This is a genomic window from Alteromonas sp. 4NH20-0056 (genome assembly GCF_057539655.1).
The window spans coordinates 230,687-288,357 of record NZ_BAAJLS010000003.1 but is presented as its reverse complement, the minus strand read 5'-3'; the positions used below and the strand labels follow the sequence as shown (position 1 = coordinate 288,357).

At 44.2% G+C, this 57,671-nt stretch carries 53 protein-coding genes and 1 tRNA gene (2 of these 54 running past the window's edge); 22 read left to right on the top strand and 32 right to left on the bottom strand.

Annotated elements, in window-relative coordinates:
• Together AC27EZ_RS07425 and AC27EZ_RS07420 are read right to left on the bottom strand one after the other, a co-directional pair.
• Positions 1–836 carry the 5' portion of a UvrD-helicase domain-containing protein gene (locus AC27EZ_RS07425; protein WP_487134728.1) on the bottom strand. The gene continues 1,957 nt to the left of window position 1, outside the view, so the window shows 836 of its 2,793 coding nt (coding positions 1–836); its start codon is at positions 834–836; its stop codon lies off the left edge, out of view.
• 127 nt (positions 837–963) lie between these two features.
• Positions 964–1,683: a hypothetical protein gene (locus AC27EZ_RS07420; RefSeq protein ID WP_487134727.1), complete on the bottom strand. Its 720-nt coding sequence runs from the start codon at positions 1,681–1,683 to the stop codon at positions 964–966.
• A 212-nt stretch (positions 1,684–1,895) separates the two neighbouring features.
• On the opposite strand from AC27EZ_RS07420, the gene AC27EZ_RS07415 reads away from it, so the two are divergent.
• The 4 genes from AC27EZ_RS07415 to AC27EZ_RS07400 all read left to right on the top strand — a co-directional run bounded on the left by AC27EZ_RS07415 (position 1,896) and on the right by AC27EZ_RS07400 (position 6,142).
• Positions 1,896–2,573 (top strand): hypothetical protein, encoded by a 678-nt coding sequence (locus AC27EZ_RS07415; RefSeq protein ID WP_487134726.1) that lies wholly within the window; start codon positions 1,896–1,898, stop codon positions 2,571–2,573.
• Positions 2,574–2,726: 153 nt separating this feature from the next.
• A complete protein-coding gene (locus AC27EZ_RS07410; protein ID WP_487134725.1) occupies positions 2,727–3,626 on the top strand; it encodes a tyrosine-type recombinase/integrase in 900 nt (299 codons plus the stop codon).
• Positions 3,623–5,638, top strand: a complete 2,016-nt coding sequence (locus tag AC27EZ_RS07405) for an AAA family ATPase (protein ID WP_487134724.1) — start codon at positions 3,623–3,625, stop codon at positions 5,636–5,638. The genes AC27EZ_RS07410 and AC27EZ_RS07405 overlap by 4 nt, the downstream gene beginning before the upstream one ends.
• Before the next feature lie 36 nt (positions 5,639–5,674).
• A complete protein-coding gene (locus AC27EZ_RS07400; protein ID WP_487134723.1) occupies positions 5,675–6,142 on the top strand; it encodes a DUF6641 family protein in 468 nt (155 codons plus the stop codon).
• Here AC27EZ_RS07400 and AC27EZ_RS07395 read toward each other — a convergent pair.
• Positions 6,139–6,609: a hypothetical protein gene (locus tag AC27EZ_RS07395; RefSeq protein ID WP_487134722.1), complete on the bottom strand. Its 471-nt coding sequence runs from the start codon at positions 6,607–6,609 to the stop codon at positions 6,139–6,141. The two genes, AC27EZ_RS07400 and AC27EZ_RS07395, sit on opposite strands and share 4 nt — an antisense overlap.
• A gap of 47 nt (positions 6,610–6,656) precedes the next feature.
• Positions 6,657–7,202, bottom strand: coding sequence for a hypothetical protein (locus AC27EZ_RS07390; protein ID WP_487134721.1), 546 nt, complete (start codon positions 7,200–7,202; stop codon positions 6,657–6,659).
• A 107-nt stretch (positions 7,203–7,309) separates the two neighbouring features.
• Between AC27EZ_RS07390 and AC27EZ_RS07385 the strand changes: the two genes are divergently transcribed.
• Positions 7,310–7,717, top strand: a complete 408-nt coding sequence (locus AC27EZ_RS07385; RefSeq protein WP_487134720.1) for a DUF2787 family protein — start codon at positions 7,310–7,312, stop codon at positions 7,715–7,717.
• A gap of 63 nt (positions 7,718–7,780) precedes the next feature.
• Positions 7,781–8,074 carry an RNase H1/viroplasmin domain-containing protein gene (locus AC27EZ_RS07380; RefSeq protein WP_487134719.1) on the top strand — a complete coding sequence of 98 codons (294 nt, stop codon included), beginning with the start codon at positions 7,781–7,783 and terminating at the stop codon, positions 8,072–8,074.
• A gap of 1 nt (position 8,075) precedes the next feature.
• Here AC27EZ_RS07380 and AC27EZ_RS07375 read toward each other — a convergent pair whose 3' ends face one another.
• Positions 8,076–8,825, bottom strand: coding sequence for an NYN domain-containing protein (locus AC27EZ_RS07375; protein ID WP_487134718.1), 750 nt, complete (start codon positions 8,823–8,825; stop codon positions 8,076–8,078).
• A gap of 9 nt (positions 8,826–8,834) precedes the next feature.
• Positions 8,835–9,602: a DUF2034 domain-containing protein gene (locus tag AC27EZ_RS07370; RefSeq protein ID WP_487134717.1), complete on the bottom strand. Its 768-nt coding sequence runs from the start codon at positions 9,600–9,602 to the stop codon at positions 8,835–8,837.
• Positions 9,603–9,730: 128 nt separating this feature from the next.
• Here AC27EZ_RS07370 and AC27EZ_RS07365 point away from each other — a divergent pair, with 128 nt between their 5' ends.
• The 8 genes from AC27EZ_RS07365 (at position 9,731) to AC27EZ_RS07330 (ending at position 19,522) form a co-directional block, all read left to right on the top strand.
• Positions 9,731–10,735, top strand: a complete 1,005-nt coding sequence (locus AC27EZ_RS07365) for a DUF429 domain-containing protein (protein ID WP_487134716.1) — start codon at positions 9,731–9,733, stop codon at positions 10,733–10,735.
• 72 nt (positions 10,736–10,807) lie between these two features.
• On the top strand, positions 10,808–11,701 hold the full coding sequence (locus AC27EZ_RS07360) for a WYL domain-containing protein (protein WP_487134715.1): 894 nt from the start codon (positions 10,808–10,810) through the stop codon (positions 11,699–11,701).
• Entirely contained in the window at positions 11,698–12,264 is a 567-nt protein-coding gene (locus tag AC27EZ_RS07355) for a DUF6933 domain-containing protein (RefSeq protein ID WP_487134714.1), read from the top strand. Before AC27EZ_RS07360 ends, AC27EZ_RS07355 begins: the two co-directional genes overlap by 4 nt.
• 38 nt (positions 12,265–12,302) lie before the next feature.
• The gene (locus AC27EZ_RS07350; protein ID WP_487134713.1) at positions 12,303–13,862 is read left to right on the top strand and encodes a type I restriction-modification system subunit M; all 1,560 of its coding nucleotides are present in this window, start codon (positions 12,303–12,305) and stop codon (positions 13,860–13,862) included.
• Entirely contained in the window at positions 13,862–15,073 is a 1,212-nt protein-coding gene (locus AC27EZ_RS07345; protein ID WP_487134712.1) for a restriction endonuclease subunit S, read from the top strand. Before AC27EZ_RS07350 ends, AC27EZ_RS07345 begins: the two co-directional genes overlap by 1 nt.
• Before the next feature lie 8 nt (positions 15,074–15,081).
• On the top strand, positions 15,082–15,519 hold the full coding sequence (locus AC27EZ_RS07340; RefSeq protein WP_487134711.1) for a DUF2513 domain-containing protein: 438 nt from the start codon (positions 15,082–15,084) through the stop codon (positions 15,517–15,519).
• A gap of 12 nt (positions 15,520–15,531) precedes the next feature.
• Positions 15,532–18,435, top strand: a complete 2,904-nt coding sequence (locus tag AC27EZ_RS07335) for a type I restriction endonuclease subunit R (protein ID WP_487134710.1) — start codon at positions 15,532–15,534, stop codon at positions 18,433–18,435.
• 256 nt (positions 18,436–18,691) lie between these two features.
• Positions 18,692–19,522 (top strand): abortive infection family protein, encoded by an 831-nt coding sequence (locus AC27EZ_RS07330; protein ID WP_487134709.1) that lies wholly within the window; start codon positions 18,692–18,694, stop codon positions 19,520–19,522.
• A gap of 104 nt (positions 19,523–19,626) precedes the next feature.
• Here AC27EZ_RS07330 and AC27EZ_RS07325 read toward each other — a convergent pair whose 3' ends face one another.
• From AC27EZ_RS07325 to mutY, 6 genes are all read right to left on the bottom strand, one after another.
• Positions 19,627–20,397: an RES family NAD+ phosphorylase gene (locus AC27EZ_RS07325; protein ID WP_487134708.1), complete on the bottom strand. Its 771-nt coding sequence runs from the start codon at positions 20,395–20,397 to the stop codon at positions 19,627–19,629.
• Between the two features lie 260 nt (positions 20,398–20,657).
• On the bottom strand, positions 20,658–21,620 hold the full coding sequence (locus AC27EZ_RS07320) for a sce7725 family protein (protein WP_487134707.1): 963 nt from the start codon (positions 21,618–21,620) through the stop codon (positions 20,658–20,660).
• The gene (locus AC27EZ_RS07315; protein WP_487134706.1) at positions 21,611–22,501 is read right to left on the bottom strand and encodes a sce7726 family protein; all 891 of its coding nucleotides are present in this window, start codon (positions 22,499–22,501) and stop codon (positions 21,611–21,613) included. The genes AC27EZ_RS07320 and AC27EZ_RS07315 overlap by 10 nt, the downstream gene beginning before the upstream one ends.
• Before the next feature lie 480 nt (positions 22,502–22,981).
• A tRNA-Phe gene (locus AC27EZ_RS07310) sits at positions 22,982–23,057 on the bottom strand.
• A 316-nt stretch (positions 23,058–23,373) separates the two neighbouring features.
• Positions 23,374–23,646, bottom strand: coding sequence for an oxidative damage protection protein (locus tag AC27EZ_RS07305; RefSeq protein ID WP_421133277.1), 273 nt, complete (start codon positions 23,644–23,646; stop codon positions 23,374–23,376).
• A 36-nt stretch (positions 23,647–23,682) separates the two neighbouring features.
• Positions 23,683–24,744 carry an A/G-specific adenine glycosylase gene (mutY, locus tag AC27EZ_RS07300; RefSeq protein ID WP_487134705.1) on the bottom strand — a complete coding sequence of 354 codons (1,062 nt, stop codon included), beginning with the start codon at positions 24,742–24,744 and terminating at the stop codon, positions 23,683–23,685.
• A gap of 113 nt (positions 24,745–24,857) precedes the next feature.
• Here mutY and AC27EZ_RS07295 point away from each other — a divergent pair, with 113 nt between their 5' ends.
• The 6 genes from AC27EZ_RS07295 to arcA all read left to right on the top strand — a co-directional run bounded on the left by AC27EZ_RS07295 (position 24,858) and on the right by arcA (position 31,639).
• Positions 24,858–25,562, top strand: coding sequence for an alpha/beta fold hydrolase (locus AC27EZ_RS07295; RefSeq protein ID WP_487134704.1), 705 nt, complete (start codon positions 24,858–24,860; stop codon positions 25,560–25,562).
• 93 nt (positions 25,563–25,655) lie between these two features.
• Entirely contained in the window at positions 25,656–26,375 is a 720-nt protein-coding gene (trmB, locus tag AC27EZ_RS07290) for a tRNA (guanosine(46)-N7)-methyltransferase TrmB (RefSeq protein ID WP_487134703.1), read from the top strand.
• Positions 26,375–27,460 (top strand): methyltransferase, encoded by a 1,086-nt coding sequence (locus tag AC27EZ_RS07285; RefSeq protein WP_487134702.1) that lies wholly within the window; start codon positions 26,375–26,377, stop codon positions 27,458–27,460. Before trmB ends, AC27EZ_RS07285 begins: the two co-directional genes overlap by 1 nt.
• Before the next feature lie 138 nt (positions 27,461–27,598).
• Positions 27,599–29,023, top strand: a complete 1,425-nt coding sequence (gene glgA / locus AC27EZ_RS07280; protein WP_487134701.1) for a glycogen synthase GlgA — start codon at positions 27,599–27,601, stop codon at positions 29,021–29,023.
• A 95-nt stretch (positions 29,024–29,118) separates the two neighbouring features.
• Positions 29,119–30,774 carry a sensor histidine kinase gene (locus AC27EZ_RS07275; protein WP_487134700.1) on the top strand — a complete coding sequence of 552 codons (1,656 nt, stop codon included), beginning with the start codon at positions 29,119–29,121 and terminating at the stop codon, positions 30,772–30,774.
• Between the two features lie 157 nt (positions 30,775–30,931).
• A complete protein-coding gene (gene arcA, locus AC27EZ_RS07270) occupies positions 30,932–31,639 on the top strand; it encodes a two-component system response regulator ArcA (RefSeq protein WP_421133270.1) in 708 nt (235 codons plus the stop codon).
• A gap of 90 nt (positions 31,640–31,729) precedes the next feature.
• Here the strand turns inward: arcA and AC27EZ_RS07265 are convergent, their stop codons facing one another.
• On the bottom strand, positions 31,730–34,819 hold the full coding sequence (locus AC27EZ_RS07265) for a beta-galactosidase (protein WP_487134699.1): 3,090 nt from the start codon (positions 34,817–34,819) through the stop codon (positions 31,730–31,732).
• A gap of 108 nt (positions 34,820–34,927) precedes the next feature.
• Between AC27EZ_RS07265 and AC27EZ_RS07260 the strand changes: the two genes are divergently transcribed.
• Complete coding sequence (locus AC27EZ_RS07260) at positions 34,928–35,758, top strand: helix-turn-helix transcriptional regulator (RefSeq protein WP_487134698.1); 831 nt, start codon at positions 34,928–34,930, stop codon at positions 35,756–35,758.
• Positions 35,759–35,775: 17 nt separating this feature from the next.
• Here the strand turns inward: AC27EZ_RS07260 and pmbA are convergent, their stop codons facing one another.
• Positions 35,776–37,107 carry a metalloprotease PmbA gene (gene pmbA / locus AC27EZ_RS07255; protein WP_487134697.1) on the bottom strand — a complete coding sequence of 444 codons (1,332 nt, stop codon included), beginning with the start codon at positions 37,105–37,107 and terminating at the stop codon, positions 35,776–35,778.
• Between the two features lie 72 nt (positions 37,108–37,179).
• On the opposite strand from pmbA, the gene yjgA reads away from it, so the two are divergent.
• Complete coding sequence (gene yjgA / locus AC27EZ_RS07250; protein WP_487134696.1) at positions 37,180–37,728, top strand: ribosome biogenesis factor YjgA; 549 nt, start codon at positions 37,180–37,182, stop codon at positions 37,726–37,728.
• A gap of 45 nt (positions 37,729–37,773) precedes the next feature.
• On the opposite strand, the gene tldD is transcribed toward yjgA, so the two are convergent.
• The 18 genes from tldD to AC27EZ_RS07160 all read right to left on the bottom strand — a co-directional run.
• Complete coding sequence (gene tldD / locus AC27EZ_RS07245) at positions 37,774–39,216, bottom strand: metalloprotease TldD (protein ID WP_487134695.1); 1,443 nt, start codon at positions 39,214–39,216, stop codon at positions 37,774–37,776.
• A complete protein-coding gene (locus tag AC27EZ_RS07240) occupies positions 39,209–40,027 on the bottom strand; it encodes a carbon-nitrogen hydrolase family protein (RefSeq protein ID WP_487134694.1) in 819 nt (272 codons plus the stop codon). The genes tldD and AC27EZ_RS07240 overlap by 8 nt, the downstream gene beginning before the upstream one ends.
• Entirely contained in the window at positions 40,020–43,955 is a 3,936-nt protein-coding gene (locus AC27EZ_RS07235; RefSeq protein WP_487134693.1) for a YhdP family protein, read from the bottom strand. The genes AC27EZ_RS07240 and AC27EZ_RS07235 overlap by 8 nt, the downstream gene beginning before the upstream one ends.
• Positions 43,956–43,980: 25 nt before the next feature.
• Positions 43,981–45,447 carry a ribonuclease G gene (gene rng / locus AC27EZ_RS07230; protein ID WP_421133262.1) on the bottom strand — a complete coding sequence of 489 codons (1,467 nt, stop codon included), beginning with the start codon at positions 45,445–45,447 and terminating at the stop codon, positions 43,981–43,983.
• On the bottom strand, positions 45,444–46,034 hold the full coding sequence (locus tag AC27EZ_RS07225; protein ID WP_487134692.1) for a Maf family protein: 591 nt from the start codon (positions 46,032–46,034) through the stop codon (positions 45,444–45,446). Before AC27EZ_RS07225 ends, rng begins: the two co-directional genes overlap by 4 nt.
• A 21-nt stretch (positions 46,035–46,055) precedes the next feature.
• Positions 46,056–46,532: a rod shape-determining protein MreD gene (mreD, locus tag AC27EZ_RS07220; protein ID WP_421134688.1), complete on the bottom strand. Its 477-nt coding sequence runs from the start codon at positions 46,530–46,532 to the stop codon at positions 46,056–46,058.
• Complete coding sequence (gene mreC / locus AC27EZ_RS07215) at positions 46,525–47,400, bottom strand: rod shape-determining protein MreC (RefSeq protein ID WP_421133260.1); 876 nt, start codon at positions 47,398–47,400, stop codon at positions 46,525–46,527. The genes mreD and mreC overlap by 8 nt, the downstream gene beginning before the upstream one ends.
• Positions 47,401–47,438: 38 nt before the next feature.
• Entirely contained in the window at positions 47,439–48,482 is a 1,044-nt protein-coding gene (locus AC27EZ_RS07210) for a rod shape-determining protein (RefSeq protein ID WP_014947909.1), read from the bottom strand.
• A gap of 267 nt (positions 48,483–48,749) precedes the next feature.
• Positions 48,750–52,481 carry a DUF6701 domain-containing protein gene (locus AC27EZ_RS07205; protein ID WP_487134691.1) on the bottom strand — a complete coding sequence of 1,244 codons (3,732 nt, stop codon included), beginning with the start codon at positions 52,479–52,481 and terminating at the stop codon, positions 48,750–48,752.
• On the bottom strand, positions 52,481–53,005 hold the full coding sequence (locus AC27EZ_RS07200) for an agglutinin biogenesis protein MshP (protein ID WP_487134690.1): 525 nt from the start codon (positions 53,003–53,005) through the stop codon (positions 52,481–52,483). The genes AC27EZ_RS07205 and AC27EZ_RS07200 overlap by 1 nt, the downstream gene beginning before the upstream one ends.
• A complete protein-coding gene (locus AC27EZ_RS07195; RefSeq protein ID WP_487134689.1) occupies positions 52,995–53,723 on the bottom strand; it encodes a PulJ/GspJ family protein in 729 nt (242 codons plus the stop codon). Before AC27EZ_RS07195 ends, AC27EZ_RS07200 begins: the two co-directional genes overlap by 11 nt.
• Entirely contained in the window at positions 53,723–54,235 is a 513-nt protein-coding gene (locus tag AC27EZ_RS07190) for a type IV pilus modification PilV family protein (protein WP_487134688.1), read from the bottom strand. The genes AC27EZ_RS07195 and AC27EZ_RS07190 overlap by 1 nt, the downstream gene beginning before the upstream one ends.
• The gene (locus AC27EZ_RS07185; RefSeq protein WP_487134687.1) at positions 54,225–54,686 is read right to left on the bottom strand and encodes a type II secretion system protein; all 462 of its coding nucleotides are present in this window, start codon (positions 54,684–54,686) and stop codon (positions 54,225–54,227) included. Before AC27EZ_RS07185 ends, AC27EZ_RS07190 begins: the two co-directional genes overlap by 11 nt.
• A 1-nt stretch (position 54,687) precedes the next feature.
• Positions 54,688–55,182 carry a type II secretion system protein gene (locus AC27EZ_RS07180; RefSeq protein ID WP_487134686.1) on the bottom strand — a complete coding sequence of 165 codons (495 nt, stop codon included), beginning with the start codon at positions 55,180–55,182 and terminating at the stop codon, positions 54,688–54,690.
• Between the two features lie 24 nt (positions 55,183–55,206).
• A complete protein-coding gene (locus AC27EZ_RS07175) occupies positions 55,207–55,794 on the bottom strand; it encodes a prepilin-type N-terminal cleavage/methylation domain-containing protein (RefSeq protein ID WP_421134687.1) in 588 nt (195 codons plus the stop codon).
• A gap of 35 nt (positions 55,795–55,829) precedes the next feature.
• The gene (locus AC27EZ_RS07170; RefSeq protein ID WP_487134685.1) at positions 55,830–56,333 is read right to left on the bottom strand and encodes a hypothetical protein; all 504 of its coding nucleotides are present in this window, start codon (positions 56,331–56,333) and stop codon (positions 55,830–55,832) included.
• A gap of 1 nt (position 56,334) precedes the next feature.
• On the bottom strand, positions 56,335–57,564 hold the full coding sequence (locus AC27EZ_RS07165) for a type II secretion system F family protein (RefSeq protein ID WP_487134684.1): 1,230 nt from the start codon (positions 57,562–57,564) through the stop codon (positions 56,335–56,337).
• Positions 57,564–57,671 carry the final stretch of a GspE/PulE family protein gene (locus AC27EZ_RS07160; RefSeq protein ID WP_487134683.1) on the bottom strand. Its footprint extends 1,605 nt past the window's final position, so 108 of the gene's 1,713 nt are visible here — the last part of the coding sequence; the start codon falls outside the window, past its right edge; its stop codon occupies positions 57,564–57,566. The genes AC27EZ_RS07165 and AC27EZ_RS07160 overlap by 1 nt, the downstream gene beginning before the upstream one ends.

The window sequence follows — 57,671 nt, the reverse complement described above, 5'->3', positions numbered from 1 at the left end:
ATATGATGATTGTTTTGAATTCTTCGTCCGATGTAAGTGGTCTGAGCTAGGACATCATCATCTTGTGGCCAACATTCGCCAGCTCTGACTTTCTTATTAAGATAATGGTTTATAAACAGAAATAGCTGTGACATTCCCGGCAGATTAAAACCAATGTCTATGCGTTCGACAAATGCATTATTCATTAGCGTATCAAACGCGCCTTTTCCAATGGACTTTGTGGCTACTGCACGAAGATGACTGAACATGATTTGTAATTCAAACGTGCTGAAGTGGGTAGGCTTAATGTCAATCTTTACCCAACGCTCACCATTACCTTTCGTGCCATCCGCAACATACAACTGAATCTTTTTATAAAGATTACCAAACAGGGAAAGAGAGAAGCGGTGGGTGTAATAAATGGTATCGCTCGTTTTACTGTAACCTGAATTTACCTTGCCTACATCGCTTTCTGGCTTGACTGTTAGGATTCGCGCTAACGCTTTGACACTAAAATGTTCAAGAGCGTTATGTGAGAGGATCGAGTCAACCAATTTATTTTCGTTGCAGTTCCACAACAACACAAATGCATCGACATCTAACTGCAAATATTTATCTGGTGATTTTAAGTACTTCTTCAGCAACGCCGATTGTTGCGCACAAATATCTTTGTTTTGTACAACATTCAGAATTTTTTCAACATCGTCAACGTAATCGAAAGTTTTTACGTTGATCAGTGCGCGGATTTCGGCATTGTATTTCGTCAGTTGTTTTAACGATGTGTGAGGTTCAAATTTCTGAGTCCAGTGAACATCTTCAAAGTGGTGATCTGGTGGAATGGCGTTAAACGATGTCATGGATTAGCTTCAGAATACGTTAGAATTGAATATGTGAAATAGTGATAGTGTCATACCTTCTAGTACATAGTCTAAGGGCATGTTTCTTGTTTTTCGCATATGCGAAAAAAGGTGTTTTCTGCTACTACTACGGCTGAAAGTCAAACTCACCAGCCTCTTTATCACCGTTATCTGCCAGCTTAGAGCCTATAACTCTGCTCCTCTTAACCCATTCATTTAGCAAGCTATCCAACTCTCCAATGGCAACAATTACTTCAGTTGATCTCTCATCATTAAACTTTTCATTTTCGAAAAATGAAATTTTCTGTACCAAATCATATTCATTGATCTCGCTAGGTAACATAAATTCAGGGTCAAAAACTTCTTCGTCAATACTAAAGTTTGTGTGTAATGTTTGGTTTGAACCGTCAAAATCTTCCTCGTCATATTTAATGTCTTCATCGTAATCAAAATTATTGCCACTAAACATGCCGTCCAAATCGTTTTCAAAAAATGCAATTGCAATGCTTAGTGCAAGTTGAATGGCGTTGCCATGAGATATTTCACCAGCACCAGAGAGCTCTTTCAGCTTTGCCAACTGCTCATCGAATGCTGTGTAATGAGAGTCATCAAGATATTTTTTCTTTTGACGGTTTAAATAGCCAGTACAACGTTGCTGTAGCCTATTCTCTAGCCGTAGGAAATCCTGCTCAATGCGAACGATCCGTTCTGTTTTAGATTTCTCTGGCACTAACAACAATTCTTTCAGAGCATTTTGAAATCCACTCGGATAAGCAACAAGTGACTTGGGTCTGGCGGTTAGCCATTTAGCAAGCGCCTCCCAATCTTTTATTGTTCGTTTTCCCATTTTATAAGCAGCACAAAATATTCATCATAATGAGAATTAATGGTTATTGATTCATTTTTGTCAAATTCTGTTAATTGTTTAAATATTTACACAGAAATAAATATCTAAACAATACAAAGGGTTACGGTTTTTATTTTCTTTTTTGCAGAAATCAAAGCGAACTTCCTAATTTCCCGGAGACCACTGTCAAATCCGCATTTAGGAGAAACAAAATGCAAAAAAAAACAAACCGAAACACGCCAAATCCAAATTCCCGACGCAGAGGTAAAGACGGTAAGCGCAACGATGAATATAAAAATCGCAGATCTCCGTCCGCTCGAGAGAAGAGTAAAAACGAGCCTGACACCGAGGAAGAAATATCACCTGCAAATAGAGCAAGAAATTCATTAGCGCGCATTCGGAATAGCGGTATCGCGTTAAGGGATTCAATCTATGAATTTCTTGATGACGGCCTGCATGAAGCTTTGAATTTTGACCCAGGAATCAAAGGTTGTCGGCAATGCTTTAAAGAGCGTTTACCTGCTGAGCAGCACTCTTCAGCATATCGATATTTGCAAGTTGCCTATGTCGAAATAGAGCTTAAGCTACCTCAAGGAAAGTGGCCTATGACAGTGGTTTTAAAATTCTATGCTTACGAAGAATGCTATTGGAAAACTATTGTCGACGCTCTTGGTGGCAAACCGAAGTCAGCAAAGCTGTTCAAGACAAAGTGTGACGATTTGGAAATAGATGGAAAAATTATTCCCAAAAAAACAAAGACTGAGAGCAGCTCAGATGATGCGCTTGGGAAGGTTAAAAAGCTACTGCCAGCCATCGAGCCTAATTTATTGGAGGATTTAATTCATGATATTCAAGAGATCATGGACATGGTAACAACGCCAGAAAATTAATTTTCCCGTACACAATCTAACGTTTTAAAACAGTGGTCAAGGGCAGCAAACGCTGCCCTCTCTTTAACCGCAAACCCCGCGAAAAACAGCCCTACAGGTCCTTAACTAAGCCTGATAGCGTGGTGTTATGACATCAACAACACCATGCTTTCTATGACAATAAACACCCCCTATTCACTGTATTTGAGCAGATTATCGCCTAGCGGCAGACGTGCTGTACGCTCTCAGCTTGAGAGTATCGCAAGCCTTTTAGACTGGTCTGCTACTGAAGCAGTAAACAATTTCACACAGATTGACTATCCCCAAGCAATGCACTTGCTTGCACTAATGCAACAACGTGGCTGGTCGGCGCGTTATATCAATCGCGGCATGACTGCGATAAAAGGCATTGTGAAGATTGCTGTGCTTGCAGGCGAAGCGTCTGAAAAACAGTCTTTGCAGCTACAAGCTTTGCCACGTCTGCGCCACGGTGAACATCCCGGTAAGCCACTATCTACAGAACAGGTCGAGTTCCTGTTCGCCAACTTTGAACACGATGGCTCTTTAATTGGCCGGCGTGACCACCTTGTATTCGCCCTCTTTCTGGGCTTGGGTTTACGCCTATCTGAAGTGATAGCACTTCGTGTTGAAGATATTGATTTTAGTGCTTCATCAGTCACTGTCCAGCAAGGCAAAGGCAACAAAACGCGCACCTGTTACCTGCCTAAATGGGTAAAACAGTGTATCAAGCAGTGGTTAAAGTACATTGATGATGATTCGTGTTGGCTGGTCTGCAAGGTATCAAAATCCGGTACGATTAACAGCCGTCAATCGCTGGCCTCTGCTGGCCTGTATAAAATCGTCAAAACACGGTTAGCGCAATGCGGTATTGATGCTTCGCCCCATGACTTACGCCGCACCTACATTACCCGTCTGCTTGACCAAGGTGTAGATATAAACACAGTGCGCCAAATGGCAGGTCATGCCGATATCTCCACGACCGCCATTTATGACAAACGCGACCACAAGACGATGAAACGGGCAGCGAATGCCTTGTCATACGGAGGTGCATGATGAAACGTCGTGACCTCATACTGGGCAATCCTATTCATGGTATTGCGATCAACATTGCTATCGACATTCTCAACTACGTGTATGACGACGAAGAGGTTATCTCAGCAACTATGATTGAAAACGTGCTCGATAAGCGTTTAGGCATTGATGATATAGGCATTGGCGATGCCAAAGCACTGCTAGAAGAACACCGTGTATTCGGCAAAGGCGTCAAGCGAATAACCACAAACTGTATGTCGTTTTGCGACCTGTTCAACATTGATGAACAGTTTGGCTATGTGCTCAGCTTCATTCTGGCGATGAATACGCATATGGGGTTTCGTGACTTCTTTTTTAAAGCGGAGTTCATGGATGCACGGTGGGATATCGATGCGACTTTCGCTGATTTGGCGGGTCTTTCCGTCAATGATTTGCAAGAGGCAATGCAGCGGTTACATCGTCTGCACTTGCTGGACACGTATCATCTAAATGGCATAACAGGTGAAGAGCTACCGCCAGCCCTTCAAGATGCTTTACTTCATAACACGCTCACCAGCAAAGCCGACTTGGTAGAGCGGATGGTCACGCTGTCTGAGCCCGCAGAATTTACGCTTGACCAGTTTAGTTATGTGGAGACCGATATTGTCGCTGACTACCTAAGCTATGCCAGTGAACAGCACTGTACTGGCATTAATATCTTACTGCATGGGCCATCGGGCAGTGGCAAAACACAGCTTGCCAAAGCTCTTGCCGAATACGCCTGCCTTGATGCCTATGATATTCGCAGTCGCAACCAGCAAAGCTCTGGATTGGTGGCAGAGTTAGACAGCGCCCATGCCAGCAAAACTCGTTTGCAACACCTTGCGATGGTCAGCGAACTGTTAAACCCCGATGATAACGTAGTGCTGTTAATCGATGAGTGCGAAAGCCTGTTTCATCAATCTGATGACAAATACAGCAAAGACACGCTGCATCGATTGCTTGAGCATAATGCATTACCTGTTATTTGGACCACCAACCATGTGCACTGCTTGGAGCCGAGTTTTATTCGGCGCTTTAAGGTGGTGCTTGATGTACAGCCGCCTGAAGGCGATACCTTGCTCACCATCGCTAAACCGCATTTAAAAGGTTTACGGTTAAGCAAACCGTTTAAACAATCGTTAGTGCAGCTTGATAACATCACACCTGCGCACATTGCCAATGCCGGGCATGTGGCAAAAGTGATTAAGCACACGAGCAAGCAGGCAGAAAACACGGTGACACAGGTTATCGAAAGCAGCTTAGATGCGGCAGGTTTACTTGAACGTACAATGCGTTATCGCGGTGATATGGACTTTGATATGCGCCTGCTTAACATCAAACAATCTACCGCCGAACTTGCCACTATCACTGATGCGGTGAAAAACAATGCATCGGTGCGGGTACTGCTCACAGGTCCAGCAGGCACGGGCAAAACGGCGTTTGCACATCATCTAGCTAACATACACCAACGAAAACTGAAGCGAATTACAGGCTCGGATGTCTTGAGCAAATATGTGGGTGAAAGCGAACAGCATGTGGCCGCACTGTTTCGTGAAGCGCACCGTGTCGGTGACATGTTACTACTCGATGAAGTCGATAGCCTGTTAAGTTCACGCGACTTTGCACAAGCCACTCATGAAGTACAACTCGTCAACGAACTGCTGGCGCAAATGGAGTGTTTCACCCACCCCCTGTTTGCTGCCACCAACTATGAAAAACGACTAGACAAAGCGGTGCTTCGACGCTTCGATTTTAAGCTTGAATGTGACTATCTAAACGCGCATCAAGTTATCACGCTATATCAAAACGTGCTGGCACTTACCCATGTACCTGCGGCAGATAAAGCAAGACTTACTGCACTGTCACAATTAACCCCAGGCGATTTTGCGCTATTGCAACGCCGCAAACGCTTTACGCCATTATCCGCGCTTCGCAAGCAAGCTTTCACGCTGCTAGAAGCGGAAAACAAACGAAAACGCTCTTCTAACCCCATTGGCTTTATCGCCAAGTAAATCGAAACATCTACACCAACCTAAGAGGTAATTACCATGACAACATCCGTATTGAGTTCACTCAAGGTCACTGCACGCCCTGAAATCAAGAAGCAACCGCCGATTTTAAACAAGCGCATAAAGCTAATTGACCGACTTGAACAACAAAAAGAGCTGGCGATTTGCATGCTCGAAAACAAACCCTTCGTCGCGTACAAAGAGAAAATGGTTAAGGACCCCGAAACGGGAGAGCGCACTAAACAACGCAGACAAGTGACCGTCAGACCGTGGTATTACGATACCGAAGGCCATTACTTTTTGGAGGTCAAAATTGGTATCAAGCCCATTGAACTGCAAAAAGGCAAACCTGCGATTGATGTCGGTGATAAGGCCAAACTGCCTGACACCATCAACACCTTAATTAGCGCGGTGGAAAAAGGCGAGTTCGACACATTCTTGTTGCCACCCACCAAACCTGAAACGCAGACCAAAACCACTGCCAACACCAAAACGGCGAAGCGTTAAGTCGGCAACTCATCATAGGCACTTTCAAGGTCGTACTCTGGAGAAATTGTTGGATAATCGGGAATGGGTGGATGGAGTACACGATCAGACTCATGACCGCGGATATGCGTTAGCACAAAGTCCTGCCAACACAGTATAAAGGTGGTCAACCGTAACCCACGCCGATTGATAAGGTGGTGGGTCTCGCCGTTGTTTTCCAACTTTATGTTATCGGCATACCCCCAGAGTTCAGCCTTGCCGTTGATGAGTTCGTAGCCTGCCAACTGGGTAAAGTAAAACTGCTCACCAAACCGTGAAAAGTGCGCACAGTAGGCTTCTCGGCAATGGGGATAGGCAGTCACGGAGTAGTGTTTGAGACACAAAGGTTGGCCTTTACGCCGCTGTGTGGATACCTGAAGCTCGGCCAATATATAGCGCACAAACTCAGGCTGCAATGGAATGTGTTGTGGAAACTTAACGGTTGCCATGATGTTTACCTGTTGTGGACTGGTTAACGTGGATTTTAATTGGCCTTTTAACTGACGGTGCCTACGGCAATAGCAGGCTTTAAGGTGTGTGCAAGGTGGTCGGTTGCTGGACAGCTAATCCACCATGGCAGGGTTAACGCAATGCCATGGTCATGACATTGCCTACCCACTTCAGAAGGAGGACAAAACAACGCGCTAATACCATCAATGCCTAGCAGCCATTTAACATGCTGTTGCCATGCCACCACGCGGTGCTCGGTATTGGCCTTTTCTGTACCGCCAAGCGAGGCCAACTTAGAAAGCTTAGGCAGCTTCACGCAGCCCAGCACATGTTGAAGTTGCCATTCACGGCGAACAACCGTGCCAGAGCACGCGAGGCGGCAAAACCAATCACGTTCATACACCGGCACACATTCCATGTAGCAGCAATAAAAACTGCGAAATCGGCGTGAGTGTTCGGGAAAGAGCAACAAACCCAATGCTGAGCACTGCCTATCTTGTTCGCGCCACTGTGCATCAAGAAAGCGACTGACGTCACAATCGAGCTGAAAGGGTAAATTCTGCTGACAGAGCGACATAACACGCGTTCTCATCGTTGAACTACTCATATCAGTAAATTATGAAAAACCGTCTCACAGACGCGCTCGGCAGCTCTCAGCACATTATTTGCTTCATCACTACGATTTAAGAGATTAAGACTATGCATATTCACTATGAGGGGCTTGCTTTGCCCGTCTCAAAGCAACTAGCAGATGCACTTGCCGACTTACTGACTAACCAAAGTGTCACAGGTGATAGCGTTACCATTAACTTTCGTGACCCCGGTTATTCGGCTGAAAGCGGCGGTTTTCATCCTGTTGAAATCAGGCTGGAGAAGCGAGAACAGCATTGGCACTTTTGCTACATCACCGACTTTACGTATGTAGGCAACGGTCCTTATGCCGAGCTTGCTAAAGACCTCGACTTTGATTTTGATGCCGGTGTTTTTCAAAACCTATTTGGTGTATTTCCTATTGAACAGGCAACCGATGTGTATCAGATATGGGAAGGTAACTTTTTACATTATTGGCTTGAGTTGGAGGCTTTCACGGTAAGTATTTCAGAGTAACGTCACTGCAAATTTAAAAACTGTAAACACATGGGGAAAGCAGACAAACCAAAGGAGGTAACTATGTCGAGACGCTTTTCCAATCACAACTTCACCAGCAAGAATGCCGCTTATGTCGTATTTATCGGTAGACAGCCGGGGGTCTATAAAACGTGGAAAGAAACACAAGCCCAAGTGAATGGCTATTCTGGAAGCCGCCAACAAGGTTTCACGTCACTTCCAGAGGCAAAGCGCGCCTACAGACGCTTTCTCAAAGAAGGAACGATAGTCGCTAGATCAAAACGCAAACCTAAGCGAGAAAAACCGCTAAAGCCAAATGTTATTGACGACGACCTTCCGCCTTGGGATATCGATTAGCCTAGGTGGTCGCCAAGATAGGGCGGTACAAAATAATTTGTGTCGTCCCTTTTCCTTTTTGCCGCGTCATTTCAAAGACGGTAGACAGACTTGAAATAATATCGGTTACTTTTGCTGCTCCATAGGTTCTTGGATCAAAGTCAGGCTTCGCACGTTTTAGAAAACTGCCGGCTGGTCCCGCGTTCACCCACCCATCGTCGTTTTGATAAAGCTCCCATGCCTTAAGTAGTGCCGGTATCAATTCTTCTGCACCGTTGGCCGCATTACTTTGCGCCTGTTTTGATTTGCTGGATTTAGAAACCTGCCCAGCTTCTAAGTTCTCCGTAAAAATAAAGTCATCACAGGCATTTCTGAACGACACTGGCGTCTTCTTTTCACCTACACCAAACACAAACTTCTCTGACTCTCTCAAACGTGACGCAAGCTTGGTAAAGTCGCTGTCACTGGACACCAATGCAAATGCATCGATTTTCTCTGAATAGAGCAAATCCATAGCATCAATGATCATCGACGCATCCGTTGAGTTTTTACCTGTCGTATAGGCAAATTGTTGAATAGGCTGGATGGCTAACTCATTGAGTGACGTTTTCCAGTTCTTCAGGGCTTCAACAGACCAATCACCATAGGCACGCTTAATAAGCACATGACCGTGCGCGGATATCTCATCCAAAATGGCAGATAGCTTCGATAGTTGGGCGTTATCGGCATCAATAAGTACCGCTACTTTTTTATGAACATCCAAGTCTTTCATCTATTTTCCTTAAAATAATTCTTCGGTGTAACGGCATTTGGGGAAGGCAGAACAACCCAAGAAGGCGTTTCCTGCATGAGCGCCACGTTTTGCTTGCCGCTCTACAAGTTCACTACCACATCTAGGACAGACGTTTTGATTTATCGCTTCTACTTTTGGTTCTGTTTGCACTTCATGAATAAGAGAGAGTAGTTCATTTCCGTCAATGAGTGTCACTGGTTTATCAGATGCGAAATCTATCGCCTGTTGGGTAAATTTACCTGAACAGATGACAATAACCATGTCTGCATTACTGGCAGTTAATACACCAAACATCTCGCGTACCACGCTGACACCAACTTTTTGTGCCTTCCATTGTTTACACTGAATAAGTACAAGCTCTTCGCCTTTCCCCAGTTCTAGGTCAATACCACCGTCAGCACCAAACCCTCCTTCAGTTACTCGATAACCTTGTCTTCGATAGGCTTCTGCCACTAGCTCCTCAAAATTGCGCCAATGCAGTTGTCTAATGGTCTCAATACTTTTTTGAGCATCTAATTGCTTGGCCTTGCGTCGAGCATTAAAAAATGAAAATGGAGCAATGAGTAATATGAAAATTGCGAAATAAGGCGCAGGAACAGCGAGCGCCTTAAATACCATATTGATTAGCTGATTATTCGTCTCGATAGAAGGCAGCAAATGGCCCATCAATAAATAGGTAATTGCCGATGTTGTAACTGAAACCCACCATGGCGCTCGGAAAAGAAGGTCAGCAAAAGATGTATTTTTTCTTGGCATAATTGAACATCCTTGTTAAATATCGAAAATATATTAACTCAGGCAATGTCTTGATTGGGTATTAATTCCAATCGTGTAGTATCGTTTAACAGTGAAATATTCATTCCTGACAGATAGGAGAGACAAACATGGACGTGTTTATCGGTATCGATGTCGCTTGTGCGAAAGGTAAATACCTGCCACTGGTGATTTGTACTCTAGAAAATGGGCGATTATTGCCGTTTCCGTTAGCCAGTTACCCAATAAAACCACCGAGAGGTTTAGGCAACGCCCGGACCTTGGACGACAAGGTTAATCAGGCATTTGCAGAAGATGTCGCCAGTTACATAGAAACGGTTTGCGACGCATTCCATTTAAGCCCAATTCGAATAGGTATCGACTCACCGCTTCGGCCACGGGATAACTATCTTAATCGCAGATTTGCAGAGCAGGCGCTCGATAGAGCAGGTATTAGCTGTTACACCACACCCTCTGCCGATGATTTTAGGATGATTAAAGCAAAAGGTATTGCACATCTTGAGGCGGGTAAGCCGATACAAAACCTGCCTCATGCCCACCAAATCTTTATGCTGTTAGGTTTCGCCTTGAACGAGCGACTGAGTAAAGTTGCCGAATGTATAGAGGTCTATCCACACGCGACAGTGAAACAGTTAGGTGTCGCTGATATCCATAAAAGCAAAGGGAATCAGGCTGAGTTACAGCTGTCTGCCATGTCGCATTACACTGGTTGGCCTAAAACCGACGACGATTGGTCGCAAGCAGATAATATGTGCCTTGGACCAATGCACGATAGAGTGGATGCCTACAGTGCCGCATGGGTAGCAAGCTTGCCTGAACAGGAGCGTATCTGTTTTGGTGACCCAGAGAAAGGCGATGCTATCTGGATACCTAGAGTTAAGCCAATAAGCAGTGCAGCTGCCAATCTACCGACAAAGTCTAAACCTATAACAAAGACAAAACAGACTGTTTCCAATACTGCACATCAACGCACTTGCCCTGCCTGTAATCAACATCTATTTAAACGCTGGCCTTTTGGGTGGAATGCGCATGCTGCTCACAAGTGCACAGGATTGATAGAAGGCGAACCTGACGCAAGGAAGAAGGAGTTTAAGCGCCGATTTATGAGCAGTTAGACGCGCATATGCTTTACAACCGTCTCAAAATAAACCACACTAAACCAAAGTATAAAAAAGTAAACAGGGACGATGCTCGACTCTATCAGCTTTGCTCAAAAACAACGCCTTGCCTATATCGACTTTTGCCTATTGTTTAAAGGTGCGATTTACCGTCAGGACTTAATTAATCGTTTTCAGGTCGGACTGTCGGCAGGCTCACGCGATTTCGGCATTTACAAAGAGCTTGCACCGGATAACCTGTCTTACGATTCGCGAGAAAAGCGATACTTTCAGACACCTCAGTTCAAGCCTGTGTTCGAACACGACGCAAGGCGTACCCTAACCAAGCTCGCAAACGATATTTCTGATGGGTTTGATGCAATAGGTGACATCCATTTCCCAGTAGAAGCTCCGTCCAGTCTGAATGTACCAGACATCTTTATCGTGGCTCGTCTGGTACAAGCCATTCTCAATAACAAAGCGGTTAGCGTTATCTACACGTCACTTTCTAGCGGTTCGAATGCCAGAGAACTTGTACCACACTCCATAGTCGACAATGGCCTACGCTGGCACGTTCGCGCCTTTGATCGTAAGAGTCAAAGCTTTCGTGACTTCGTGTTAACGCGCATTAGTAAGGTAACGATTAAAGACACGCCTATTGAAGAAGAAAGCGCCCAAACAGATACCGAATGGCAGCGTCTTATCCCACTTCAACTAGTGCCGCATCCCAAGAATGTTGAACATCCAACCGCGATAGAAATGGATTATGGTATGCAAAACGAGCAACTGCTTATCAACGTAAGAGCGGCGATGGCGGGTTATCTGTTGAGACGATGGAATGTGGACTGCACTGAGCGCGGAACGCTAAAAGGTGCGGAATACCAACTTTGGCTACAAAACCGTTTTACGCTGAACAATGTACAGAACTTGGCTATTGCGCCGGGGTATGAAGCTAAAGATAACGGAAGCGGAGGTGGTAATTGATCCTCCATTGCACCAAGAAGCTTTACGCCAAGCTACCTGAGAAGATGAAAGCCACAGAGCAACCTGCGACTGCTATAGGCATTCAGGCGAAGTGGCTCAACTGGCATGCAAACCTCATTACCATCCAAAGAAGGCAATGCGTGATTGCAGTGCATGACGCAACACGCTTCACTTTGTTTATTCCATGCCTAACCAAGAAAGACTTCGCAAACCTCGACTGGCATTTTAACGATGTGTTTATTAACGCCTTGCTGAAAAGCGATATGCCGCATGAGCTAGTTAATGCCGCTGCGACGAATTACCAACCACTTACGTTCGATACAAACTGTAATCGTTCGGTACAAGGTACGATGAATCAGGTAGCTCAGGAAATAGATTATGGGTTGTATTACAAGAACACGGCGGTAGCGGATATGAACCCGTACCGATACAGCGCAGACTTAAGCCACAGACCTTGCGGCGTAAAAGGTCAGAAAGATTACATTTGGCCAGAAAGAGAAATGGCCCAGCTTTTAAACAAATTAACGCAACAAACACCGAATAAAGCATTAACGCCCAACTAATAAAGTCGCAGGAAAGATGTAGCAAGGAATAAGAAACAATGGTTGAACAACATAAGAAAGCATTAGAAAAACAACTCTGGAATATTGCCAACGCGCTTCGGGGCAATATGAGCGCCGATGAGTTTCGCGACTACATACTCGGTTTTATTTTCTATAAGTATCTCTCTGAACGAATGGACATCTATGCCGACGAACTTCTCAAAGAGGACGGCATTAAATTTGATGAAATCGACGAGAATTTACAACAGGGTAAAGAGTATCTGGATGCCATTCGCGAAGAAGCGATAGATCACTTAGGCTATTTCCTAAAGCCCAGTGAGCTTTTCCACGTGCTGGCTGAAAAAGGTAAAAATGGTGAGTTCATTTTAGAGCAGCTTACTGAAGTGCTGAATCATATTGAGCAAAGCACTATGGGAACAGCGGCTGAGGATGATTTCAACGGCCTATTTGACGATCTCGACTTAACCTCAAACAAGCTCGGTAAAACAGAAAAAGCCAAAAATGAGCTGATCTCTAAGATACTGGTCCATCTCGATGATATCGACTTTCTGCATCATGAAACGGAAATTGATGTACTGGGCGATGCTTATGAATACCTGATTGGTCAGTTTGCATCTGGTGCAGGTAAAAAGGCGGGTGAGTTTTATACACCACCTATGGTATCGAAGCTTTTGGCGAAACTGGTCACCCAAGGGAAAGACAAACTTCGCAGTGTGTACGATCCAACTTGTGGTTCAGGCTCTTTGCTTTTGCGAGTGGCAAAAGAAGTAAAAGACGTTGGACATTTTTACGGACAGGAGCAAAACCCCAGCACCTACAACCTCGCTAGAATGAATATGATTTTGCATGGTGTGCACTATCGTCGATTTGATATTCAGCAGGACGACACACTTGAACATCCACATCACTTGGAACACAAGTTCGAAGCCGTTGTCGCGAATCCTCCATTTTCAGCTAAGTGGAGTGCATCTCAAGGATTTCTCACTGACGAACGTTTTCAAGACTACGGCAAACTTGCACCTGCATCAAAGGCAGACTTTGCCTTTGTACAACATATGATCCATCAGTTAGATGAAAACGGAACGATGGCAGTTGTTTTGCCTCACGGTGTGCTATTCCGAGGAGCTGCAGAAGGCCATATTCGTAAGCATTTAATAAAGGATAAAAACTGCCTCGATGCAGTTATCGGTTTACCTGCCAATATATTCTACGGCGCAGGAATACCGACATGCATTTTGGTCTTTAAGAAAAATCGTCAACATAGCGATAATATTTTATTTATAGATGCAAGTCAGAATTTTGGTAAAGGAACGAATCAAAATTACTTAAGAGATATTGATCTTGAAGCGATTTTAAAAGCCGTTGAAAAGCGAGATTTTGAAGAAAAGTTTGCCTATCTTGCACCATTACAGGAAGTTGTTGAAGAGAATGAATTTAACCTTAATATCCCCAGATACGTAGATACCTTTGAAGAAGAAGAGCCTATAAGCCTAGAAGAAATAACATCAAGTCTTACTAAAGTTGATTACGAACTAAGTAAAGCAACGTCTGCAGTAAATGCATTTTGTTCTGAGTTGGGTATAGGAGAGCTTAAGTAATGGTTAGTAAATTACCTAAGCTGCGTTTTAAAGAATTTACCATGGGTTGGACTCAATCAAAATTAGGTGAGCTTGGTCAAACTATTAATGGGCTAACTTATTCTCCAGATAATGTTGTTGATAAGGGGTTATTAGTTCTTCGTTCATCAAACATAAAAGATAATTCCATTACGTATGACGATAATGTATATGTTGATTTAGAAGTTTCAGAAGAAAATCTCTCAAAAGAAGATGACCTACTTATATGTGTTCGAAATGGATCTAGAGCACTAATTGGTAAGTCTGCTTTAATACCAAAAGGCATAAAATACGCCACACACGGAGCGTTTATGAGCGTGCTCAGAACAAAGCATCCTCATTTTATATTTCAGCTCTTCCAGACAGGCCAATTTAGAAAGTTAGTTCACAGAGATTTAGGGGCAACAATCAATTCAATTAACGGTAAAAACTTATTGAAGTACAAGTTTTTCCTTCCCAAGGACACAAAAGAAATTGAAAAAATTTCTAATTTTCTCACTTCAGTAGATAAAAAAATCAGTCTGCTTAAAGAAAAACGTGATTTGTTGACTCAATACAAAAAAGGCGTAATGCAAAAGCTTTTCAAGCAAGAGATTCGTTTTAAGGATGATAGTGGAAACGAGTTTCCCGATTGGAAAGTTCGCAAGTTTTCAGAAGTTTTATCTTTGAGCCTCAACCCAATTAATATGGGTGACAATGAACAATATGAGTTAATTACAGTTAGACGCAGAAATGGAGGGGTTGTCAGTCGAGGCCATTACAAAGGTAGTGAAGTTTTAGTTAAAACACAGTTTCGTTTGTCGGCAAATCAGTTTGTTATTTCTAAGCGACAAATAGTTCATGGTGCCTGTGGTATTGTTCCAGCGACTCTTGATGGGGCGATTGTTTCTAATGAGTACAATGTGTTTGATGTTAATACTGACTCATTGGACGTGAATTTCTTTAACTATTATTCAATGACTAAGGAAATGAAAAGGGCGTATTACATCAATAGCGATGGTGTACATATTGAAAAACTTTTATTTAAAACACAAAGCTGGCTAAAAACACTGATGCCATTTCCATGTGTCGAAGAGCAGAAAAAAATTGTAAGTTTTATTGAGATACTGTCGTCCAAAATTGGCTTGCTCGAAAATCAAATAGAGCTAGCCGAAAAGTTCAAGAAGGGCTTATTACAAAAGATGTTTGTGTAGGTAATCTAATGAAGATAGATATTGGATATATTAGAGCAATATTAAACGTGTTTCTTGAGGCTCCAACCGCCCATATAACTATCGAGGATTTGAAGTCTTCAGGTATAGACTACACGGATAAATCGGGGGATATAGATCAGAAGTTTCTCTTTCATTTTCAATTACTCATTGAAAATCAACTGATCGGAAAGCAGTCTTTAAAATACGCAGACCTTGAGGCGATGGGATTTGTCCAATGTATGGGGGGAGATTGGGCCATATGTGCAATAAATCTTCGCCTAACTCAAAATGGACATGATTTTGCGACTGCATTATCGAATAAAGAAGTGTTTTCGAAGCTGAAGGAAGAATTCAAAGAGTTCCCTTTCAAGGTGATGTTTGAATCGAGCAGAAAGCTACTTGAGCATATTGCGAAAAAGAAAATGGATGAGCTTTTAAAAAGCTGATAAGGAGTATAGGTGGCCTACCAGTCTGAACAAGAATTAGAAAATAAGCTCGTTGCACAACTCGCTAAGCAAGGTTTTGAACTCGTTCAAATCACGGATACCAAATCGTTACGAGCAAACTTGAAAGCGCAACTATCCAAGCTCAATGGTTTTGAGGTAAGCGATACTGAGTTAAAGCAAATTCGCAACGCCCTAGCGAAAGGTAACGTGTTCGATAAGGCCAAGATTCTTCGTGACCGACTGCAAATCAACAAGGACGATGGCACCACTGGCTATATTCGCTTTCTGGATGAAGATGTCACACAAAATCACTTTCAGGTTACTCAGCAAGTTACCGTAGAAGGTCGTTACAAGAACCGTTATGACGTCACTATTCTGGTTAACGGTCTGCCTTTGGTGCAAATCGAACTTAAGCGCCGTGGACTTGAATTAAAAGAAGCTTTCAATCAGATAAATCGTTATCAGCGCCATTCCTATTGGGCAGAAGATGGTTTGTTTCAATACGTGCAGGTATTCGTTATATCAAACGGGGCGAACACCAAGTATTACGCTAACAACCGTAAACAAAGCTTCAAGCAAACGTTCTTCTGGGCAGATGAGTTAAATGCTAAACGCTATAGTGACCTGACTGAATTTGCGGAGGTGTTCCTAACGCCCAATCACGTTACCGACATGATCACTAAGTACGTGGTATTAAATGAGACTGACCGTATTCTCATGGTGATGCGGCCGTACCAGATATATGCAACGGAAGCGATTATCGAACGTGTTGCCGAACGCCAGGCTTTAGTCGTAAGTGCTCAATCGACCGATAAGATGAATGGATATATCTGGCATACAACGGGCTCAGGCAAAACTTTAACCTCATTCAAAACAGCCCAGTTGCTTACAGGCGACAGTAAAGTTCACAAAGTGGTGTTTGTCGTTGATCGCAAGGATCTCGACTACCAAACAAGCAAAGAGTTTAACGGCTTTTCGAAAGGGTGCGTGGATAGCACAGATAACACAAAGCTACTTGTAGATCAGTTTACCGATGCGCCGGTTGCCGCGGATAAGATCAATGAGCAACGCAATACAAAGCTGATTGTCACAACCATTCAAAAGCTTAACAACGCGATAAGCCACAAGCGTTACTCTAAACGAATGGAATCGGTGAAAGATAAAAATATTGTGTTTATTTTTGATGAGTGTCACCGAAGCCAGTTTGGTGATACCCACCAAAAAATCAGTCAGTTCTTCACCAATCATCAAATGTTCGGTTTCACTGGTACGCCGATCTTTGTTGAAAATGCCGTTTCAAAATCGTCTCGCAAATACACAACAACGGACTTGTTTCATAAGCCACTGCACAAATACACCATTGTCGATGCGATTAAAGATGAGAACGTACTTAAGTTTAACGTTGAGTATGTCGGCAGGTACAAGAAGAAAGACAGCGCAAATGAGATAGACATTGAGGTTGAAGGTATCGACACCAAAGAGCTGATGGAATCAGAGATTCGTCTTGGAAAAATTGTCGATTACATCATTGCCCAGCATAACCGAAAAACTCATAGCCGAGAATTTACGGCGATGTTTTGCGTATCAAGCGTTCCTGCGTTGATAAAGTACTACGAACTGTTTGCCAAAAAGAAAGCGGAAGGAAAACACAACCTACGAGTTGCAACTATCTTTTCCTATGCAGCCAATGAAGAAGATCCCGATGCCGATGGATTAGACGATAACGACTTAGATAAGGTGGCGGAGCCTCAGGCTGTGTATAGTCACAGCCGCGATAAGTTGGAGCAGTTTATCGGTGATTACAACGAGATGTTTGGTTGCAGTTACACCACCAAAGACAGCGAGTCTTTTTATAATTACTACAACGACATTTCAAAGAAGGTTCGCCAGCGTAAGGTAGACATACTTTTGGTAGTGAATATGTTCCTTACTGGCTTTGACAGCAAAACCTTGAATACGTTATTTGTCGATAAAAACCTTAAATATCATGGTTTAATACAGGCATATTCTCGCACCAATCGAATTCTTAACGAGCAGAAGTCACAAGGTAATATTGTGTGCTTCCGCAACCTCAAAAATCGCACAGATGAAGCTCTGGCCCTGTTTTCAAACAAAGACGCTAAAGATACTGTCATCATGCCGCCGTATGAGGATTTTGTGAAACTCTTCAACAAAGCCTTCGGCAACCTTTTAGCAATCGCTCCCGATCCTGAAAGCGTAGATAGTCTGGAAGATGAGAATCAGGAACTGGAATACATCAAGGCGTTTCGCGAGCTGATGCGCTTGAGGAACATTCTGGAAAGCTTTGCAGATTTTAGCTTTGACGACGTGCGAATAGGTGAGCAAGAGTTCGAAGACTTCAAGAGTAAGTACCTCGACTTGCATGACAAAGTGAAGACGAACAACGCTAAAGAAAAGGTGTCTGTTCTGGAAGAGGTCGACTTTGAACTCGAACTTTTAGCGATGGATGAGATAAACGTTGCCTACATATTGAAGCTTTTGAGTAAGTTAAAAGAAACCGAGTCGGAAGAAGAATACCAGTATCAGTACAAGGCACTGATGCAAGCGGTGAATGGTGATCCTAACCTAAGAAGTAAACAGGAGCTCATCGATAAATTTATTAAAGAAAACCTACCTAATGTGAAGTCTGCCGAAGAAGTAGACGACGCATTTGCAGTGTATTGGGAAGTTGAGAAAGAAAAGGCGACAAAGCAAATTGCAGAAGAAGAGCAACTCGTTCAAGAACGCATGAAAGATGTTGTCGAACGAATGATTTATAACAACCAAGAGCCGTTACGTGAAGAAGTGGCAGGGCTTATGGAGAAACCACCCAGCATACTTCAGCGCAAGAAAGTCATACCTCGGCTTACGGAGAAACTGAAAGACTTTGTGAATACGTTCTATGGTGGTGTGTAAAGTGGCAAAAGGAAGACCCAATATGAATGAAACGCAGGATTTATTTGGCCCACAATATGAAGAGAATTTTCTGCTTCGAGATCTAGGTACCATTGTTCGCCAAGCACGGCTATCCACTAGTTGATCGCGATGCGATGAGGTGTATAAAGAAATCTTCGAGCATGCGGAGAATTTTTAAGAAGGATAGAAATAAAACATAATGACCCCAAAATGCTCGGGAAATATAATTATGAATTGCCGTTAAAACAGGAACACGATGCCTTTATTACTGCCAACAGAGCTTCAATTTGCAACAGAATATGCTTTTTCCATACCTGATGATGCTTTCAGAGAATTTCAGGCGCTGATCCGTAAAATAAATCACAGTGAACGTTGTACAGAAAAACATATACTTGAAACCTTCAAGAAGCATATGGCAAAGCCAGCTGCTGTAGAATTCGGTACAAGCTCTAATACTGACTGGGCGAGAGGAGACTTGGAATGGTACATGGAAAAAGCCAGTCAGGACGGTCCGGGATTCATTGCTGCACTCCATAATGCATGTGAACAGCTTTCTCTTTTAGAGACTAATGTCCCTTCAGATTTATATATAAACCAAATACTGTCGAAACATGGGCTTCCTTGCCATATTAATAACAGCGAACTGATATTGGCAGGTAACGTAAGAATACCCGATTCTAATGCGTCTTTATCACAGACAGTTATACTTGCATTACAAGATGCAAAGACATTGTCACCAGCAAGCGCGATTGATCGTGTGCATACGGCACTTCATGCATATCTGGTTGAATTGTGTCACCAAGCTTCTATCCCGTTGGAGTCAGGTGCTACGGCTCAAAAGGCTTTCAAAGAACTGAAAAACAATCACGCAGCTCTTAAACCAATCGGAAATAGGCCAGCAGAGATAGCTAACGTTCTAAACAGCATGGCCGCAACAATAAATGCTTTGGGTACAATTCGAAACCACGCCAGCCTTGCCCATAACAATGAACTGCTTCTAGAACCAGAAGCTCAAGCGATGATCAATGCAGCAATGACTGTTTTTCGTTACATCGAAGAATGTATTGCGCGCCAGAAGAAGACCTAATACCAGAATTAGTGTAAAAGCGGTGTTTCCGTTATAGCGATTCATTCACGTATGAAACGTTGGCTTAAGTAAAGCAGTTACGATTCACAAAGTACTAATGCTGATTAGTTTTCTTCTGCGGATATTTCTACGGTAACTTTATTCACCTTTCGGTGGCTCATCTGTCCTATGCGAGCCTTCGCCTTTTCGAATAAGGCAAGGTTATAGCCTGAGCTGACGGAGCTAGAATAGAGAACTCCGTCATAACGACTTTTCTTGATAAACTCACACAAATATTGGCTGGGAGTATAGTCAAATGCAGCAGCCATTTGCCTTACCGGACGAGTCAACTCATGTCCTAGTCGTTCCAAGAAAACAAGGTCAGAACGCATTTTCCCAATATCCTTTTCGTCCTCTAATATGAAAGGGGAGACAGAGCGCCTTGGAGCTCTGAGATCTACCAGAGTTAGGTTATTTGGAATACTAAAGGTTGCAACACAGACTTGGTCACCAGTATGAGGCCTAATTTCAGATATTGCGGTTTCGACTTCTGACCCCAAATATAAGTATGGAATTCCGGCTGGATTAGCTCGACCATGCGATGCTAAATGAGATGGAGGTGCTGACATTTCCTCTTGTAGGAATAGTTCGTCACGAACTTTTGTGCGAGCACGATACCACTCAGTTTGAAGATCAATTGAGCCAACAGAAATGTGTGAAAGCAGTTCTTCAAGACGCTCTAAATCTACCTCGGTCTCTGGGAAAAACCTATTTTTATGCATTAACTCCTTTCTAAGCTCTTCCCATTTACCTAATCTATTCGATAAGTACTGCTCAGAAGCCATAAAATTTTGGCGAACTAGTTGTCCGTCATCTAAAACGTCTCCAAGTAACATTTGTCCCTGTGCGATTGTCATTTGCGGATGAGAAAATAGACACCAATCCTTTTTTAGTAGCTCTATTATTGACGTTCCATTTTCATTCTGCTCATAGGTATTTAGAAGTGATGCGAATTTATCTTCTAGCATCGATGGATTGACAAGATGTACGTCAGTCGAAGCACAGTAATCGCAAACACCAACTTCATGAGATAAAAATTTTATATGGGACTCTAGTCCACTATCGCCAAAACAGCTTGAGCAACAATTCATGATAGCTATTTACCGTTGAAGAAATCAGCTAACACTTCAATATGATGCTGCATAGACAGCTTTTTAACATAACCTAGGCCCGGAAAATGCTTTCGTTCATGGAGATCGCGAAACTCCGCTAGTGCCTTTGTGGCCAAGATCTTTGTTGTTGGCTCATCCGCTTTAATAATAAGTTTGTTTAATGCTTCGAGAAACTTACCTGCTGGATCCTGAGGGGTGTCTTGTCTATCTGAGATAAAGTGATAAATGAACATAGCTTCATCTTGCTCTTCATCAATGAAAGTAAGATGTATTGCGACGGCGTATGCTGGGCCGCCACTCTCCGAATACTCATCTCCAACTATTAAAAAGTCACCAAAACCTTGCATGTTTTCCATCTGAAAGGTTGCGTGGAGATCTGAAAAGAACTCCTCTCTTGGGTGTTCTCTATTTTTACGCTTCTTGAATCCATCTCTAATTAATATTTTGGACTTAGCCGCCATAAAGTGCTTTTGATACAGCTTCCCAGCATCTTCTTCAAAAAAGCAATGTGTGATATCTTTTACTTTATCTCCAAGAGCGTTACTTAATTCCCTTGCATACGCGAAACCTGCATGGATAAGAGTTAAGCTATGTTGTTCATGCGCTTTACAACTCGAAATCGCTGCTTCAAGCGAAATCTCATTAGTAAGTAATATTCCGGCGGAAATGCCGTCTTCACCATCAAAATCCTCAGCTAGAAGGTTCGTCAGAGAGTCGCCATTTTTCGAATAGTCACCGTGAAAGGGATTAACGATTACAATAGCTCGGCCTTTTGAATTAACAACGGAGTCCAATGCACGTTTGAGACCATTTAAAGTTTCTTTAACCGGTTCAATTATTGGAACGAAGCCTGCCTGAGCCATTAAGGAAGCGTTATTCCGAATTGTAATAAGCTCGTTTTGCTTACCTCGAAAGTAGGGGAAGTACATTGATATTCTTACGTCCATTGTAATGCTTCATCGACAGGTGTATTTACTGCTTTAATTAACCTATATCGATCTGATTTTCGAATTGAAGTTGTGAGGACTGCCGATTTTAATGATATAGGCATGTCATCAATCACTTCTTGTAAAGGTAACAGATTACGGGTCTTTTTGAGAACCTCTACCATTCCCCTGTGCGCTTCGACTGGTGTTAGCTTGCTGAATGCGCTTTTGTACAAAGAATATCGCTCAGTATTTGGAACTTCAGGACATTCGAAACCGATACGGTTAAGTATGTTCTTAGCTTCATTTATTCTAATTGAATTGAAAATCTCTGTCGGGTCTGTTCTTTCTGGAGCGTCTATAGCATTCCTGATTTCAGAGATATTGTGCGCACTGGATAAGACTTTAATTCCAACATCTTTTGGTACGGAATCAATAACCGATTCAATGTGATTCTCTCCCGCAATAACATACACTTTGGCAAAAACTTTCCTATATGCAGATATTTGCTTTTCAAGCCGACTTAAAGAATCTCTCTCCGACTTTATTTCGTAGACAGTTCCTGTTCCATTGAGTATTACCACATCTGCTTTACAATTATTAACTCTGAACTCTGAGAGCATCGCGGCAGTTCTTAAGGAGTGTCTGCCTAGAAGGACGTTTTGAGCTAAAGCAGACTTGTAGACATACTCATGCCTATTATTCTTTAACTTTAATATTGAAAACGCATTATCAAAAATGTCTCCAACCACGAGTCTTGAGTTTGTAGGCACACAAAGCCCCGCTTCATTCAAAAGACGAGCAAATAAGGGAGATTGGCCCTTTCGCGCAAGCTCTTTGACTACGCTAGAAGTGAAAAGCCTTGAAATGGCGGATATGTTGTAATTTTGATTTACTTTCACGTCCCAAAAATACTTATGTTTGTTGTTATGCTTGCTCAATGTCTCTAGTCTATTACATAGGACACTAAAAGCAATAAATACGAACCGGAACAAGAAGAAGTTAACCGGCACTCAATATCTTCAGAGTACCTAGCTTCACGACTACAGTATGAAGTTTTTTGGAGTTTTGTGGAGCTTTGCTTTTGACGTATACGTCTTGAGAACATGGCATCGATTAACAGGTCAAAATAGTACATAACTGAGAAATCGCGTAAGAAAATTTCAGAGTTCATTTATGCTCGAATCGGGCAGTTAAAAACACAAACTGAAGATAGCTACTACTAAAACGCCTGCCAAGATAACATCATAAAATAGCTCCACGTTAATATGAATTAAAAGCAACTGTGCTCTTAAAAACTCATTGTTACAAGGGCAGAAAATTCGGAATGAGAAAACAGTAAAAACAAAAAAGCCCTCACATTTCTGCAAGGGCTTGAATGATGGTGCCTCGACCCGGGATCGAACCAGGGACACGCGGATTTTCAATCCGCTGCTCTACCAACTGAGCTATCGAGGCACATAAACTGTGCGATGTAAGCTTTAATTTTTCTTTGCAAAACTTTGCAAGCAAAACCTAAGTGCTTACTAACTTCAAAACTATTGCTCTAAAAGCTTTTTTGGTGAATCTGATTGGAAGTGCTTGCACTTTTCAATCCGCTGCTCTACCAACTGAGCTATCGAGGCAAAACTGGGTAGCGTTACAAGCGTTAGTGCCTGTGCTGCTGTGGGTGCGTATTAAACGGATTTAGCGCTAACAAGTCAACCATTTTTGTAGGTTTTTTTTCGCTTTTGCGATCGTTTGCACATTGTTTATCCAAAAACGCGATATTTGACTATTTTTCAGGCGGAACATAGCCATCTATTGTTGGTTCAACGCCATCAAATAAATAAGCTGACATTTTTTCTTCTAAAAATGCACGAGCAGTAGGGTCCATCATATTCAGTTTATGTTCGTTTATTAGCATTGTCTGCTTTTTTTGCCATTCACCCCATGCTTCTTTAGAAATATTATCGAAAATGCGTTTACCTAGTTCACCAGGGTAGAGTTGAAAGTCTAAGCCTTCTGCCTCTTTATCTAATCGTTTGCAATGCACTTGTCTGCTCATTGTGGATCCTTATTTTGCGCTTTTGCTTTTCGCGCGTTACCAATCTTGCGTTAACTGCTTAATTATTTTCTTAGTGGGGGCGGCTAATCCAACTTCTATCGTGTCATCAATAAAAAACCATTGGCCGGCTCGCTCAGCTACCCGCTTGTCTGACATAGAGTCTACCATGGCAAGCATAGGGGTAATATCTAAATGAAAATGACTAAAGGTATGCCTAAACATTTCACGCTGCTCAAAATCGCGTACCGCGATACCTCGCTTTGCTAACTCAGTTTTAGCATGTTCAATATCTGTTGCTTCGATAAACCCATAAAGCCCTCCCCACAGGCCGCTTTGAGGCCGTTGCTCTAAATACGCTTGCTGCTGAAAGAGGGGAACCACTAATAGTGTTTGCTTCTCGGGTAATACTTTCTTGGGTTTCTTACCAGGGTATTCGGTTTGCGTACCCTGCGCATAAGCAATGCAATCGTCTTGAAGTGGGCAGCTGTCACATTTTGGTTTTGAACGTGTGCATACCATTGCCCCCAAATCCATCATGACTTGCGTGTAATTAGCACACCGGCTGTCAGGGGTAAGCTTTTCGGCCACTTCCCACAATGCGTTTTCTACCGATTTTTGCCCCGGCCACCCTTCTATCGCATAGTAACGGGCAAGTACTCGCTTCACATTGCCGTCTAATATAGGGTGACGTTGGTTCTTTGACAGAGATAACACAGCACCAGCGGTAGAACGTCCAATTCCAGGTAACGCAATAACGTCATCAATATTTTCGGGAAACGCTCCGTTATACTGTGTTGCAATTATTTTTGCCGCTTTGTGTAAATTACGCGCTCGCGCGTAGTACCCAAGCCCAGTCCAGTGGTGCAATACTTCATCTTGCTGAGCGTTTGCCAGAGTATCTACGTCAGGAAACGATTGCATAAAACGTTCAAAATAAGGGATAACCGTTGTGACTTGTGTTTGCTGCAACATAATTTCCGACACCCACACTTTGTATGGCGTGACTTCTTGCTGCCATGGTAGGTGTTTTCTACCGTTTTCATCGAACCACGTAAGCACACGTTCAGCAAACGATGTATTAGCTTGTTTCTGTTTCATTAAACTACTACTTTTTTAAGTGAAAACTCGGCAATAGTGCAAAAGCCGTTAGTTGGGGTGCAAGCCAATATGGTAGCATGCACGGCATTATCTGTTATGTTTTGGAGCGCATTGTGACGCAATCGGCACCGGTTCTATTTTTACCTGGCACGTTATGCGACGAGCGTATTTGGTTACCTACGTGGCAAAAACTGTCACTCAATCAACGCCGCTACGTTCCCCTTCAATGGGCTACGTCAAAAGACGATATGCTATCGCTTACCGGTGACCGAGTGCTTGATGATGAAAAAGTGCACCTTGTCGGTTACTCGATGGGCGGTTTCATTGCGGCATTATGGGCAATAAAAAACCCTCAACACGTCGCGTCGCTCACGCTAATTGGTTATGACGCAAACGGGTTATCTAACGATGAGTTGGCAAGGCGAAAGCAACTAGTGAGCTTACTTGAAAAAGGGCAATTTCTTCCCGACAACCCCGCTTATGTCGAACGCTTTGTTCACCCTTCAAGGCTCAACGATGCCACCGTTACTGATGTGGTAAAAGAGATGGCTACTGACCTAGGCAAAAGCACCCTGCTTGCGCATACCAAATCTACAACGCCAAGAGAAAGTACGTTGAAGTCGCTGTCTAAGATTAACGTACCAATAAACATTGTTGCAGCAAGCGATGATGCTGTTGCGCCGTATAGCGCGTTGGCCAAAATGCACCATGCTTTGCCTTCTTCTACGCTTTATACATTTGAAAATACCGCACATATGTTGCCACTGGAACAACCAGAAAAGCTTGCCACACTGCTTCAGGGTTGTACTGGCGCTTAAAAAAACAGCTATTATTTTCAATATAGCATTGCATAAGAGTCCGCTAAGTGGATAATGCGCCAGCAGAAAAATAGTGTAAAAGGTTATTGCAATATGAAGCAATTCAAAAGTCAGGCGGAAGCAGAAGCCGCAGGCATTTATGTTAGTAAAGTAAAAAGCTACGTGAAACGCGAAGGGCGGCTTACCAGAGCGCAAGAACGCGCTCTTGCTGACTACTGGCCAACGAAGGGCATCGATTATCAATCTTCGTTACTTTCTTTTGAAACTGTATTCGGTCGCAATGCACCTGTCGTCGTTGAAATCGGCTTTGGCATGGGCAAATCACTCGTTGAAATGGCATCTGCAGCACCAGAGAAAAACTTCATTGGTATTGAAGTGCATCGTCCGGGTGTGGGTGCATGTTTAGCCGATGCTGCTGAACAAGGTGTAGAGAACCTTCGGGTAATGGAACATGATGCTGTTGAAGTACTTAAAAACATGATCCCCGAAGGCAGCTTATCTCGCTTACAATTGTTCTTTCCCGATCCTTGGCATAAAAAGCGTCATCATAAACGCCGCATTGTTCAACCAGAATTTGTTGAAGTTATTCGCTCTCGATTGGCCATTGGTGGCTGCTTTCACATGGCAACCGATTGGGAGCCGTATGCCCAACACATGGCCGAAATAATGAATAACGCGAAAGGCTATGCGAATACCGCAGAAGCAGGCGACTACGTACCACGTCCTGAATATCGCCCAATTACTAAATTTGAAACTCGTGGACAAAAATTAGGCCATGGCGTTTGGGATCTCATCTTCGAGCGTACTGAATAATGATACTTACCCCTCAAAGCCAGCTTTTAGAACGTAACATTCAGCTTTTTGATGAAGGCAAGTGGTTATTCATTAACCCGTCAGATGCTTACTTCTTCGATTCACTTAAGCAAAAGAACATTAATATTATGCATCAATATTACGATGTATTTAGTGAATGTGTTCGAGTAATGCCATGTGCCGAATTTGATAGCAGAGACATCACAAAAGACGGCTTTAATATTACGCAGAAAGTAGGTCTTCATACCCATACTTTTACCCCATTTATCGCTACCGAAGCCGATTATACAGATGTGATGATTTACTTGCCTAAATCCAAAACGCATTTTCAAATGCTGTTGAGAATGGCTGCAGGCATAGTGCAAAAAGGGGCAAGACTCCATGTTGTTGGTGAAAACAAGGGCGGCATAAAGAGTGCAGCTAAATTAATGCAGCAGTATGGCGCGACACAGAAGATAGATTCAGCACGTCATTGCAGCATAATCACAACCATTGTTGAACAGGCGCATTTACCATTTGAAGCCGACGCGTGGTTTGAATCGGACGACTATACGCTAGGTGAACAAACGTGGACAGTATGTTCGATGCCAGGTGTATTCAGTCACGGCGCGCTAGATAAAGGCACCGCGCTTTTGCTCGAAAAATTACAATCTGGATTAAGCGGCTCTGTTATGGATTTTGCTTGTGGGGCTGGGGTAATTGCCAGTTTCTTATTACAGCAAAATCCACACGTAAAAATGATTTTGACCGACGTGAGTGCGTTGGCCGTTTATTGCAGTGCCATGACACTTGCGGCGAATCATCAGCAAGCCAAACTTATCGCGGCGAACGGTTTACACGGTGTCGAAGATCGCGTTAATTACATCGTCACGAACCCTCCGTTTCATACTGGTATAAAAACAGATTACACCATTACAAAACGCTTTATTGAAGATGCTCGTAGATTGCTAAACAACAATGGGCACCTGCAAATGGTGGCCAATCGTTTTCTCCCCTACCCTGGTCTACTCGGTGAACACTTTCCTCGCGTATTCACTACAGCACAAACAACACAGTTTTCTGTGTATCACGCTGCTTTACAATAGCATCACAGCACTTCTGTGTGCTAACGTATGAAATCTGCAAAAAAGCAACGACAGGCACAGTGCCTTCCGGCCTGTCGATTGCGCGTTTACTTTATGCTGTCGATATTACGATAATGACTATCTTTATGGGGTTTCGCTGTGAACATTGTATTTGCTATTTCCGAAGTAGAAGAGTTAGTAAAGACTGGTGGGTTAGCGGATGTAGGTAAAGCTTTGCCGCTGGCGCTTCACGATATGGGAGAAAACATCTCTATTGTGATGCCTTATTATCGCGCGATTGCCGGTGCTCACGATGCGCCAATAATCGCCGATGCACAGACCTTATTTACCGATTCAAAAGTGTACACGTTTTGTATTCGTCACATGGTATTTAACGGCGTAAATCTTTATTTAGTCGACTACCCTGAATACTTCGACAGAGACGGGCTTTATACCAGTACGTACGAAGCATTTGGTGATAACAGTGAACGCTTTAGTTTCTTTTGCGGTGCGGTATTGCATACACTGAACGCGCTGTCTTTGCCTACTGATATTATTCACTGTCACGACTGGCATACCGCCATGCTGCCATTTTTGATGGCTCACGACCAATCTGGTCATTTCACTCGCACCAAAACCGTTTTCACTATCCATAATGCAGCGTTTCAAGGTGTGCATGCATTAGAGAGTATTCCGTTTTTACGTCATCACCCTGGCATTCTCACTCAGGTTCACGGTGGCTATATCAATATGCTACAAACGGGTATTGAGTTTGCCTCTAAAATCACAACGGTTAGCCCAAACTATGCAAGCGAGTTGTTGACCGACTTAGGCAGCCATGGGCTGCATGAGCGGCTTGTGAAACGAGGAGCAGATTTGTCAGGTATACTGAACGGCTGCGACTATAAACAGTGGGACCCGGCCACGGATAAATTTTTACCGGAGAATTATGACGTTGATACGTTGCACACAAAAAACGTATGCAAGTTAGCCTTACAAAGAACAGCACGCCTCCCCGAGGATGAACGCATCCCGGTGATAGGTATGGTATGTAGATTAACCGAACAAAAAGGGTTTGGTTACATACTGCCGATACTTGATGAGCTCGTTGCCCACAACCTACAAATTGTCATTGTTGGAACCGGCGACCCGCATGTATGCATGGATCTCGATGAGTTTGCCCAACAACATCCAACACAATTTGCGTTTATCAACGGCTTTAGCACCGAACACGCACACTATGTTGAGGCCGGCGCTGACTTTTTCTTGATGCCCTCACAATTTGAACCCTGCGGTTTAAACCAAATGTATAGCTTAGCGTATGGCACCGTACCCATCGTTCGGGCTGTGGGCGGCTTAAAAGATACCGTCTTTGACATTACTCAAACCTCTGAGGCAACAGGGTTTAGCTTCAACGAGCCCACACCAGAGGCATTACTTAACTGCATCAGGCGTGCATTATTGTTTTACTACGAGCACCCCGTTAAATTCAGAGAGATGCAACAACGTGGTATGCGCACCCGTTTTACTTGGGAGCACGCCGCTGAAAAATATGTGGCGCTATACCGCGCTATGTTTATGTAGTACAACGAGAACATATAAGCTTACATGGCGCTTTTCTTTTGACTAAATTTGCGCCACTATTACAAAGCACTAATTAAAGATAATAAAAAAATAAAATGACTGACCGGGCACCAAAGCTCTCCATTAAAAGCCTATTTCTATGGGCGGTGATGACAATCACAACTTTTGTATTGGTTGTGTCGTCTGGTTTGTCTGTATACACGCAAATTAAAACGTATCGCCACGAAATAGAATCTACGGTTATTACGCTTTCCAGCCTGATTGGTCGCAGTGCAAGTATGCCACTGATTAAAGACGACCCAGCGTTCATCGAAGATAGGTTGAAGGCCCTTACTTCTGCGGCTCAAGTACTTAATGTCCACATCTATCAACGGATTCCAGCATCAACACAAAATGTCTCTCCCGTTGAAAGCTTCGCCTCTTATAACAAAGAAGGGCAGCTGCTTATCGGCAGCAAAGAACGCCAGCTTACGGCATTAGACAGCCGACCTACGTTTGCAGAAGATAACAGCTATATCGAAGTATCTAATCGTATATTTGACGATGAAACCGGCTTACATTTAGGGTGGATATATTTACGCGTTTCAGCCGATAATTTTAATTCGATAGTAAGAGATGCCATTTTGCTTAATCTTGGCGTAATGGCTATTCTTCTAATACTCAGCTTATACGCCGCGTTGCGTTTTCAGCGGATTATTAACACGCCCATTGATACCCTAACGGTATTTTTGCAACGCACCTCTCGACAACGCGACTATGCATCCCGTGCAACCCCCACGAACCTCAAAGAGGTAGACGCGCTCTCAGACGCCATAAATATCATGCTGTCACGCGTGCAAGAGTACATGCAAAAACAAAAACAAGCTGAAGATCAACACCGAAAGCTCAATGCGAGTCTTGAGGAAATGGTGAGTCAACGCACTATTGCGTTAAAAGACGCTAACCAAGAACTTATCCAAACACTGGAAAAATTACATCAGTTCCAACGCCAAATTGTACAAAATGAAAAAATGGCATCGCTAGGTGATATGGTTGCGGGCGTTGCTCATGAAGTTAATACCCCCATTGGCTTAGGGGTTACCGCATCGACCATGATGCTAGACCGTTTGGCGGTCATCAAAAAAGATTTCGAGAATAAAACATTAAAAGCCAGTGCCATGCAGCGCTTCATGGACGAAAGTAATGAAAACTTAAACATCATTTATCGCAACTTAAACCGCGCAGCAGAGCTAATCTCAAGCTTTAAACAAGTGGCCGTCGACCAATCAAGCGAAACAAGCAGAACTTTTTGCTTTGCACAGCTAGTTAATGAGATACTACTGTCTTTGCAGCCTCGTTTAAAAAAATTAAAACACAAAATCAACCTTGAGTGCGATCCTACCCTAAGCGTTGAAACGAAGGCTGGTCCAATAAACCAAATTTTGATTAACCTCATTATGAACTCAGTAATTCATGGGTTTGAGGATATTGAAGAAGGCCAAATCGATATTTGTGCCGAACTAGTTACTACAAACAAATTGAAGCTTGTCTACCGGGATAACGGAAAAGGTATTCCTCAAGACATAAGAAAGCGTATTTTTGATCCCTTTGTCACCACTAAGCGTGGACAAGGCGGTTCAGGACTAGGTATGCACTTGGTTTACAACTTAGTGACACAAGCATTGAACGGCTCAATCTCTATCACCAGTGAAGAAGGTGACGGCGTTGAATTCATCATTGTGTTTCCAGTATCCGATGCAAAAACCGATTAAAAATTTGTTTATCCAATGAACGTTACTTGATTTGTGTTGACTAAAACCCAATACGTAAACTGTTAAAATATTCAGTCGTTACTTGCAAATAAGTTTATGAATATTAATATTAAATCAGTAATTGCTTAAACCGATTGTATAAAGAGTATAGAACACCATGCAGACGCCAAATGTGTTAATTGTAGAAGACGAAGTGGTAACACGTACCACACTTAAAAGCTTATTTGAGGCAGAAGGGTACAATGTATTCGAAGCTGAGAATGGCGACCAAATGCATGACTTTTTTGAAAATCACGCAATTAACCTAGTCATTATGGATATTAATTTGCCAGGTAAGAATGGCCTTATTTTGGCACGCGAAGTTCGTGACCGTAAAAACGTTGGGTTAATTTTCTTAACGGGTCGAGACAACGACGTTGATCGTATTCTCGGCCTTGAGATTGGTGCAGATGATTATCTTACTAAGCCATTTAACCCAAGAGAATTAACCATTCGTGCACGCAACTTGTTGTCACGTACAACAAATGCAAACGAAGACGATGATTTACCAAGCCGTGTTAACTTTAACGGTTGGATATTAGATGGCGACAGTCGGTCATTAATTTCTCCGACAGGAAAAGAATTTCGCCTACCTCGAAGCGAGTTTAGAGCACTTCATTTATTTTTAAGCAACCCTGGTAAAATTCTTACCCGCGAGCAGCTTATAATGGAAATGACAGGTCGAGAGTTGCGCCCGAACGATAGAACCGTAGATGTTACTATTCGTCGCATTCGTAAGCATTTCGAGTCAGTTCCTTCAGAAGAAGAGCTGATAGTAACCATTCATGGTGAAGGTTATCGCTTCTGCGGCTCGGTTGATAGCTGATAGTTGTATTTATCCATTAGCCTAGCGGTATACTAATACTAAAAGGGCCTGCGAAAGCAGGCCCTTTTTTTATTGCTCTGTCATAGCGAGTTAATTTGCATTAAACAATAATGAGTAAGCATAACGTTTTTCTTCAAGAAGAAATGCTTTATGGGTACTGGGGCTCCACGAATCATCACCGCCTACGCCCATGTGCGCATGGTCGATATAGACATAAACATTCTCCTCGCTCTGCAAATCACAAGTATGTTTTGCCTCATCGAGTTGTTGCTGAGAATACTGGCTGACTGCAAAGTGAAAGCGCCCAGATACGCTTATGCTGTCTAGCTCAAGACACTCACAGTGCGTACGTAGACCATTGTCGGTCGGGAAAATATACGGCGTATGCATCGACGCTACCGACGCCTCGTAAGCACCATAGCGAGCTGCTGCTTTTCGGTCAGGGTAGTTTTCAAATGGTCCCAATCCACGCCATGATACCGAGTTGTGTTGGCTATTAGGCATTGCCACACTTAATCCTATTCTTGGCATAGGCGGTAGTGCGTCGTTTAGCGTAACATTTACATTAGCGCTCAGCGCGCCATCGCCGGTTATGGTATATACCCACGTTGTTATTGCTTGAGTAGTCCCGTTGAATTCGTACTCAAATAACACCGTAATTCGAATATCGCTCATACTCTTGTTTGTCGTTATGCCTTTACAAGCCCTTGACCACTGGCCAATACCCGCTTTTCTCCAACGAGATTCCCATGCGTTAGGGTCAGGGTTATCCACCTCGCTTACGCCGATATCGTTATCTAGTGGCGCCCTAAAAAAGTTATCTTCTAGAGGGCTAGCAAGCATCGAAACGTTATTTTTCATCCATTGAGTAAGTAACCCTGAATGGCGGTCAAAACGAAACGTGCTCGAGTCGGTGATAACATCTATCGTATCTGCGCTTTCACTCAGTGTGATAGCGCCATTACAATGAGGTACCGTTGCTGGTAAGAGACCCGCTTTATTAACAAGGCTGAACTGTTCGGTATCGGTTATATGGCCTGCCTGTGCCCACGCGCAGTCCTCAGAAAGCGCTACGTCTATATTTAAATGATAAGTTTTGCCTGCTACAAACTTGATGTCAGGCGTGATGTTGACGGTCGTAGATGCTTGCGGCATTACTCGTAGCGCTGTATTGCCTTGCGCAATAACCTCACCATCTTCAAGAACTTGCCAACGTAGCGTTTCATTATCTGTTGTCCTGAATAGAAAATCGCTATCGACATTAACTACATAAACATTATCTTCTTCGGTTAACGAGAACTGAAGATGCTGCTGGCAATACTTGGCTTCAAATAATGCGGGGTGTGGCGTTCTATCAGGGAACAGTAAGCCATTAATACAGAACTGACGATCATTATCAACATCACCAAAATCACCGCCATAAGCCCAATAGGCTTCACCACTGGCGGTATGTTTTACTAATCCTTGGTCAACCCAGTCCCAAATGAATCCGCCTTGTAAGCGCTGGTAAGTTTTAAATGCTTTCCAATAATCTTCAAAGCTTCCAAGACTATTTCCCATGGCATGGGCATATTCACAAAGAATAACCGGCCGGTTCTCGCCAGGTAATGATAGCCATTTTTTGATGGCCCACTTAGGAACGGCTTCATCTTCGACGTCGGTATCAACCCGTGCATACATTGGCGCCAAAATATCTGTAGCCGTTGTGTTTGCGCCACCGCCTTCGTATTGAACAGGACGTGAAGGGTCAAACGACTTCGACCAACCATACATAGCATCATGAGTAGGACCATGACCACACTCATTGCCTAGCGACCAAATAATGATACAGGCGTGGTTTTTGTCCCGTTCAACCATTTGAGTGAAACGCGACATGTAAGCGCCCGCCCACAGTGGGTCTCGTGACAAACGGCCCATTGGAAACATGCCGTGAGTTTCTATATTGGCTTCATCGACTACATATAAGCCATACTCATCGCAAAGCTCATACCAACGGGGGTGATTGGGATAATGTGCTGTTCTCACTGCGTTGAAGTTGTTCTGCTTCAACAGCTTGATGTCTTCAAGCATATCTTTTTCAGATACCGCGTGACCTTTGCTTTCATGATGTTCGTGACGGTTCACACCGCGAATAAGAAGGGGCTCACCATTGACACAAAGCTGCCCGTCTAGCATCTCAACGACACGAAAGCCGATGTTATATGCCTCGGCTACAACAATACTGTCATTCTCATCAAATAACGTTACTACTAAGCGATACAGGTTAGGCGTTTCCGCTGTCCATTTTTTAGGAGATTCAACGTGTAACGATTGAAATATGACATCATCCCAGCCGCCTTTTTCATCGATACGGCGATTATTGGTATGCGCTAAATGTTGCGAGGTGACCGACGTACTGCCATCAAACAACTGTACACCGACCTTATACGTCGACGGCGCGTTGATAGCGGTTCGAATTGCGATGCTTCCGTCGCGATAGCACGCGTCCAACGACGGTGTCGCAAACACGTCTTGAATGTGTGCGTTAGGCTTTTCAATTAAATAAACATCACGGAATATACCGCTTAGCCACCACATATCCTGATCTTCAAGATAGCTTCCATCGCTCCAACGAATAACCATTACCGTCAGTAGGTTCTCACCTTCTTTTAAAAATGGCGAAAGTGAAAATTCGGCTGGTAACCTACTGTCTTGCGAGTAACCCACATATTGCTGATTACACCATAGGTGAAACGCGCTGTTCACCCCTTCAAATACAATATGGTTCGCTTTCGATAACGATGATGCATCGACGTTGAACGCTTTGCGATAACAAGCGGTAGGATTGTCTGAAGGGACGTGTGGAGGCGTTACTGGAAACGGGTATTTAACGTTGCAATAGATGGGTTTATCTTCACCTTCCATTTGCCAATTCGCCGGTACTGGCATCATGCGCCATTGATCTTTTTCAGACTCTGGCAGTGAATTGGCTAACACCGTTTCAGAAACCTGCTCAGGCTTTTCGAATAGCCTAAATTCCCACTGACCGTTTAATAACGTTCGTTGGCTGTTTTTATGCAGTAGCGCATCGGTTTCATTCAAAAAACCATGTAAAGGGCTGTGACCATTTATGCGATTACGCTGAAATACGACTGGATTTTGCCAATCTTGCTGCGCGATTACCTGTGCGACACTTGTCATTCTTATGCCTTTTCTCTGCCTCTGTCAATTGCTATGAAATATAGCTAAAAGTTACGCAATGGATTATGCTTATTTCTCTCTTTCATTTATCCGAAACTATCATTCACTATGAAATTCATCTTCCGTGACATTGTCAATATTGGGCCTCAATGTATCGAGCGCTTCATTGATAGCAGCAATGCACCGGAAATAAGAGCATTAGAGATAGAGCTTGCTGGTTGTTCGAACTTAGCAGGGAACTATGTCGTTGGAAGGGTTAACCCGCCAAATCACACTCTGTTTTTTTCACTGAACGGACAAGGTAAGTTTACTACCCCATCTGGGCAGTATTCTCTTTCAACCGGTGAGCTAATTATTCTGCCTGCACACCAAAGTTTCGAGGTCACCATAGACAGCGAGAAATGGGATATTATTTGGCTAAACTTATCAAACTCTGCATTGTGGTCGCACCTCAAAAGCAGTGAAGCAACCTGTATGGCAGACGTTGAATTGACTGGGTTACACCATGCCATGGAATTACTTTACTCAGAAACGAATGCGCAACACAGACAAGCAATGCTCCCCATTATTAAACATTATTTGCATCGTATTGCGACACCTGAGCCTCCTAGTCATGTGTCTCGACTTTCTACGCTTTTTTCTAACGTTGAAAAACAGTTACAATTTGGATGGTCAGTGGATGCACTTAGTGAGAGAGTGCATTATTCGCCGCCTCATCTACACAGATTGTGTTTAGCCGAATATGGGCGTAGCCCAATGCAATACGTTATACATCTGAGAATGCAGCGCGCTAAGAACTTATTAACCAGCACACAATGGCCCATTGCTTACATCGCAAACTACGTGGGCTACAGTAATGTGTTTACATTTTCAAAACGATTTAAGAAATCTGAGGGTATATCGCCTCGCGCATTTCGCGAGACGATAAATGAAGCTTAAAGTTGAGTTAAACCTGATTAACTCCCTGCAATTTTCATTTGGTTTATCAGTACAGAGCCAGTTTGCACACTGCCTCTTGCGTCTTTTTGCGCACCGATCGCCACAATACCGTTAAACATATCTCGTAAGTTACCAGCAATGGTTACTTCATGAACAGGGTATTGAATAACGCCATTCTCTACCCAAAAACCCGCTGCACCACGAGAGTAATCGCCGGTGACAATATTAACGCCTTGCCCCATAAGCTCGGTCACTAGCAACCCTGTGCCCATTTCTTTAAGGAGGTCAGCGTCGCTATGACCTGTGTCACCGATAATCCAGTTGTGGATACCACCTGCATGACCATTGGTTTTAGTGTTTAGCTTTCTCGCAGAATAGCTTGTATATAAATAGGTCGATAACCTTCCCGCGTCGACAATCGTCATGTCTTGCGTCGCAACACCTTCGTTATCAAAACTTGAACTCGCCAACCCTGATTGAATCAGCGGGCGCTCTTCAATATTTAGCCATTCAGGAAAGACTTGCTTATCTAAGCTATCTAATAAAAACGATGAACGTCTATAAAGGCTTCCACCGCTTATAGCGCCAACATAATGTCCGAACAAGCTTGAGGCAATATCTTTGTGCAAGATAACAGGAACATTAGCCGTATTAATTTTACGCGCGCCTAAACGCTCTACCGTTGCTTTAGCGGCCTCTTCACCTACTCGTTGAGGGGAATCAAGGAGTGAGGCGCGACGATTGACGGTATAAGCATAATCACGCTGCATATCATCACCATGCGAGCCAATTACCATGCAACTTAGGCTATAACGGCTGCTAGGGTAACCCGCATTAATGCCGTGCGTATTTCCATAAACACGCATGCCTAAGTTTGCGTTATACGATGCACCGTCAGAATTTGTGATTCTTTTATCGTATGACATCGCGGCAGCTTCTGTCGCAATCGTAGTCTGAATGGCTTTTTCAGTATCGAGTACTTCAGGGTGAAAAAGCGCTAAATCAGGAAATTCAGTCGCAATAAGCTCAGCATCTGCCAAACCTGTACAAGGATCTTCACTCGTGTAACGTGCAATATCAACGGCTTTTTCTACCGCTAACGTAAGCGCTTTTTGACTTAAATCAGCAGTAGAAGCACTGCCTTTACGTTTGCCAACGTACACACTAATACCTAAGCCACCATCATTGGTAAACTCAACATTTTCAACCTCTTGCATGCGAGAAGATACGGCAATACCTTCCACTTTTGACATGCTTGCTTCGGCTTGTGTTGCACCTTTTGTAAGGGCTAATTTCAGCACATCATCAACGACATTCTGAATTTCTGCTAACTGTTGCTCAATTTGCATAAAAAGTTTCGCTGTCTTAATCCGACTGTGGTAGTTACAATTTAGCTAGAGTGTAACACTTATGAGATAGAAATGAGCGATAGTAAGCCTAATTCACCACAACATCATCATGGTAAGGGTGCCGAACCTATTGATGAGGACCTTATCAGCAAAAGCGAATTGAAACGCCAATCTAAGGCACTGCAAAAACTAGGCGAGACACTGGTTGGTTTAACACCGGCACACTTCGCCACGATGCCGCTGGACGAAGAGCTACAAGAGGCGCTTGAGATTGGGCGTAGCGTTAACAAGAAAAAAGAAGGATACCGGAGACAAATCCAGTTTATCGGTAAACTGCTACGTCAACGCGATAACGCCGCCATTGAAGAAGCCTTAGCGAAAATAACTCACCAACATCAGGCTAGCAATGCTGCGTTTCATGCGTTGGAAAAAGCCAGAGAGGCGGTTATTGAGGAAGGCGATGATGCTATTCAACGATTAATTGAAGCGCATCCCGATTTAGATCGTCAAAAGCTGCGACAGTTTAACCGTCAAATAAAGAAAGAACGCGAAAAAAATGCGCCGCCAAAAGCGTTTAGAGAGTTGTTTCAGTATTTAAAAGATACTATTCACGAAGAATAAAAAAAGGTTGGCAATGCGCCAACCTTTTTCTTTTGTATCGGTAGGTTATGCCGTACCACCCACGGTGAGCTCATCAATTTTAAGCGTGGGCTGCCCCACACCAACTGGTACGCTTTGCCCGTCTTTACCACACACGCCTACGCCTTTATCTAACGCTACATCATTACCAATCATCGATATTTTCTGCATCACTTCAGGCCCATTCCCAATTAGGGTGGCGCCTTTTACGGGTGCGGTTATTTTTCCATTCTCAATTAAATACGCCTCTGCGCTAGAGAATACAAACTTTCCAGACGTTATATCAACTTGCCCACCTGCAAAATTAGGCGCATAAATGCCTTTATCGATAGAGGCAATAATCTCGCTTGGATCGTGTTCGCCAGCTAGCATGTAAGTATTAGTCATACGTGGCATAGGAAGGTGTGCGTAAGATTCTCGTCTACCATTTCCTGTGGGCGCCACACCCATCAGCTTAGCGTTGTGCTTATCTTGCATGTATCCTCGTAACACACCATCTTCAATAAGTACGTTGCGCTGCGTTGGCGTACCTTCATCGTCAACCGACAATGAACCACGGCGATCATTTAACGTACCGTCATCTACCACTGTCACCCCTTTTGCGGCGACCTGCTGACCCATACGGCCGCTAAAGGTTGATGCTCCCTTACGGTTGAAGTCGCCTTCTAACCCGTGACCTACCGCCTCATGCAGCAGAACACCAGGCCAACCGTTCCCCAAAACTACTGGCATCGCGCCTGCGGGTGATGCTATCGCTTGCATATTTACTCTTGCCATATGCAATGCATCATCGGCTAATTGCTCATAATAAGGCTTGCCGTTGTCGTCTTTGGTGAAAAAAGAATAGGCATAACGTCCACCTGCACCGGCACTACCACGCTCTCTTCGCTCGCCATCTTCTAACAGTACAGAGCAATTTAAACGTACTAACGGGCGAATGTCCGTTGCCATCGTGCCATCGGTTGCTGCTACCAGTATTTCTTCGTAAACACCGCTAATACTTACCACTACTTGATTCGCGTCAGGCTCTTGTTGACGAATATAAGTGTCGACTTCTTTTAACAACGAAATTTTTTCAGCGTCTTGCATTGCAAGAATTGGGTTTTGCTCACTGTAACGCGACTCGTAGTTGCCATGTCCAAGCGTTGATACGTGCTGCGTACCACCTGACGGTGCAATTCCACGCGCCGCTTTACATGCTTTAGTCAGCGCTTCTTCGCTTATCTCATCAGAATAAGCAAAACCGGTTTTTTCACCGCTAATCGCTCTAACACCAACACCACGTTCAATGTTATAGCTACCTTCTTTGATAATACCGTCTTCTAACACCCACGTTTCGTGCTGACTAGATTGGAAATAAAGGTCAGCGTAGTCTGTATCATGGCGATGTATGACGCCAAGCGCCTTTTCAAGCGATGATGTGGACAATCCTGAGTCGGATAACAAATTGCGTTCTACAGAATTAGACAAGGTGACTCCTGAATCGATTATGTTCGGCTACCGGCATATTGGCTTTCAATTTCTGCCGTTGAGCAATATCTATGCTCGCAGCAAGTGCGCCGGCTTTATTAGGCTTCTCTGCAAGTATATTCCCCCACGGCGCAACGATAATGCTGTGCCCGTAGGTTTCTCTTCCATTTTTATGGCAACCCGTTTGATTGGCCGCTACGACAAAGCACTGCTTTTCAATGGCTCTTGCCGTTACTAACGTGTGCCAGTGAGCCTCGCCCGTTTTTTGGGTAAACGCTGCCGGTAACACTAAAATATCTATATCGCCCATGGCGGTAAATAAGCCAGGGAAGCGAACATCATAACATACCGCTAAGCCAATGGTCCCAATTGGTGTCTCTACGGTAACTACCGCGTTTCCAGGCTGTGTACATGCTGACTCTTTATAACTGCCAGTAGCATCTTCAACAGACACATCAAAAAGGTGGATTTTACGGTAATCCGCCAATACGTCACCGTTAGGCCCATACAGAAAACATGCCGCTGAAAACTTGTTAGGGTTGTTCGTCGCCAGTGGAAATGTTCCCGACACTAGGTAGCATTGATATTGCTTAGCTAGCGCCGACAGCGCTCGCTGAATTTTTCCATCACTCTTGGGTTCTGCAATGCTAAGCAAAGTCCCTTCTTTTGTACCAAAGCAGGCAAAACACTCTGGCAGTACAACAAGGCTATGCTTCGCTATATTCCCGGCTTCCATTGCCGCTTCTACCCATGCAATGTTTTCATCGACATCTGGCGTCGATGTCATTTGCAACGCCACTACGTTAACCATCTACCACCTCCATGTTGAAGCGCTTAACATCATGTTCTGTGAGAGGAGTTTCCTCATTGCCGTCAGGTTCAGGGGAATGACTGGCCGGTAAACTAATGTCTTTACTATCACGTTTCACCTCGGTAAATGAAGGTTCGGATATTGTGCCCGACACATGATAATTGACGTTTGAAATCACCTTAGCTGACGTAAGCACTTGGTCGATAGCCAATGCCGCAAGCGCCGTGGGTGGCGTTGCCAAGAAATAGACAAGGAATGGTAAATTCCCTGTGACGTTTGGCGCAAAAGACACATTATAGTTCAACCCGCCACTGTTAAGGTCGGTATAGCCGTTGATTTCTATTTCCCCAGCGCCGCCATCTATTTCTGTGTCGTCTGTGAACGCTCTACCATCGGTAATTTGAAGCGTACCGCTCATATCATCATAAAAAAAGCCTTTTGCGAATACGTCTCTAAAATCTAAACTTAATTTTCGCACTAAGGAATTTAAGCTAAACAGGGTAAAAATGCGCGAGCCTTTGTCGCTAAGCTCAGTAAGATATCCGTCTGACAACGACCATTCAACATCACCGTTTAACGCGCCCAATTTAAAATCCATCGGCGACGACGCCCAATTAACGTTAAATGCCACATCAGCACTCGAATCTTTAATACCTGATGATATACCATATTGCTTAAGCATCAGACCAACATCGGGCGAGTCTAGTGTTCCCGCAAGCGAGGTCTGAACGTTGCCATTAACACTCTTCCAGTCGCCAGTTGCGTTGATGTTCGCCTCGTTTGAGCGTACCTGCAGTTGACGAATTTGCATCCCATTTTTCGCTTTAGCGGCATCCAGCGTCACTTCCCCCAAATCGATACCGTGTACACTGCACGACCGGCAATAGAAGTAGATAGGCGGCAATGTTTCAGGGTCTAATTCATAGGGCATGTCGTCACTTGTACGTAACATACTAACCGCAGCATCTAACGCTGTTTCATCAGGTTTTTCTAGCGACAAATAGTCTGCGTTGATATCAATCCCTTGCGCCATCAAATCACTGTTTATGCGCACCACGCCGCGCGCTTGTGGCGCATCAATATCCAGTAGCCAATCGTTATCAGTCTGCTTTGCTGTCAACACAACGTTGTCTAACGAATGTGTTGCTAGCGTTAATGTATCTGCTGTCACAAAAATACGTGATGGAACATCAAATATTGCGCTGTTAGTCGCATTTTTACTGTCAGATTTAAGCGCCGGCTGCTTTTCATTCTTGGTAAGCAACATATCAATCGTTTTAAACCATTGAGTGACATCTGCTTGTTCAAGGTGCGCAGCAATACTAAACCCTGTACCTCTGTTCGTCAGTTCTGCATCTCCTAATGATAGATGCGCGCGCGAAAACTGCATTTCTTTGTGTGGAAGCACGCCTTCGAACTGAATGTCTTCACCTAGCGTTGCAAATACAGTGGAGGCTTGAAGATTGCCTTCGCTATTTATTTTAAGGGGTAGGGTCGTACCCAATGCAGTGTCAAAAGGAGCAGGTAACACACTCTGTGTCGCTTCTAAGTCTGCGGTGAGTAACGCGGTATACGAGAACGCTTCTTGTCCAAACACTAAGTCGACGTGGGTAGACCACGCTGTTTCGCCATCAATGTACTCGCTAAACGTATTATTAATATAATCTGCTAACGGATGAACATGCCATCGCCCTTTGATATCAACAGACAACGCGTAGTTCTCTTGCTGTGTACCCTCAAACGATAATGTCACAGGCTGTGCGAGCAGCTGCGCTGACAATTCCTTGCTGGTAATATTGCCATTATCAAATGCAATGTTACCGCTCGCGTTATCAAACAGCATCTTTGTGCTAGTTATATAAACAGGGTTTTTATCGAGAGTCGCCGTTCCTGTAGCGCGCACAGGCTTTCCATCAAACGGTATTGATAACATCAAGTCGGCACTAATTGCGCCTTTTACCTGCACTTCTTTGTCTAATACTTTCCCAAGCGACGCCTCAAGGGATGAGCCTAGCATCAACTTAGTTAACGTATCACCATCAGTATTGCCATGCGCATTTATGGTCAGTACCGAAGACTTACTCAACTGTGGAATATCGGCAGACAAACGACTTACTTCAACACCCCCAAGCAGTGCCCCAGGGCTTTTCATAAACAACCCGTCATTAATAAATTGAAGTGAGAGATCTAACTTGTTCAGTGCTGGCCATTGCCCAGAAAACAGGAAGTCGCTGTCTTTGATATCGACAAACGCTTGAAACACGCCCGAGTTGTCTGCAAATGGAAAGTCTTTTCCCTTGCCATGCCACAGTATTCTGGCATTCGTAATATCGCCTTTCCCGGTAAATGCACGGGTAAGATACGCATCGGTATTCTTCCCCATGCCCTTAGAAGGAAAAAGCTGGCTAACGTTTGCCAAACCCAGTGGAGCAATATCGCTGTATATCGACAGGTCACCGCTTCGTGTATTTAATCTAAATTCGGGGGTGATAGTCACGAGGCTAGTATCGAGCAGCATGTTAGTCCCTGCAATCACCCAATCACCTTCATTGCTGTCAGGTCTGCTATGGATATTCGACTCGCGGTAAACATAGAAATCGGCTTTGAACGCATTAACATCTACGTTTTGTTTAATTAATCGGTCTGCTGCCAGTGTGCTGTTAACACTTTCAAGAAAAACAGCACCACCGTTTTTGTACCAGTATAGTTCGGCATCGAGAGACGATAAGCCCGGAATGATGTCACTTTGCGCCCAAGAAAAGTCCAATACTTTTGCTGCAAATTGCGCAGAGCCATTTTGTAGCTGTAATTGAACCGTTGCCAGCACTCCGTCGGGGTTTAAGCCCCTAATTTCGTCTTCACTCGTATCATCGAGGAAAAGCGGCAGTAGCATGAGGAATGGATTGATCTGTACCGGCTTCACCGTATTGATAAGCATGTCGCCATCACTAGAAATACGACCGACTAAGTCGGTAACGAGCGTTTCACTATTAGAGTCGATAATTAATTCATCAACGCGAACATTCCATGCGTTGTTGTGAGGTAACAGCTGGATACGCCCGCCTCGTACACCGGTGACAGTTGTCGACGCTTCGCTGCCCCATTGCAATAAACTTTCTTCGACCTGCGCAGATATACCAGTAATAGCTCTTTCGTTAATGGTGGCCCATATCTCGAAGTTTGCGCGGCTTTGAGAAAGTGGCTGCTTTGTAGCAATTAAATCACTCACCCAAGGAGAAATATCTAGGTCATCTGCTTTTGCATACACAACCCCGTCAAATTCATCCTTTGTACCTGTTATGTCGATAACAAACGAGGCAGAATTTGCAGACAATCCCGTGACTTTTGCAAAACCGGCGCCTTGGTGGCGAAGCCCGCGGTTGTTCCACGTCAATCGTTCGATATCAAAAGACTGTTCACCGTCAGCACGCTTTACCGTCAATTCGCCTTCTTCCAGAGAAAAGCTTTGTAATTGTTCTAAAAAGAGGCGCTCTAATGCATCGACAACGGGGAAGTCGCTGTCGCTGGCATTCTCAAGTCTTGTTGCATCGATATGTAAGGCTGGCCCACGCAGTTCAAAGCGATTCGATGAAATCATACGCTGTCCAATAGACTGCCAGAAATCAATTTCTACATAGATTTGTCGAATATCGAGGGCTACAGGAGACGCTTCGTTCTGTGCGAGAGAAACGTTATTTAAGACAATGCTTGGACCGCTGCGCTGCCATACCGCATGCACACTGTCTATTTCTAAACTTACGCCATAGCGTTCGTTAATGTAATTTTCTAGCAAATGCTCGTTATGCTCAATATGCGGCAAAGCATAGCGGGCAGCACTAAGTAATAGCGCGAATAACACAAGCAGGATTGCAAGTAACAGCCACACCTTCTTTACCAGAAAGGCTGTTACAGACGTAAATTTTGTCACACTTCGCCTTATTTCTTAAATTGCGTTACATCATGACGACGTCGTACTTATCCTGGTTGTACAATGTTTCGGTTTGCACCTTTATCTGTTTTGATACAAACACTTCCAATTCAGCGAGCATATGAGACTCTTCACCCATGAGCGCATCGGCTACTTTAGGTGATGCGTACACCACAAACTTATCTGCTTCATATGCGCGATTCACTCTTACAATTTCACGCATTATTTCAAAACAGATCGTTTCTATTGTCTTTACCGTGCCTCGACCTTTACACACGGGGCACTCACCACAAAGTATGTGTTCTATACTTTCACGGGTGCGCTTGCGCGTCATTTCAATGAGGCCTAGCGCGGTAAAACCGTGAATGTTTATCTTTGCTCTGTCCTTGCTTGTCGCCACCTCTAGACTATGTAAGACACGTCGTTTGTGATCAGGTTCAATCATATCGATGAAGTCGATAAGGATCATACCGCCTAGGTTGCGCAAACGAAGCTGCCTAGCAATGGCTAACGTAGCTTCGGTATTAGTATTAAATATAGTTTCTTCTAGATTTCTGTGACCAACAAATGCCCCGGTGTTAATGTCGATTGTCGTCATCGCTTCTGTTTGGTCAATAATTAAATAACCACCCGACTTTAAATCGACCCGACGCTCTAGCGCTCTTTGCGCCTCATTTTCTACATCGTACAAATCGAATATAGGGCGGTCGCCGGTGTAATATTCAAGTTTCCCATTCATTTCAGGAACATATTCTTTCGTGAACTGGAACAACTCTTGGAACGACAATTTTGAGTCAATACGAATACGATCTAATTCCGTCCCAACGAAATCGCGCAATACACGGCGGGCTAACGGTAAGTCTTCATAAAGTACATTAGACTTGCGATTTTTCATTCGAGATTGAATTTTATCCCACAGTCTTCGTAAAAACGCGGCATCAGATTGCAATTCGGCTTTACCCACGCCTTCTGCCGCCGTACGCAATATAAAACCGCCGTTATCATCGCAGAACTCTTGGACAAGCGATTTTAGACGTTCGCGCTCTACTTCTTCTTCAATACGCTGGGATACCCCAACGTGCGTTACACTTGGCATAAACACCAGATAGCGGCTGGGAATAGTAATGTCGGTGGTTAATCGAGCACCTTTCGTACCGATAGGGTCTTTAACCACTTGAACGACGATATCCTGACCATCGCGCACTAATTCACGAATGTCCTGTTTTTGGATGTGACTTGCCGATACTTCTTCGGCTATTTCGTTGTGAATAACAATGTCAGAAGCGTGCAAAAAAGCGGCTTTTTCAAGGCCTATATCAACAAACGCTGCTTGCATCCCTGGCAATACTCGACTGACTTTCCCCCGATAAATGTTGCCTACCAAGCCACGCTTTGTATGACGTTCTACGTGAATTTCTTGTAAAATTCCATTTTCAATAAGCACCACACGAGACTCTGAAGGGGTCACATTTATCAGTAATTCAGCACTCATCGTACAACTCCAAACTTGGTCAGTAATTGTCTTGTTTCATAAAGAGGCAAGCCGACTACTGCACTTGCGCTTCCATTTATCGCTTTAACAAATTCACCACCAATTCCTTGAATGGCGTAGCTGCCCGCTTTATCTGCTGGTTCACCCGTATCCCAGTATGCATCAATTTGTTGTTCTGTAATTATCGCAAAAGATACCTGTGTAGTGATAACTTCACTCACCTTTTGCTCGTTAGACAACACGCATATTGAAGTAAGTACCTCATGCTGATTACCTGACAGCATGCCGAGAATACGGTGCGCATCATTCTTATCTTTAGGTTTTCCAACACTCTTATCTTTGAACGATATCAGCGTGTCTGATGCCAAAATCACCGTATCCACCGAAAAGCGATTTTCACTTTCCAACCTTATCTTAGCGGCTTGTGCCTTTTCTCTGGCTAAGCGCTCTACTTGTGCGCGTGGCGTTTCGTTGCCCTTCACCGATTCGTCGATATCGACAGGCAATATGCTGTGCGTAATACCCATTTGCTTCAGGAGGGCAGTACGCCTTGGAGAGGCAGATGCAAGAACAACGGAAACTGTCATAACACTCGCTTTACAAAATAGTTAAGTAATGGAGAACTGACGACGGGTTCTGCGTAATAACCAAAAAACCCAAGGCCATAGCAACATCGACGTTAACACAGGCCACAAATAATCTAACTGAAAGTAGATATCGGTTAGCAAATGCTGAACCCAGAATGTCACCAAGTGATATAGCGACGATAGCAGACCAATAATAATAGCTTGCTGCCACACCGAGTAATTTCTTAAGCGTTGGTAATTCGCCACCAATACATACACGGAAATACTCAAGCTTAAACTATGAATACCCAGTGTCGTACCTACCAATATGTCGACGGCGATGCCGGTAAGGAATGCTACCCCTACGTTAACACGATGAGGCAGTGCCATGCTCCAATAAGCAAGTACGATGAGTACCCAATCAGGGCGGTACAGATCAATCTGAATAGGTAATGGCACAATTTGCAACACCAGTGCCGCAATAATGCTTCCAACAATTACCGAGTGGCGTTTACGAATCAAGAGAAGGCTCCTCGGTTTCAGGTTCGTTACTCGATGGAGTGGTTTCTGACGTATACCACAGAAGTAGCAAATAACGTAGACGGTCAAGCTGTGCTGACGGCGTAGCAATAACCCTTGCAAAAGGGCGGCTTTCGTCACGAATAACACGACTTACGACCGCAACAGGATATCCCTCGGGAAACACGTTTCCTAAACCTGATGAAATAAGTACATCGCCTTCTTCAATATCAACACTATGGGGCACATGCTCTAGATACAGCTCGCCTAACGCACCACTACCTGTCGCAATAAATCGAATATTGTTGCGTAATGAACGTACCGGTACTGCGTGGGTTACATCCGCGATGAGTAGTACACGGCTATTTGTCGTGCCCACTTCCATAATTTGACCAACAATACCTTGCTCGTCCAATACGGGCTGAGACAAGTACACCCCGTCTATCGCGCCTTTATTAATCACGATTTGCTGGCTATATGGGTTCTTATCCACCGCCATCAATTCTGTCACCATCTTTTGATAGTCAGGGCGAACAGGCGCTTCTAACAAGTTTCTTAGTGCTTTATTGTCATTATTCAACACTTCAAAGCGCTGTAACTGCTCGCTCATCAATAACATTTGGTTGGTGAGTCGGGCATTTTCTTCAAGCAAGTCTTCTTGTGAAGTAAGTCGTTGTGCACTTTCACTTAAAAACAAACCAGGCAAATTAGCAATATACTGTATTGGGCTCATGAGGGAGTTGAGGTAAACGCGGGTAGATTTGAAGCCATCTAGTTTGTGGTCAACAAAAAGCAATACAAGCGAAAGCACAAGCGCTAAGGTCAAGCGATTGTTGAGAGAGGGACCGCGGGTAAAAATAGTATCCATGATAAAAAGAAGGCAACCGTAAGGTTGCCTTGCCTGCTCTATTCGTAGCTAAACAGGTCGCCACCGTGAAGGTCAATCATGTCGAAAGCCTTACCACCGCCGCGGGCTACACAAGTAAGAGGATCATCGGCAATCACAACAGGGATGCCGGTCTCTTCCATTAATAACCTGTCTAAATCTTTAAGCAGTGCGCCACCACCCGTTAGCACCATACCGCGCTCTGAAATATCAGATGCAAGTTCTGGCGGTGATTGTTCAAGCGCAACCATTACGGCTGAAACAATACCCGTTAACGGCTCTTGAAGCGCTTCTAGAATTTCATTTGAATTTAGCGTGAAACCACGAGGTACACCTTCAGCTAGGTTGCGACCGCGCACTTCAATTTCGCGAACTTCTTCACCGGGGTAAGCGGCACCAATTTCGTGTTTGATACGCTCAGCGGTTGCTTCACCAATGAGTGAACCGAAGTTACGGCGAATGTAGTTAATGATTGCTTCGTCGAACTTGTCACCACCAATACGCACTGATGATGAGTACACTACACCATTCAATGAAATAATGGCGACTTCGGTTGTACCACCACCGATATCAACAACCATTGACCCTGTAGCCTCAGAAACAGGCAAGCCGGCACCAATAGCGGCGGCCATAGGTTCATCAATTAAGTAAACTTCACGGGCACCAGCGCCTAATGCAGACTCTTTGATAGCACGGCGCTCTACTTGCGTAGAACCACACGGTACACAAACCAGTACACGCGGACTTGGACGCAGGAAATTATTATCATGAACTTGCTTTATGAAGTGCTGTAACATTTTTTCAGTTACATAGAAATCGGCAATAACACCATCTTTCATAGGGCGAATAGCACGAATATTGCCTGGTGTTCTTCCTAGCATTCGTTTTGCTTCAGCACCTACTGCTGCGACACTTTTAGGCCCAGCCGCTCGCTCTTGGCGAATGGCAACTACAGATGGCTCATTAAGCACAATACCTTGGTCTTTTACGTAAATCAGCGTATTGGCTGTTCCGAGGTCGATGGACAGATCATTAGAGAACATGCCTCGAAGCTTTTTAAACATGAAGAGTGTATTCCTGTTACTGAGTTAACGCGTGCTTTTAAAAGGTGAGATAACGACGCGCAACCATGAAGTCGAAGATTATCCGTACACTTTAACAATGGGGGCATATTTGAGCAAGCAATGCCGCCAGATCCTACGCATTAATATTAAAATAATTTTCATCAATAAAAAATAAACCGCTTTACAGCGTCTTATTTCGACACCATAACGACATCGAAATACCTGAATGGTTCAATTTACAAGCATGGAATGCGGTAGTGTACATCACTAATTGCTAATATCTTCACGTCGATAAATAATATTATCGTTACCTCTAAAGGCACCGAAGGTCAAGGTGGCAGCAGGACCATTATCAACAACCTTGTCACCATCCCAATCCCATAGCAACCATGCTGGTGGAGCGTAGCTAACTGGAAACTGCCCTTCTCCGGTAGATGACGCGGCACGTATTCCCTCACCGGCGCCATACTGCCCTTCGAGAAGAATACCGCTGTTATTTAATGAAAGAGAATTGCTAGCATCACTAACATTGCTGCTGTCGAAAAGCGTACAGCTATCAAACGTATTTAATCGCCAATCGCTTCCATCAAAATATTGAGTTTTAAGTGGCAGTAATAATGAGTCGTTAACACTTCCGTAGTTGTTAGTAAGCGTTGCTCTTCCTTGTGCAAACATAAGCCCGGTGTCGATTAGCGTAAAACAGTTACCTGAACACGTACTGCCATTTATCGTAGCGCCTTCTAACTGCGTGCCATTGATACTAAGCCCGACAGACAAATTCGGATAGGCGGTATCAAGCTGAGCCGCAGGAAGACGGCTAAATGAGACATCATTGTCGGTAAAAACAATCTGCCCCGTAGCGCCCGTTTGTGGCCAGCCGAGTGTGTCGACATTTTCTAGTCTATTGACTAATGCACCGCCATTTGCGGCGGTAACGGCAATATCGGTTAACGCATCAAAGCCCTGCCTGTAATTAGCCGTTGCCTCGCCCTTTGTGTTTTGTGCTTGAAGGGTAAACGCCACTTCGCTAAGCGGCTGGTCAAAATACGTAAATCGTCTGCCAGCGAGCGAACACGCGCTGGTCACACTGCCGGTTAGTTGAAAGTTAGCGGGTGCAAACCTACCCACGTTCGCAAGCGCGCCTTGAACAACACCGCTGGATAAAAAGTTACTTTGCGCCGCTATCGATATTATTCCAACCTCATCATAACTTATGTCGGCTATTGCCGAATCTTGCCCAGAAAATACAGCACCATTCGTGGGTGTAATAAAGTTGCCGGTAACGCCATTGATTGGTAATTGAGAGGACGCCGTTAACGCGACATTCCCAGAAAAGTGTTTGGCGGTAATATTATTTGCAAGTGAAGAAAAATCGTCAGGTGTACCATCGTTGTCGTTATCTTCCCCGCTCACCCATTGTACTGGCCTAACTGCAAGGGGGAAGCGCTCTCCCGCGTATTTAAGGAGGGAATCGTTCGCGCTTGTAGCAAACGCATTAGTATTATCGGTAACCCTATCATCATTTAGCACCCGCAACTGAAACCCAAAGGGGCGAACAACAAAATTATTAGAACTTCCCTCTACGCCGGCTCGAGGCACCACATCTGCGCGCAAAGCTATCTCACCCGCATCGGGGTATTGAAATGAGAACGCGGCCCGTGAATTGCTGTCAAATGTTACGGGGTAAGCCGTTGGAGACGTACCTATATTGTAGCGCTCACCGCCATGTTCAAACGCTATTGTATTTGAACAGGCTGATTGGCTAGAACACACATAACTTAACGCAACATCAAGCGTTTTATCTCGCAGTGCATTGCCGTTCGTGCACGCTTCAATAACGTAATCTTTGCCGTTATATCCAATATCAGAGGGCTTACCTGATAGCTGAGTTAATATCGTGGTGGTGTTGTCCGTAATATTTTTAAATACTAAGCCATCATTACGGAAATCGATTCGGCACTTGGCCAATGCGACCTCGTTGCCGCCCACAAAGCATCGCAGCTGAGATGACGGGGTTTCTCCTGACGTTGCAAGTGTAGGGTCGCTTCCATCAAGGCTATCAATGGTAAGCGAGGCCTGCCCCGTGAAAGTGACACTTTGCGATGGCGTCCACTGGTATTGGCTATTCGATAATGGAAGCAAGTTTACCGTGGAAGGCTGTGAGTAAAGCACGGTACAGTCAATATCTGCACACGCTTTTAAGGTAACGGGCTTAGCCGCGCAGCTGCTGCCTCTGTTATCTGCAAGCTCAAACCGATAATGATTGAGTACCTCAATCACTTCTTGACCACAAATACCAGGAATACTGTTTGGTATTGGAGTTGCAGTAATGGTCCCTGCGCTATTTGTTTGACTACTACCATTAACGCTTATACCGCCACCTGCGGTAAAACGGCCGGCTAATGAAACGTTATCAATATTGGTGAAATTAATTTCGCCTTCGGCTAACACGATGGCGTTAGGGTTTGAATTACTGACCACCACATCCCCATCGACATAAATGGATAAGTACGCCCCTGTCGATAAAGAAATATTCGCGTTAATGATAGAAAGAAGGGTGGTAACACCGCCATCGACATCGCCAATGTATATTCGTGTTGGAGCTATAACGGTATAAGCGCCGGTCATCAACACGCTATCTCGCGTGAAGAAGTAGTCACCAGCCAATTGCGAGGGTAAAGTTACGGGCCCCGAATCGCTTAACGTAACGGACGGAATGGCCCGAGCTTGCCCTTCGGACAACGCATTGGTATTCGATGCAAAACAGGGCACGCCGGGGCTACCGCATAATGGTGCATTTGCGCCATTGCCTGTTGCGTCAGTCGTATATTGGAATGTTGTTAACTTGCCACTATTGTCATCAATCACGCGCGTTCGCGCCGACAAAAATACTTGTGAGTCTGCAAACGTAGCCAGCGCACCGGGAAATGCGATATCGCAACGTGGTAGATCGCCGCTAAAAACGAACTCTGAAGTCATCGCAATAATGCTGGCATCCTCTTGCGTATGATTTCTCTCATTGTCTAGGCTTCTGTCCTCGTCCACGCGAAGGCCCAAACGGGTTCTATTTAGACCACAGCTACGAAGCCAGCCTCCATCACTGCCATTTCGTGATACTTTGCTTGCGGCCACCAGCGGAGTTTGCGTGTAGGTGTTTTTAAAGTAATTGAGAACACAGCCATCATCCCACCCTGTAATTTGGTTACCAGCAAAAAAGGCTTCCCACAACACTTCTTGGCCTGAATCATCAAAAAACGTTCTTGCTTCTCCTTCGGTGGTTGCCATATAAGCAATAGTTTCAGCACTTGTTATAGGCTCGTACTCTGTTTCTGATGCCTCAAACGCAAGGAAGTAGGTTTGTTCAGAGGAGGCGGGAGGGTAAATTACACTGGTATCGCTGTTGACGAAATCCCACTTTGCCGCAATGGTCAAAAAGGGAAGAAGGTACGTGTTCGGCGGCGTTTTTCCTCTAACCTTTACCTGATTATTAACGGTTTGCATGGAATGAAAGAAAACCGGCCGTTGAGCAAATTCATTTTCAAAATCAATGGGGAAATAGCGAGTTCTATCTTCACCGTTAAGGGGCCAATCGGAACTTGGAGATGCTTGAATATACTGCCCATCTAATTCAACCTTTCCTACTTCTACTACCGAGCCGTCTGGAAAGTTATGCTTGCCGTACGCAATCGCTAGATAATGCGCTCCCATCGTAATGTGAGGACCATCCTCCCCAGATGGTTCAAGCGGCAACGCCTCAAACCCCGTTCTAGACACATTGCGTATTTTTACAATGGCAGGGTTATCGCCCTGATTGGTAGACAGCATAAATACCGCAGGGGGCTCGTCATAAACTTGAGAAAAACTAATGGTTGTCCATTCCGCTTTATTGTAGGTGTTTTGCAGTTCAATAAAACGCCCTTCAATTTGGGGAACAGCAATACTCTGCGCACTGAGCGACAGTGTGATGATAAAAAATAGAAACCCTTGTAAAAAACGCACTATTCTTCCTGCCTTACTTCTACGAGCAACCGTCGAGATGTCTCTAATTGTCCGGCGCTACATTGTGCTTGTGATGACAACTGATACACGCGAATAGCCCCCGAGGCGACTTCTGGCTCATCAATATTTTGTTCTACGCTGCATGCTAACGACACCGAGCAATTGTTTAGTGCACTTGCCGTCAGAAGTATTGGTGTTGCAACACTACTGCATTCGGGGTTGTTACCATTTACTACACGCGTTACCGCCACTTCTAAACCAGTCTGCGCCGCAAGATAGGCGCGCGTACCATAGTACTCAACTGACTGCTGACGAGTACTTGAGGCAATTTGGTTTGATAGTGCGATACCAATAGTCAGCATGATAATACTGATCACCACTGCTACAATCGTCGTAGCCCCGCGCTGTTTACTGCGCCGACCTGCCGCTTCGCCTTTGTAAAGTATCACAGAAAGGTTTATACCTGTGGGCGTTGACCCCGTACTTGTTTTTTCACCAGCGTGTATTCTCTTGTTATGGGACATTAGGAAAATGTACCTCATGCACAACGGATAGCTGCTCATTATCGTTACCTTCAAATGTCAGTGATAACGCAACAAGGCCATTTTGCCGTAAGTCGGTGGTAAGAATTTGTGCTTCCCATTGTGTAACAGTCACGCCTAATACGCTACTTACTCCACCTTGAGTTCTGACTAATCGCTCACCTTCCGACGTCAGCGTTTTACAAATCGAGACCTGCTCCTCTGGGATATAAAAACGCTTGCCTGGCGACGATTGGATATTGGGCGCCATCAGCGTGATATCAAATTGATTAGCGCTTGAAGGTGAGTCTGCGGCTACAACTACATTATCAATTAACCGGCCGTTATCGACAACACTTTGCGGGCTGGTTGGGAACACGACCAGTGTATCACCTGGCTGAGGCGCGCCATCAAAGAGCACACTATGCATGGGGTTATCCAACGCATCATCAACATAGGTGCCGCTTTGTTTGATTGGATAAAAAGTTAAACATTCACTGGTTGCATCAAACACCACTGAGTTAGGGATAATATTGCGAAGCTCTTTTTCCAAACGCAACACAATAAAGCGCGCTTCCGATACTAACCTTGCACGTTCAGCACCTGTTGCATAAATCTGAACACTTAATGCAATAACCTGGGCAACGGATACGCTAATAATGCCTAAAATGGTAATCACCAATATAAGCTCTACTAATGTAAACCCCTTGGCACGCTTCATTAGTAGCTGCCTCTGTATGCGCTAAACGCATAGCTTTGGTTATTTGGAGCAATAACCACGATATCTATACGTTTATAGGTATTAGCGCTACCCAATGCATCTACTGAGCTGTCATATTCAACGGCGATTGTATAACCGTACCCTGCATAAATACCGCCCGCATCACTTATGTTAATGCCATGGTAATCGTCGACATCATCAAACGCCTCTCGACTTCCTTCTTCAGCGCCTAATGAGCTAGTGCAATTGCCTTTTTCTGTGCACGTCTTAAAAGGCGGGCTTCTATCACTGTTTTCATCATAGGAACGGCTTAGCACCTCGTTCATTAACGACTGCCCTAATTTTGCCGCTTTAACTTGCCTTAACGGTTCAGCCGTTTGTTCGGCTTGAGGCACAATAAGCGTTAAAATAATACTTAAGCTAATGGTGAAAACGACAATACCTACCACCAATTCAATTAGCGTAAAACCCGCCTCTCGCGTATTGGTGCGAACCAAACAATTAGCAGGCATATATTGCCCCTTCATGGCTGACGCATATTGATGCCTGACCGATAGACACAGTGCAAGGTACCGTGCAAACAAGGTTAGCTGGCCGGCCTAAGCCATCGAATTGAATAAACGAAAATGGCGCGTTATTGGCGTCTAAGGTTTGAAACGTTAAGCCCGCTTCACTGCTTGAGATAACTTGATCGTCGTCAAAGCTCGAGGATACAGAATTGGTACAGACATGGCCGGCGGGCGGGGCCATTAGATTGGTCGTTATTTTAACGCAACTGGCGTCTTGCACATTGTGCATAGCGCGCAGCTGCATATTACGCATAAATTGCAAAGCGCGGTCACGCAACGATATCGCATCTTCATCATCACTGCCTAAAAATTTTGGGGCAACGGTAGTGGCCAGTACCCCAATAACAATGATGGTAATGATGAGCTCTACAAGCGTAAAACCGCGGTATTTCACATTACTGAACGCACGTTGTCACTGTAATTACTGGGCGTGTGTCTGCGCCGGCAGAGTTGTTATATTCTACCGTACACTCTGCACCGCTAGCCGCCGGCGCCGTAGTAGAGTAACCAGCATGCGCGATTGGGTAAATAAGTACACTGCTCGTTAATGCAGCTACACCAAATTCAGCCGCGTCGTAGTCTAGCAATGCCGCAACGTTTGCCGCAGTTGCTTCAGGATAGCCAAAAACAACAGAAACAGTTGAACTACCCACATCAACGCTCTCAGACCCATCGCTAGTGCCCGTTACGCCATTTATCAACGCTTTGCCATATATCACTGACGCTGAAGATTCTAACGACCCTTTAATGCCTTCCAATGTAGCATCACGCGCATCATCTTGAAGGTTCAAAAATTTAGGGGCCGCTGTTACCGCTAAAATACCTAGTAGCACAATAACGATAATGAGTTCGATTAGGGTAAAACCCGCTTGTTTAGTATTATTTTTCATAGTGTTTTTCCTGCGCATTTATAATTAAAAAACTGAAACTTGGCCTGTGGCCGGATTGTAAATAAATCCATCAAACGCTACTCCGTCAGGTACCCCATCAGTAGGTGCAGCGTTATTTGGTAGCCCCATAGATTCTACGAGGTAATATACACAACGCGTGTTAGCACCCGCATTATCGGTACGCACCGCATAGCGAAACTGTGTAATTGCATTGGTGTCTGTAGATACGGTATTCGTTGGCGCAGCTTGCAATATAAGGTCGAAGACATTTTTGCATTCAAGCGAGTCCATCGCAGTAATCAGCGTACTGCCATTCGCGCTGCCCGTTGGATAGCCAATAGTGCCATCCACGCCTACCTGAGTTTGGTCATAATTAACTAGCGTACTATTGGCACTGCCGTTGTTCCCATTAGGGCGGCCTTCCACCTCCCACTGGGCTCTTACCAACCCTACCGCAGCGGCAAAGCCTCCAGCGACACCTTCAACCGCCGCCTCTCTCGCTTCGTCAGTAACATCAATAAAGCGTGGAAGCGCTGTTGCTGCCAATAACCCTAAAATAATAACAACAATAATTAGCTCAATAAGCGTAAAACCCTGCTGCTTCATTTTTATCCCTTCCTATAACGCGTGGTTTCAATTGCCTGACTTTATGCAGACACCACATCAACTAAGCCTGTACCCGCATAATACGTAAACCAAAGCACACTATCTTTTGTATAAGCACATCGTAAAAATTGGTTTTTATCTCGTTCGCTTTGTACACCAACGGTATGTTCATATGCTTCTAGCGTATCTACATTAAACGCAAGCGCTAGCATATCATTGCATGCACTTGAGGGTTTATTTCGTAACCCTTCTGGCCACCCATGCTGATTAACAGTAATATAAAGTGACTCACCTTGCATCGCGACCGCAGCGTCTTCACCCTGCGGCGCAATCTGACGAACGGCTACGTAGTCTTGCTTACTTTTAAGCCACCAACCATGTGATTGCATGACTACGCGTCTAAATTCTGCAGTTGCCGTTCGTAGCTTGACCTTTTCGGCTTCATCATACACCGACAACATGTTTCTAATATAAACACTGCCTAACACCACAATGACCAAGCCAATAACGACAGTATTAAATAAACGTTTCTCTGCAATGGCCATATCAACCACCTTTAACGGCTGACATCATGCTCCACATTGGTGTGAATATACCAAGCGCCAAAACCAGTACCATTATGGCCACAAAGCCAATTAATATGGGTTCAATCTTTGCCGTAAGGCTTTTTAAGTCAAAGTCTACTTCACGCTCGTAATAGTCAGCGCTTTCTTCAAGTAATGGCTCAAGGCGCCCTGTTTCTTCCCCCACCGCCACCATTTGCAGCACGAGGGTAGAAAACAGCCCACTGGCTTTTGAAACCCTTAGTAAACTTTCGCCTTTCTCTATACCTTTACGCATTTCTCTAATTTGTTGCTGCATGTAGGCGTTATCTACTGCGTCTGCCGTTAGTGACAAGCCCGCAGTAAGCGGCACCCCTGCGCGCAATATCATCGAAAAACTGCGACCGTATCGTGACAACAAGGATCGCTCAATAATACTACCAACAATAGGCAACTTTAGTTTAATTTTGTCCCATTTCAGGCGCCCACGAACAGAATTAACATATTGTTTTATAAGTACAACTAAAGCAACCATTATCAGGATTAAAAGCCACCAATAGTTGACGACAAAGTTTGATGTACCAATAAGTATTTTAGTCATTAAAGGTAAGTCGGCACCAAAACGGCTAAACATTTGCGTAAATACCGGTATAACGAACAAGTTCAATATAAACATTGCGATAACGAGGGCGATAACGACAAATGTTGGGTAGCGTAATGCAGATTTAATGCGCTTTCTTGTTTCCTGCTCTCGTTCAAAATACAGAGCAAGCTGCAAAAATACGTCATCGAGCTTTCCCGTATTTTCGCCAACGACAACAACTGAAATGGTCAACCTGCCAAAAACCTTTTCGTATTTTGCCATGGCAGAAGATAACGGCCGGCCTTGTTCTAACTGATTGGCAATGTCTTTTAAAATTGCTTGAAAGCGGCTGTGAGATGCATTTTCACTTAACCCGTTTATCGCTCGGATAATTGGAATGCCGGCCTTTTGCAACGAGTACATTTGACGAGAAAAGATAATCAATTCATTTAAACCAATAGCAGGTTCTAGTAATTGAGAAATGTTAAACCCGCTCTCTTCAGTCATAGTTGCTTTGGTTTCAACAATACTACCGGGGATAATTTTTCTGCCTAACAGCATTTGTGCTGCAGCTTGCTTTGATATTGCATCAATGGTTCCTGCGGCTTGCTCGCCGCTATGCAATTTCCCGATGTATTTGAAAGTTGGCATTAGTGGTTAATTACCTCTGGCACAAACTCCGCCACTTTAAACACTTCATCAAGTGACGTTTTACCTTTAGCCGCATAATCTAGCGCCATATGAGAGAGGGGCACAAA

Bases quoted from the DNA above. Each gene is read 5' to 3' on its own strand.
- AC27EZ_RS07420 (WP_487134727.1), bottom strand. From the start codon at position 1,683: ATGGGAAAACGAACAATAAAAGATTGGGAGGCGCTTGCTAAATGGCTA.
- AC27EZ_RS07415 (WP_487134726.1), top strand. From the start codon at position 1,896: ATGCAAAAAAAAACAAACCGAAACACGCCAAATCCAAATTCCCGACGC.
- AC27EZ_RS07410 (WP_487134725.1), top strand. From the start codon at position 2,727: ATGACAATAAACACCCCCTATTCACTGTATTTGAGCAGATTATCGCCT.
- AC27EZ_RS07405 (WP_487134724.1), top strand. From the start codon at position 3,623: ATGATGAAACGTCGTGACCTCATACTGGGCAATCCTATTCATGGTATT.
- AC27EZ_RS07400 (WP_487134723.1), top strand. From the start codon at position 5,675: ATGACAACATCCGTATTGAGTTCACTCAAGGTCACTGCACGCCCTGAA.
- AC27EZ_RS07395 (WP_487134722.1), bottom strand. From the start codon at position 6,609: ATGGCAACCGTTAAGTTTCCACAACACATTCCATTGCAGCCTGAGTTT.
- AC27EZ_RS07390 (WP_487134721.1), bottom strand. From the start codon at position 7,202: ATGAGAACGCGTGTTATGTCGCTCTGTCAGCAGAATTTACCCTTTCAG.
- AC27EZ_RS07385 (WP_487134720.1), top strand. From the start codon at position 7,310: ATGCATATTCACTATGAGGGGCTTGCTTTGCCCGTCTCAAAGCAACTA.
- AC27EZ_RS07380 (WP_487134719.1), top strand. From the start codon at position 7,781: ATGTCGAGACGCTTTTCCAATCACAACTTCACCAGCAAGAATGCCGCT.
- AC27EZ_RS07375 (WP_487134718.1), bottom strand. From the start codon at position 8,825: ATGAAAGACTTGGATGTTCATAAAAAAGTAGCGGTACTTATTGATGCC.
- AC27EZ_RS07370 (WP_487134717.1), bottom strand. From the start codon at position 9,602: ATGCCAAGAAAAAATACATCTTTTGCTGACCTTCTTTTCCGAGCGCCA.
- AC27EZ_RS07365 (WP_487134716.1), top strand. From the start codon at position 9,731: ATGGACGTGTTTATCGGTATCGATGTCGCTTGTGCGAAAGGTAAATAC.
- AC27EZ_RS07360 (WP_487134715.1), top strand. From the start codon at position 10,808: ATGCTCGACTCTATCAGCTTTGCTCAAAAACAACGCCTTGCCTATATC.
- AC27EZ_RS07350 (WP_487134713.1), top strand. From the start codon at position 12,303: ATGGTTGAACAACATAAGAAAGCATTAGAAAAACAACTCTGGAATATT.
- AC27EZ_RS07345 (WP_487134712.1), top strand. From the start codon at position 13,862: ATGGTTAGTAAATTACCTAAGCTGCGTTTTAAAGAATTTACCATGGGT.
- AC27EZ_RS07340 (WP_487134711.1), top strand. From the start codon at position 15,082: ATGAAGATAGATATTGGATATATTAGAGCAATATTAAACGTGTTTCTT.
- AC27EZ_RS07330 (WP_487134709.1), top strand. From the start codon at position 18,692: ATGCCTTTATTACTGCCAACAGAGCTTCAATTTGCAACAGAATATGCT.
- AC27EZ_RS07325 (WP_487134708.1), bottom strand. From the start codon at position 20,397: ATGTTACTTGGAGACGTTTTAGATGACGGACAACTAGTTCGCCAAAAT.
- AC27EZ_RS07320 (WP_487134707.1), bottom strand. From the start codon at position 21,620: ATGGACGTAAGAATATCAATGTACTTCCCCTACTTTCGAGGTAAGCAA.
- AC27EZ_RS07305 (WP_421133277.1), bottom strand. From the start codon at position 23,646: ATGAGCAGACAAGTGCATTGCAAACGATTAGATAAAGAGGCAGAAGGC.
- mutY (WP_487134705.1), bottom strand. From the start codon at position 24,744: ATGAAACAGAAACAAGCTAATACATCGTTTGCTGAACGTGTGCTTACG.
- trmB (WP_487134703.1), top strand. From the start codon at position 25,656: ATGAAGCAATTCAAAAGTCAGGCGGAAGCAGAAGCCGCAGGCATTTAT.
- AC27EZ_RS07285 (WP_487134702.1), top strand. From the start codon at position 26,375: ATGATACTTACCCCTCAAAGCCAGCTTTTAGAACGTAACATTCAGCTT.
- AC27EZ_RS07275 (WP_487134700.1), top strand. From the start codon at position 29,119: ATGACTGACCGGGCACCAAAGCTCTCCATTAAAAGCCTATTTCTATGG.
- arcA (WP_421133270.1), top strand. From the start codon at position 30,932: ATGCAGACGCCAAATGTGTTAATTGTAGAAGACGAAGTGGTAACACGT.
- AC27EZ_RS07265 (WP_487134699.1), bottom strand. From the start codon at position 34,819: ATGACAAGTGTCGCACAGGTAATCGCGCAGCAAGATTGGCAAAATCCA.
- AC27EZ_RS07260 (WP_487134698.1), top strand. From the start codon at position 34,928: ATGAAATTCATCTTCCGTGACATTGTCAATATTGGGCCTCAATGTATC.
- pmbA (WP_487134697.1), bottom strand. From the start codon at position 37,107: ATGCAAATTGAGCAACAGTTAGCAGAAATTCAGAATGTCGTTGATGAT.
- yjgA (WP_487134696.1), top strand. From the start codon at position 37,180: ATGAGCGATAGTAAGCCTAATTCACCACAACATCATCATGGTAAGGGT.
- AC27EZ_RS07240 (WP_487134694.1), bottom strand. From the start codon at position 40,027: ATGGTTAACGTAGTGGCGTTGCAAATGACATCGACGCCAGATGTCGAT.
- rng (WP_421133262.1), bottom strand. From the start codon at position 45,447: ATGAGTGCTGAATTACTGATAAATGTGACCCCTTCAGAGTCTCGTGTG.
- AC27EZ_RS07225 (WP_487134692.1), bottom strand. From the start codon at position 46,034: ATGACAGTTTCCGTTGTTCTTGCATCTGCCTCTCCAAGGCGTACTGCC.
- mreC (WP_421133260.1), bottom strand. From the start codon at position 47,400: ATGGATACTATTTTTACCCGCGGTCCCTCTCTCAACAATCGCTTGACC.
- AC27EZ_RS07210 (WP_014947909.1), bottom strand. From the start codon at position 48,482: ATGTTTAAAAAGCTTCGAGGCATGTTCTCTAATGATCTGTCCATCGAC.
- AC27EZ_RS07200 (WP_487134690.1), bottom strand. From the start codon at position 53,005: ATGTCCCATAACAAGAGAATACACGCTGGTGAAAAAACAAGTACGGGG.
- AC27EZ_RS07195 (WP_487134689.1), bottom strand. From the start codon at position 53,723: ATGAAGCGTGCCAAGGGGTTTACATTAGTAGAGCTTATATTGGTGATT.
- AC27EZ_RS07190 (WP_487134688.1), bottom strand. From the start codon at position 54,235: ATGCCTGCTAATTGTTTGGTTCGCACCAATACGCGAGAGGCGGGTTTT.
- AC27EZ_RS07180 (WP_487134686.1), bottom strand. From the start codon at position 55,182: ATGAAAAATAATACTAAACAAGCGGGTTTTACCCTAATCGAACTCATT.
- AC27EZ_RS07170 (WP_487134685.1), bottom strand. From the start codon at position 56,333: ATGGCCATTGCAGAGAAACGTTTATTTAATACTGTCGTTATTGGCTTG.
- AC27EZ_RS07165 (WP_487134684.1), bottom strand. From the start codon at position 57,564: ATGCCAACTTTCAAATACATCGGGAAATTGCATAGCGGCGAGCAAGCC.